The sequence below is a fragment of the Pseudoalteromonas sp. H103 genome, from assembly GCF_001469205.1.
In the GTDB taxonomy this organism is placed as follows: domain Bacteria; phylum Pseudomonadota; class Gammaproteobacteria; order Enterobacterales; family Alteromonadaceae; genus Pseudoalteromonas; species Pseudoalteromonas carrageenovora.
Genome location: NZ_LOFG01000015.1, coordinates 486,231 through 543,263 on the forward strand (window position 1 = coordinate 486,231; position 57,033 = coordinate 543,263).

Annotated in this window: 47 protein-coding genes and 1 pseudogene (1 of these 48 cut by a window edge); 27 read left to right on the plus strand and 21 right to left on the minus strand. The window is 40.5% G+C overall.

Annotated elements, in window-relative coordinates; translation table 11 throughout:
• The 3 genes from nrdA to ubiG form a co-directional block, all read right to left on the minus strand.
• Nucleotides 1–1,949, minus strand: partial view of a class 1a ribonucleoside-diphosphate reductase subunit alpha gene (nrdA, locus tag ATS74_RS11960; RefSeq protein ID WP_058549112.1) — the 5' portion only. 334 nt of this gene lie to the left of the window's left edge; the window shows 1,949 of its 2,283 coding nt (coding positions 1–1,949); it begins with the start codon at nt 1,947–1,949; its stop codon lies off the left edge, out of view.
• A gap of 1,044 nt (nt 1,950–2,993) precedes the next feature.
• Nucleotides 2,994–3,674: an HAD family hydrolase gene (locus ATS74_RS11965; protein ID WP_058549113.1), complete on the minus strand. Its 681-nt coding sequence runs from the start codon at nt 3,672–3,674 to the stop codon at nt 2,994–2,996.
• Nucleotides 3,674–4,384 (minus strand): bifunctional 2-polyprenyl-6-hydroxyphenol methylase/3-demethylubiquinol 3-O-methyltransferase UbiG, encoded by a 711-nt coding sequence (ubiG, locus tag ATS74_RS11970; protein WP_058549114.1) that lies wholly within the window; start codon nt 4,382–4,384, stop codon nt 3,674–3,676. The genes ATS74_RS11965 and ubiG overlap by 1 nt, the downstream gene beginning before the upstream one ends.
• Nucleotides 4,385–4,562: 178 nt before the next feature.
• Between ubiG and gyrA the strand changes: the two genes are divergently transcribed.
• From gyrA to ATS74_RS12020, 10 genes are all read left to right on the plus strand, one after another.
• Entirely contained in the window at nt 4,563–7,262 is a 2,700-nt protein-coding gene (gene gyrA / locus ATS74_RS11975; RefSeq protein ID WP_058549115.1) for a DNA topoisomerase (ATP-hydrolyzing) subunit A, read from the plus strand.
• Nucleotides 7,263–7,378: 116 nt separating this feature from the next.
• On the plus strand, nt 7,379–8,461 hold the full coding sequence (gene serC / locus ATS74_RS11980; protein WP_058549116.1) for a 3-phosphoserine/phosphohydroxythreonine transaminase: 1,083 nt from the start codon (nt 7,379–7,381) through the stop codon (nt 8,459–8,461).
• Nucleotides 8,461–9,738 carry a 3-phosphoshikimate 1-carboxyvinyltransferase gene (gene aroA / locus ATS74_RS11985; RefSeq protein ID WP_058549117.1) on the plus strand — a complete coding sequence of 426 codons (1,278 nt, stop codon included), beginning with the start codon at nt 8,461–8,463 and terminating at the stop codon, nt 9,736–9,738. Before serC ends, aroA begins: the two co-directional genes overlap by 1 nt.
• Nucleotides 9,739–9,845: 107 nt before the next feature.
• Nucleotides 9,846–10,556: a (d)CMP kinase gene (gene cmk / locus ATS74_RS11990; protein WP_058549118.1), complete on the plus strand. Its 711-nt coding sequence runs from the start codon at nt 9,846–9,848 to the stop codon at nt 10,554–10,556.
• Nucleotides 10,557–10,651: 95 nt separating this feature from the next.
• Complete coding sequence (gene rpsA, locus ATS74_RS11995; RefSeq protein ID WP_058549119.1) at nt 10,652–12,319, plus strand: 30S ribosomal protein S1; 1,668 nt, start codon at nt 10,652–10,654, stop codon at nt 12,317–12,319.
• Between the two features lie 66 nt (nt 12,320–12,385).
• Entirely contained in the window at nt 12,386–12,673 is a 288-nt protein-coding gene (gene ihfB, locus ATS74_RS12000; protein WP_007583054.1) for an integration host factor subunit beta, read from the plus strand.
• 21 nt (nt 12,674–12,694) lie between these two features.
• Complete coding sequence (locus tag ATS74_RS12005; RefSeq protein WP_058549120.1) at nt 12,695–12,976, plus strand: lipopolysaccharide assembly protein LapA domain-containing protein; 282 nt, start codon at nt 12,695–12,697, stop codon at nt 12,974–12,976.
• A gap of 2 nt (nt 12,977–12,978) precedes the next feature.
• Nucleotides 12,979–14,115 (plus strand): lipopolysaccharide assembly protein LapB, encoded by a 1,137-nt coding sequence (lapB, locus tag ATS74_RS12010; protein WP_058549121.1) that lies wholly within the window; start codon nt 12,979–12,981, stop codon nt 14,113–14,115.
• 46 nt (nt 14,116–14,161) lie between these two features.
• Entirely contained in the window at nt 14,162–14,866 is a 705-nt protein-coding gene (gene pyrF / locus ATS74_RS12015) for an orotidine-5'-phosphate decarboxylase (RefSeq protein WP_058549122.1), read from the plus strand.
• A gap of 91 nt (nt 14,867–14,957) precedes the next feature.
• Nucleotides 14,958–15,332 carry a hypothetical protein gene (locus ATS74_RS12020; protein WP_058549123.1) on the plus strand — a complete coding sequence of 125 codons (375 nt, stop codon included), beginning with the start codon at nt 14,958–14,960 and terminating at the stop codon, nt 15,330–15,332.
• A gap of 22 nt (nt 15,333–15,354) precedes the next feature.
• On the opposite strand, the gene ATS74_RS12025 is transcribed toward ATS74_RS12020, so the two are convergent.
• Together ATS74_RS12025 and ATS74_RS12030 are read right to left on the minus strand one after the other, a co-directional pair.
• A complete protein-coding gene (locus ATS74_RS12025) occupies nt 15,355–16,188 on the minus strand; it encodes a CvfB family protein (protein ID WP_058549124.1) in 834 nt (277 codons plus the stop codon).
• 2 nt (nt 16,189–16,190) lie between these two features.
• Nucleotides 16,191–17,513 (minus strand): DEAD/DEAH box helicase, encoded by a 1,323-nt coding sequence (locus tag ATS74_RS12030; RefSeq protein ID WP_058549125.1) that lies wholly within the window; start codon nt 17,511–17,513, stop codon nt 16,191–16,193.
• Between the two features lie 199 nt (nt 17,514–17,712).
• Here ATS74_RS12030 and trhO point away from each other — a divergent pair, with 199 nt between their 5' ends.
• The 5 genes from trhO (at nt 17,713) to ATS74_RS12055 (ending at nt 25,779) form a co-directional block, all read left to right on the plus strand.
• Entirely contained in the window at nt 17,713–18,720 is a 1,008-nt protein-coding gene (gene trhO / locus ATS74_RS12035) for an oxygen-dependent tRNA uridine(34) hydroxylase TrhO (RefSeq protein ID WP_058549126.1), read from the plus strand.
• Nucleotides 18,721–18,934: 214 nt separating this feature from the next.
• The gene (locus ATS74_RS12040) at nt 18,935–19,945 is read left to right on the plus strand and encodes an efflux RND transporter periplasmic adaptor subunit (RefSeq protein ID WP_201023028.1); all 1,011 of its coding nucleotides are present in this window, start codon (nt 18,935–18,937) and stop codon (nt 19,943–19,945) included.
• A gap of 2 nt (nt 19,946–19,947) precedes the next feature.
• On the plus strand, nt 19,948–23,028 hold the full coding sequence (locus tag ATS74_RS12045) for an efflux RND transporter permease subunit (protein ID WP_058549128.1): 3,081 nt from the start codon (nt 19,948–19,950) through the stop codon (nt 23,026–23,028).
• A gap of 142 nt (nt 23,029–23,170) precedes the next feature.
• Complete coding sequence (locus ATS74_RS12050) at nt 23,171–25,069, plus strand: DUF294 nucleotidyltransferase-like domain-containing protein (RefSeq protein ID WP_058549129.1); 1,899 nt, start codon at nt 23,171–23,173, stop codon at nt 25,067–25,069.
• A complete protein-coding gene (locus tag ATS74_RS12055) occupies nt 25,069–25,779 on the plus strand; it encodes a 3'-5' exonuclease (protein WP_058549130.1) in 711 nt (236 codons plus the stop codon). Before ATS74_RS12050 ends, ATS74_RS12055 begins: the two co-directional genes overlap by 1 nt.
• A gap of 159 nt (nt 25,780–25,938) precedes the next feature.
• Here the strand turns inward: ATS74_RS12055 and ATS74_RS12060 are convergent, their stop codons facing one another.
• A complete protein-coding gene (locus ATS74_RS12060; protein ID WP_058549131.1) occupies nt 25,939–27,519 on the minus strand; it encodes a BCCT family transporter in 1,581 nt (526 codons plus the stop codon).
• 464 nt (nt 27,520–27,983) lie between these two features.
• Here ATS74_RS12060 and egtB point away from each other — a divergent pair, with 464 nt between their 5' ends.
• Together egtB and egtD are read left to right on the plus strand one after the other, a co-directional pair.
• Nucleotides 27,984–29,255 (plus strand): ergothioneine biosynthesis protein EgtB, encoded by a 1,272-nt coding sequence (gene egtB, locus ATS74_RS12065; RefSeq protein ID WP_058549132.1) that lies wholly within the window; start codon nt 27,984–27,986, stop codon nt 29,253–29,255.
• Nucleotides 29,252–30,226, plus strand: coding sequence for an L-histidine N(alpha)-methyltransferase (egtD, locus tag ATS74_RS12070; protein WP_058549133.1), 975 nt, complete (start codon nt 29,252–29,254; stop codon nt 30,224–30,226). The genes egtB and egtD overlap by 4 nt, the downstream gene beginning before the upstream one ends.
• Before the next feature lie 6 nt (nt 30,227–30,232).
• Here the strand turns inward: egtD and ATS74_RS12075 are convergent, their stop codons facing one another.
• From ATS74_RS12075 to pxpB, 4 genes are all read right to left on the minus strand, one after another.
• Nucleotides 30,233–31,072 carry a PhzF family phenazine biosynthesis protein gene (locus ATS74_RS12075; protein WP_058549134.1) on the minus strand — a complete coding sequence of 280 codons (840 nt, stop codon included), beginning with the start codon at nt 31,070–31,072 and terminating at the stop codon, nt 30,233–30,235.
• A complete protein-coding gene (asnB, locus tag ATS74_RS12080; protein ID WP_058549135.1) occupies nt 31,056–32,729 on the minus strand; it encodes an asparagine synthase B in 1,674 nt (557 codons plus the stop codon). Before asnB ends, ATS74_RS12075 begins: the two co-directional genes overlap by 17 nt.
• A 468-nt stretch (nt 32,730–33,197) precedes the next feature.
• Nucleotides 33,198–34,130, minus strand: coding sequence for a biotin-dependent carboxyltransferase family protein (locus ATS74_RS12085; protein ID WP_058549136.1), 933 nt, complete (start codon nt 34,128–34,130; stop codon nt 33,198–33,200).
• Nucleotides 34,123–34,791 carry a 5-oxoprolinase subunit PxpB gene (gene pxpB, locus ATS74_RS12090; protein WP_058549177.1) on the minus strand — a complete coding sequence of 223 codons (669 nt, stop codon included), beginning with the start codon at nt 34,789–34,791 and terminating at the stop codon, nt 34,123–34,125. Before pxpB ends, ATS74_RS12085 begins: the two co-directional genes overlap by 8 nt.
• A gap of 188 nt (nt 34,792–34,979) precedes the next feature.
• Between pxpB and msrA the strand changes: the two genes are divergently transcribed.
• Nucleotides 34,980–36,269 (plus strand): peptide-methionine (S)-S-oxide reductase MsrA, encoded by a 1,290-nt coding sequence (gene msrA / locus ATS74_RS12095; protein ID WP_058549137.1) that lies wholly within the window; start codon nt 34,980–34,982, stop codon nt 36,267–36,269.
• 105 nt (nt 36,270–36,374) lie between these two features.
• A complete protein-coding gene (locus ATS74_RS12100) occupies nt 36,375–37,148 on the plus strand; it encodes a transporter substrate-binding domain-containing protein (RefSeq protein ID WP_058549138.1) in 774 nt (257 codons plus the stop codon).
• 695 nt (nt 37,149–37,843) lie between these two features.
• Here the strand turns inward: ATS74_RS12100 and ATS74_RS12105 are convergent.
• The 9 genes from ATS74_RS12105 to ATS74_RS12145 form a co-directional block, all read right to left on the minus strand.
• Entirely contained in the window at nt 37,844–38,725 is an 882-nt protein-coding gene (locus tag ATS74_RS12105; protein ID WP_058549139.1) for a LysR family transcriptional regulator, read from the minus strand.
• Nucleotides 38,726–39,061: 336 nt separating this feature from the next.
• Nucleotides 39,062–39,718: a CoA transferase subunit B gene (locus ATS74_RS12110; protein ID WP_058549140.1), complete on the minus strand. Its 657-nt coding sequence runs from the start codon at nt 39,716–39,718 to the stop codon at nt 39,062–39,064.
• Between the two features lie 14 nt (nt 39,719–39,732).
• Nucleotides 39,733–40,431 carry a CoA transferase subunit A gene (locus tag ATS74_RS12115; RefSeq protein WP_058549141.1) on the minus strand — a complete coding sequence of 233 codons (699 nt, stop codon included), beginning with the start codon at nt 40,429–40,431 and terminating at the stop codon, nt 39,733–39,735.
• Between the two features lie 45 nt (nt 40,432–40,476).
• Nucleotides 40,477–41,379, minus strand: a complete 903-nt coding sequence (locus ATS74_RS12120; RefSeq protein WP_058549142.1) for a hydroxymethylglutaryl-CoA lyase — start codon at nt 41,377–41,379, stop codon at nt 40,477–40,479.
• Nucleotides 41,379–43,370 carry an acetyl/propionyl/methylcrotonyl-CoA carboxylase subunit alpha gene (locus ATS74_RS12125; protein WP_058549143.1) on the minus strand — a complete coding sequence of 664 codons (1,992 nt, stop codon included), beginning with the start codon at nt 43,368–43,370 and terminating at the stop codon, nt 41,379–41,381. Before ATS74_RS12125 ends, ATS74_RS12120 begins: the two co-directional genes overlap by 1 nt.
• 8 nt (nt 43,371–43,378) lie before the next feature.
• Nucleotides 43,379–44,149 (minus strand): enoyl-CoA hydratase/isomerase family protein, encoded by a 771-nt coding sequence (locus tag ATS74_RS12130; RefSeq protein WP_058549144.1) that lies wholly within the window; start codon nt 44,147–44,149, stop codon nt 43,379–43,381.
• 12 nt (nt 44,150–44,161) lie between these two features.
• The gene (locus tag ATS74_RS12135; protein WP_058549145.1) at nt 44,162–45,781 is read right to left on the minus strand and encodes a carboxyl transferase domain-containing protein; all 1,620 of its coding nucleotides are present in this window, start codon (nt 45,779–45,781) and stop codon (nt 44,162–44,164) included.
• 10 nt (nt 45,782–45,791) lie between these two features.
• Nucleotides 45,792–46,967, minus strand: coding sequence for an isovaleryl-CoA dehydrogenase (locus ATS74_RS12140; RefSeq protein ID WP_058549146.1), 1,176 nt, complete (start codon nt 46,965–46,967; stop codon nt 45,792–45,794).
• Nucleotides 46,968–47,015: 48 nt separating this feature from the next.
• Nucleotides 47,016–47,450, minus strand: coding sequence for a MerR family transcriptional regulator (locus ATS74_RS12145; RefSeq protein WP_055253512.1), 435 nt, complete (start codon nt 47,448–47,450; stop codon nt 47,016–47,018).
• A 330-nt stretch (nt 47,451–47,780) separates the two neighbouring features.
• On the opposite strand from ATS74_RS12145, the gene ATS74_RS12150 reads away from it, so the two are divergent.
• From ATS74_RS12150 to ATS74_RS12180, 7 genes are all read left to right on the plus strand, one after another.
• Complete coding sequence (locus ATS74_RS12150; protein ID WP_058549147.1) at nt 47,781–48,962, plus strand: thiolase family protein; 1,182 nt, start codon at nt 47,781–47,783, stop codon at nt 48,960–48,962.
• A gap of 103 nt (nt 48,963–49,065) precedes the next feature.
• Entirely contained in the window at nt 49,066–50,556 is a 1,491-nt protein-coding gene (locus tag ATS74_RS12155) for a CoA-acylating methylmalonate-semialdehyde dehydrogenase (RefSeq protein WP_058549148.1), read from the plus strand.
• Between the two features lie 141 nt (nt 50,557–50,697).
• The gene (locus ATS74_RS12160; RefSeq protein WP_058549149.1) at nt 50,698–51,855 is read left to right on the plus strand and encodes an acyl-CoA dehydrogenase family protein; all 1,158 of its coding nucleotides are present in this window, start codon (nt 50,698–50,700) and stop codon (nt 51,853–51,855) included.
• A gap of 10 nt (nt 51,856–51,865) precedes the next feature.
• Nucleotides 51,866–52,651: an enoyl-CoA hydratase gene (locus ATS74_RS12165; RefSeq protein ID WP_058549150.1), complete on the plus strand. Its 786-nt coding sequence runs from the start codon at nt 51,866–51,868 to the stop codon at nt 52,649–52,651.
• Nucleotides 52,651–53,802 (plus strand): enoyl-CoA hydratase/isomerase family protein, encoded by a 1,152-nt coding sequence (locus ATS74_RS12170; RefSeq protein ID WP_058549151.1) that lies wholly within the window; start codon nt 52,651–52,653, stop codon nt 53,800–53,802. Before ATS74_RS12165 ends, ATS74_RS12170 begins: the two co-directional genes overlap by 1 nt.
• A 10-nt stretch (nt 53,803–53,812) precedes the next feature.
• Nucleotides 53,813–54,718 carry a 3-hydroxyisobutyrate dehydrogenase gene (mmsB, locus tag ATS74_RS12175; protein ID WP_058549152.1) on the plus strand — a complete coding sequence of 302 codons (906 nt, stop codon included), beginning with the start codon at nt 53,813–53,815 and terminating at the stop codon, nt 54,716–54,718.
• 9 nt (nt 54,719–54,727) lie between these two features.
• On the plus strand, nt 54,728–55,498 hold the full coding sequence (locus ATS74_RS12180; RefSeq protein WP_058549153.1) for an SDR family oxidoreductase: 771 nt from the start codon (nt 54,728–54,730) through the stop codon (nt 55,496–55,498).
• A 100-nt stretch (nt 55,499–55,598) separates the two neighbouring features.
• On the opposite strand, the gene ATS74_RS19735 is transcribed toward ATS74_RS12180, so the two are convergent.
• Complete coding sequence (locus tag ATS74_RS19735) at nt 55,599–55,763, minus strand: phage integrase N-terminal SAM-like domain-containing protein (RefSeq protein ID WP_227006931.1); 165 nt, start codon at nt 55,761–55,763, stop codon at nt 55,599–55,601.
• Between the two features lie 305 nt (nt 55,764–56,068).
• Here ATS74_RS19735 and ATS74_RS12185 point away from each other — a divergent pair, with 305 nt between their 5' ends.
• Nucleotides 56,069–56,299 (plus strand): hypothetical protein, encoded by a 231-nt coding sequence (locus tag ATS74_RS12185; protein WP_131692412.1) that lies wholly within the window; start codon nt 56,069–56,071, stop codon nt 56,297–56,299.
• Nucleotides 56,300–56,710: 411 nt separating this feature from the next.
• On the opposite strand, the pseudogene ATS74_RS12190 reads toward ATS74_RS12185, so the two are convergent.
• Nucleotides 56,711–57,033 (minus strand): annotated as a pseudogene (locus ATS74_RS12190) (IS110 family transposase); the annotation flags it as partial.

Below are 57,033 nucleotides of genomic sequence, written 5' to 3' on the forward strand. Positions count from 1 at the left end.
CCGTCTTTACTTGCTTTAACGCTAATGTGACCACGTGGTGGCTCAATACCGTTAGTTGCGTTAGAAATTTGCGACGATGTTTCTGATGGCATTAACGCACTTAGTGTTGAGTTACGCATACCGTGCTCTTGAATGCTCGCACGAAGTGAATCCCAATCTAGGTGAAGAGGTTCATCACAAATTTTGTCTAGGTCACGTTTGTACGTATCTGTTGGCATAATACCTTGAGAGTACGTTGTTTCGTTAAACTTAGGACATGCACCACGTTCTTTAGCAAGCTCATTAGACGCTTTCATTAAGTAATATTGAATCGCTTCAAATGTTTTGTGAGTTAGCGCATTTGCGCTGCCGTCTGAATAACGCTTACCGTTTTTAGCTAAGTAGTATGCGTAGTTGATTACACCTATACCTAACGTACGACGTCCCATAGTGGCATTACGTGCAGCCGGTACTGGGTAGTCTTGGAAATCAAGTAAGTTATCAAGTGCACGTACTGCAAGCTCAGCGAGTTCTTCAAGCTCATCAAGTGACTCTATTGCACCTAAGTTAAACGCAGATAGTGTACAAAGAGCAATTTCGCCTTCTTCGTCGTTCACGTTATTTAGTGGCTTAGTTGGCAATGCAATTTCTAAACATAAGTTAGATTGGCGAATTGGCGCCACTTTAGAAATAAACGGGCTATGCGTATTACAGTGATCCACATTTTGTAAGTAAATACGACCTGTGCTCGCACGCTCTTGAGCAAACATTGAGAAAAGCTCAATTGCTTTAATACGCTTTTTACGAATTGAGTCGTCTTGCTCGTATTTAATGTATAACGCGTCAAACTCGTCTTGGTCTTCAAAGAAGGCGTCGTAAAGACCTGGTACGTCTGATGGGCTAAATAACGTAATATAGTCGTCTTTAATTAAACGAGAATACATTAATTTATTAAACTGTACGCCGTAATCTAAGTGACGAACACGGTTGTCATCTACACCACGGTTATTTTTAAGTACGAGTAGGTTTTCTACTTCTAAGTGCCAAAGCGGGTAGAATAATGTTGCTGCGCCGCCGCGTACACCGCCTTGTGAACAGCTTTTAACCGCTGTTTGAAAGTGCTTGTAAAATGGAATACAACCGGTGTGGTATGCTTCGCCGTTACGAATATGGCTACCTAGAGCACGAATACGACCTGCGTTAATACCAATCCCCGCACGCTGAGAAACGTATTTTACAATAGCTGACGACGTTGCATTGATTGAATCAAGGCTGTCGCCACATTCAATAAGTACGCAAGAGCTAAATTGACGAGTAGGCGTACGTACACCCGACATAATAGGCGTAGGCAATGATATTTTGAACATTGATACCGCATCGTAAAAACGTTTGATGTAATCAGTACGTGTTTCACGTGGGTAGTCAGAGAACAAGCTCGCGGCCACTAAAATATATAAAAACTGTGCACTTTCGTAAATTTCACCCGATACACGGTTTTGAACTAAGTATTTACCTTCAAGCTGTTTTACTGCTGCGTAGCTAAAGTTAAGATCGCGAGAATGATCTAGGTATGCATCTAGCTCGTCAAGCTCTTGCTCTGTGTAATCTACAAGTAAATGAGCGTCGTAGCGTTTGTCTTCAACCATTTTTGTTACGTGGTCAAATAAACGTGGTGGCTCAAACTGACCATACGCTTTTTTACGTAAATGGAACACGGCTAAACGTGCCGCTAAGTACTGGTAATCAGGCGATTCTTTTGAAATCTGATCTGCAGCTGCTTTAATAATGGTTTCGTGAATATCTTTAGTACGAATACCGTCGTAAAACTGAATGTGTGATTTTAATTCAACTTGCGAAACCGATACGTTTTTTAAACCTTCGGCGGCCCATTCAATAACGCGATGGATCTTATCCAGATCAAGAGGCTCTTTACGCCCGTCACGTTTGCTTACAGATAACTGTTGGTTCATTTGCCTGTATTCCTTGGGGATTATGTATTTTGACCAATGCTTTATACCTCGCAATCGCAAGGTACATACTCATTTATTATAAGTTTCACCGTATTGGCGAATTTAATTGAATAACATTTGGCCACAATATCTGGTGTTGTTCAATTTGGAGATCACAAGATAGTGTGGTCTGAGTTGTTTTGCAAGGGACATAATTGCCCCTGTTTGTGGATAACTTTGGGATAACGTACTTGTGTTAGTAGACACTCACCTTCGAACAATCATTTAAGTTGAAATATGTAAAAATCAACTAATGTTCTACTAAATTTACGCAATTTTAAAATAAATTTCGACTGGTTTTTTTATCATCAAGCTTTGCGTAAAAACTAACACGATCACAATATATAGTGTTTATTAATTAACATAGCACTATATGTGGCTTCAGTGTACTACCTAAGTGAATTGTTTAGTGTTCATGGTAGAACGCTTTTATAAATGAAAAGCATAATTAGAGGTAAGATATAGAAATGGGCTAAAAGATAGCCCATTTAAATTTATACAAAGAGCATGCTGCTCAGTGTAATAATTTTAAAAATACCTATTATTACACTTTCTGATATTTCTATAGATAAACTGAACTTCAACTTTAGTTATCCTAAATCTGAGTTTAGTCACTTGCCGATAATATAAGAATAAGATACGCTCAAACTTCCACACTAGGGCGCTTTCCTAAAATTTTAGCAAGTGTCTTTGCTAACATCATATTCAAACCTTGGGTATGATGTTAGCCCCTCCACCTAGTTGAAATATCAATTCCATCAAAGTGTTAATAAAACTTTAATGTGGTCTGAGTTGTTTTGCAAGGGACATACTTGCCCCTGTCTGTGGATAACTTTGGGATAATGTAATTATGTTAGTAGACGCTCACACATAAATGACAATTAAACTAATGATCTGCTAAATTTACGCAATTTGAAAATAAATTTCGACTGGTTTTATTATCATCAAGCTTTGCGTAAAAACTAACATAATCACAATATATAGTGTTTAATAATTAACATGGCACTATATATGGTTGAATCCATCAATCGGACTTTGCCAGTTAAAGTTGGCATTCCAGCTAACAGCTTCGTCAATGCTAGGTACATAGCCCCAAAGTGCTGTGGCGGTATGCATACCTGCAGCTTTGCCTGCTTGAATGTCACGCTGTGCATCGCCAATGTACAAGCAGCGTTTAGGGTCTACCCCCATCAGCTTTGCACTATGTATAAGTGGTAAAGGTGAGGGTTTAGCCTCAGCTAAAGTGTCGCCACTGATCACAACACTTGCATCTTTTAAAGCGGGAATAGCAGCCACTAAAGGATCAGTTAAAAAGCCGGGCTTGTTAGTCATGATCCCCCATTTGATCTTTTTATGAGAAAGCGCAATAAGTAGTGGTTCTATACCAGAAAAACAAACGGTTTGATTTGCTATGTTTGCAGCATACTCATCAACAAGCTGTTCAATAAGTGTGCTTTGTGCTTGCTCAGGCCATAACGCTTTAAAACCAGCTTCTAATAATGCACCAGCACCGTTAGAGGCAGCAGGGCGATAAACATCGCTGGTTACTTCATCTACGCCTTGCGAGCGAAGTACAGCATTCAAAGCAGCGCCTAAATCATCTGCGGTATCAAGAAGCGTACCGTCTAAGTCAAATAAAAACGCATCGTAATTTACAAGTGAAGTGGGGGTTTGAGAGCTAGCCATTAAGCTAACTTCTCAAAATGAAGTATGTAATTAACGCTTACATCTGTATTTAGTGTGTATTGCTTTGAAAACGGGTTATACGTTAATCCTGCACTTGCACGCACTTTTAATCCAGCTTGCTCTGCCCATGCGATTAATTGCGCAGGCTTAATAAACTTTTTATGGTCGTGCGTACCTTCTGGTACCATTTTTAGCAGCTTTTCAGCGCCAACAATGGCATACAAGTAAGACTTAGGTGTTTTATTAAGGGTAGAGAAAAAAACGTCTGCGCCTGGTTTAGCAAGCTCTGCTACAGCATGAATGATAGAGGCAGGGTCGGGCACGTGCTCTAACATTTCCATACAGGTAATCACGTCGAAGCGTTCAGGATGCTGTGACGCAAATTCTTCGGCAGGTACTTTTATGTAATCTACATTTACACCTGTTTCTAAACTGTGTAATTTGGCAACAGTTAAGGGCTCTTGCCCCATGTCTATGCCTGTTACGTTTGCCCCCATACGCGCCATACTTTCACTGAGTATGCCGCCACCGCAACCTACGTCGAGTGTTTCTTTGTCGAAAAGGCCTTGAGTTTTATTAGCTATAAAGTCTAATCGTAATGGGTTAATTTCGTGAAGAGGTTTAAATTCCCCGTCTTGGTCCCACCAACGCTCTGCGATGGCTTCAAATTTTGCTATTTCTGCGTGATCTACATTTTGATGTTCGGTCATAAAATACTTCCTCGTCAATCTGAGGCCATTATATAGGGCTAAATTGATAAATCGCAAAGTTTTGCGCCTGTAAATCCAAATTAATTGTGATAGCATGGTCACTTAGAAATAATAACAAATACTCTTGGCGCCTAATACCGGGTTGCAAAGAGCTGATACTGAAGGAATGTGATATCAAATGACTGATCTCGCCAATGAAATTCTGCCAGTCAATATTGAAGACGAGTTAAAAAACTCCTACTTAGATTACGCGATGAGTGTAATTGTAGGACGTGCACTACCAGACGTACGTGATGGTTTAAAACCTGTTCACCGCCGCGTTTTGTTTGCAATGAACGAGCTTAGTAATGATTGGAACAAGCCTTACAAAAAATCGGCCCGTGTGGTCGGTGATGTAATCGGTAAATACCACCCACACGGCGATAGTGCAGTTTATGACACAATAGTCCGTATGGCACAGCCATTCTCTCTACGTTATATGCTTGTAGATGGCCAAGGTAACTTCGGTTCGGTTGATGGTGATTCAGCAGCGGCAATGCGTTATACAGAAGTACGTATGGCAAAAATGTCGCATGAGTTATTGGCCGATCTTGAAAAAGAAACGGTTGATTTCGTACCTAACTACGATGGCACAGAGCAAATTCCTGACGTTTTACCAACGAAGGTTCCTAACTTATTAGTAAATGGTTCATCAGGTATTGCGGTAGGTATGGCGACTAACATCCCACCACATAACTTAACTGAAGTGGTTAATGGCTGTTTAGCACTTATTCAAAATCCTGATTTAACTATTCATGAGTTAATGGATTATATCCCAGGCCCTGATTTCCCAACTGCTGCAATTATCAACGGTAAAAAAGGCATCGAACAAGCCTATTTAACTGGCCGTGGTAAAGTGTACATGCGTGCACGCGCCGAAATCGAAACCGATGAAAAAACGGGTCGCGAAACAATCATCGTTCATGAAATTCCTTATCAAGTAAATAAAGCACGCTTAATTGAAAAAATAGCTGAGCTTGTTAAAGATAAGAAAATTGAAGGCATTAGCGCATTACGTGACGAATCTGATAAAGACGGTATGCGTATCGTTATTGAGATAAAACGTGGTGACGTAGGTGAAGTAATATTAAACAACTTATATTCTCAAACCCAGTTACAAACTGTGTTTGGTATGAATATGGTTGCGTTAATAAATAATCAACCTAAGTGTTTTAACTTAAAAGAAATGCTTGAAGAGTTTATTATTCACCGCCGTGAAGTAGTAACTCGTCGTACAGTATTTGACTTACGTAAAGCCCGCGACCGTGCACACACGCTTGAAGGCTTAGCAATTGCACTTGCTAACATTGACCCAATAATTGAGCTTATTCGTAAATCTCCAACACCTGCTGAAGCTAAAGTTGCTTTAACAGCGCGTCCGTGGGAATTAGGTAATGTACAAGCAATGCTTGAAAAAGCCGGCGAAGACAATGTAGCTCGTCCTGATTGGTTAGCTGCGGAGTTAGGTATTCGTGATGGGCAGTACTATATTTCTGAGCAACAAGCTCAAGCAATATTAGATTTACGCTTACACAAGTTAACAGGTCTTGAACATGAAAAGATCTTAACTGAATATCAAGCGCTTTTAGATTTAATTGCTGAACTATTATACATTTTGGCTACACCTGAGCGTTTAATGGAAGTTATTCGTGATGAGCTAGTTGAAATAAAAGAGCAATATGGTGATGAGCGCCGTACTGAAATTAACGCTGCTGCACACGATATTAGCTTAGAAGATTTAATTACTGAAGAAAACGTCGTTGTTACGCTTTCTCACGAAGGTTACGTTAAGTATCAAGCATTGTCTGATTACGAAGCGCAACGTCGTGGTGGTAAAGGTAAATCTGCAACGAAGATGAAAGATGAAGATTTCATCGAGCGTTTATTAGTGGCAAACACGCACGATACAATATTGTGCTTCTCAACTGCGGGCCGTTTGTACTGGCTTAAAGTTTACCAGTTACCACTTGCAAGTCGTGCTGCGCGCGGCAAGCCAATTGTTAACTTATTGCCACTTGAAGATGATGAGCGTATTACAGCTATCTTACCTGTACGCGAGTACGAAGATGATAAATACATCTTTATGGCTACAGCATTTGGTACAGTGAAGAAAACACCACTTACAGCATACAGTCGTCAACGTGCGAGCGGTATTATTGCTGTTAACCTAAATGAAGGCGATAGCCTAATTGGTGTTGATATTACCGACGGTAGCAACGAAATTATGTTGTTTACTGATGCAGGTAAAGTTGTACGCTTTAAAGAAGCTGAAGAATCAGCAGTAGTTGATGAAGACGGCAACCCAGTACTTGATGAAGAGGGTAACCCAGAAATTCGTTTCAAAGGTGTACGTCCTATGGGCCGTACTGCTACGGGTGTTCGTGGTATTAAAATGGCCGATGATCAACGCGTAGTATCGTTAATTGTACCAAAAACTGATGGTGCAATTTTAACGGTAACTGAAAACGGTTACGGTAAACGTACTCAACTTGAAGATTACCCATCTAAGAGCCGTGCAACACAAGGTGTTGTATCTATCAAGGTGAGTGAGCGTAACGGTGCTGTTGTAGGTGCTGTACAAGTTGACGACAACGATGAAATAATGATTATTTCTAATCGTGGTACCTTAGTACGTACTCGCGTTAATGAAGTTTCTACGGTTGGACGTAACACGCAAGGTGTTATTTTGATCAGAACTATTGACGAAGAGCAAGTAGTTGGTTTACAACGTATCGAAGAGATTGAAGTTACAGAAAGTGACTTAATTGATATTGAAGACGTTGAAACAGTTGATGCAGTTATAGACGAAGCCGTGGATGACAATCCTCCTTCTGAATAATTGAAATTGAAAAAGCGGCTAAGGCCGCTTTTTTTAATGTTGTTGAAAAAAATTAATAGAGCATAAATTTTATTATTTATGCTCAGTAGTTAAATTACTGGAATGAGGCAAAGGTAATGAGTAAATACAATTTTTGTGCGGGGCCAGCCATGCTTCCGCAAGCGGTTATGCAAAAAGCACAAAAAGAATTTTTGGATTGGCAAGATTTGGGTGTGTCTGTGATGGAAATAAGCCATCGCAGCAAAGACTTTTTAGCACTCACAGCTAAATGCGAAGCCAGCCTTCGTCGATTAATGAACATTAGTGATGAGTTTGAAGTGCTATTTATGCACGGTGGTGGTCGCGGTCAATTTAGTGCCGTTCCTTTAAACTTGCACCAAGAAGGTAAAGCTGCGGTTTATTGCGAAAATGGTGTGTGGTCTAAAAGTGCAACGGATGAAGCTAATAAGTTTACTAAAGTAACCTCTATTGATGTACGTAATGATGCTAATGGCGAGTTTTCAATAAAACAAGTAGCTGACTGGGTTTTACCTGCTGATGCATCGTACATTCACTACTGTCCTAATGAAACGGTAGATGGACTAGAAATTTTTGAAGTACCAACACACCCAACGGCGCCAATTGTCGCAGATATGTCATCGACTATTTTATCGCGCGAGATCGACGTTAATAAATTTGATTTAATCTATGCTGGTGCACAAAAAAATATCGGTCCATCGGGTATTTCAATCGTTATTGTTCGTAAAACATTACTCGAGCGTAAAGGTCTAGCAAAGCCAGGGATTTTAGATTACGCCCTTGAAGCAAAACAGGGTAGCATGTTTAACACTCCACCTACTTTTGCATGGTATTTAGCTGCACAAGTATTTGAATGGCTCGAAAGTAATGGCGGCGTTAAAGCAATGGAAGCGCAAAATATTGCAAAAGCGCAGTTACTTTATGATTTTATTGATGAATCTTCTTTTTATACCAATAAAGTAGCTAAGCATTGTCGTTCACGAATGAATGTTCCATTTTGGCTTAATGATGAAAGCTTGAATGAAAAGTTTGTTACGCAATCTAAAGACGCAGGTTTGTTAGCACTTGAGGGTCACAGAATAGTTGGCGGTATGCGTGCAAGTATTTATAACGCAATGCCTCTTGAAGGTGTTCAGGCGCTTGTGGATTTTATGGCTAGCTTTGCAAAGGAGAATAGCTAATGGAGCAACTTCGCTTAGAGCCTATTTCTCGTGTAAATGGCTCAGTAACTTTACCTGGGTCAAAAAGCTTATCAAACCGTATTTTATTATTAGCAGCACTTGCTAATGGAACAACCGTTGTAGAGAACTTACTTGATAGTGATGATATTCGTCATATGTTGGGGGCTTTAAAGCTTTTAGGTGTAAATGTAACACTTAATGAAGAGCACACCATAGCAACTGTAAATGGCGTAGGTGGCATTTTTAAAACGCCTAGTGAACCTTTGTTTTTAGGCAATGCGGGTACTGCATATCGCCCTTTAACAGCTGTGCTTGCGGCTGTAAGTGGCGAATATGAGTTAATAGGCGAGCCACGCATGGAAGAGCGCCCAATAGGGCACTTAGTTGATGCACTGCAAGCACTAGGCGGTGACATTACTTACACTAAACATAAAGATTATCCACCACTTAAAATAGTGGGTGGGCAAATAAATGGCGGAGAAGTTGAAATTGACGGCAGTATTTCAAGTCAATTTTTAACGGCTTTATTAATGGCAGCTCCTTTATTTAGCGGTGATACACACATAACAATTAAAGGTACTTTAGTCTCTAAGCCTTATATTGATATTACTTTAGGCGTTATGGCTCGTTTTGGAATTAATGTTCAACACGATAATTATGCAACCTTTAAAGTAAAAGGTGGTCAACAGTACCAATCACTTGAACGCATAATGGTTGAAGGTGACGCATCGTCGGCTTCTTATTTTGTTGCAGCAGCAGCTATTGCTGGCGGCGAGATTGAAATTAAAGGTGTTGGCGCTAAATCGGTTCAAGGTGATATTGGTTTTGCAAAAGTAATGGAACAAGTAGGCGCTAAAGTAGAGTGGTATGATGAGCGTTTAGTGGTTAGAAAGGGCGAATTAAAAGGCGTAGACATTGACGCTAATGCTATCCCTGATGCTGCTATGACACTTGCAACCGTTGCGCTTTTTGCCAAAGGCCCAACAGCTATTCGCAATATATATAACTGGCGCGTAAAAGAGACAGATCGTTTATATGCAATGGCTACCGAGCTTCGTAAAGTAGGTGCGCATGTAGTAGAAGGTGAAGATTTTATAGAGATCACACCACCGGAAACATTTAATGACGTTGCTATTGATACGTATGACGATCACCGTATTGCTATGTGTTTTTCAATGGTTGCCGTAGGCGGAAAGCCTATAACCATTAATGATCCTAAGTGCACTTATAAAACATTCCCTACTTTTTTCAATGTTTTAGCGTCGGTAAGTGAATAGGGCTTTTATAACTATTTATAAAAAGTTACACACTTATAGCAGATATATTTTAATAACTGACGTATAATGTCGCGGTTTATTTAGGTGTGCATTGCAGGAGGTTTTAAATGCAGGCGTTATTAATGCCCGTGATCACCGTTGATGGCCCAAGTGGTTCAGGTAAAGGAACTGTTTGTCGCTTGTTAGCCGACAAGTTAGGGTGGGATGTGTTAGATAGCGGTGCGATTTATCGCGTTTTATCTTTAGCTGCACTTCATCACCAAATTGCATTAGATAATGAAGAAGGGTTAGTCCCGCTTGCTGCAAACTTAGATGTGCAGTTTTTGGTAGATAGCCAAACTAATGCAGGAAAAGTTATTTTAGAAGGCGAAGACGTAACAACCACTATTCGTAATGAAGAAGTGGGTGCAGCTGCATCGAAAGTAGCTGCTTTACCTCGCGTTCGTGAAGCACTATTACGTCGCCAGCGTGCGTTTCGCACTGAAAATGGCTTAATTGCTGATGGCAGAGATATGGGCACTGTGGTATTTCAAGATGCGCCGTTAAAAATATATTTAACCGCTAGCGCAGAAGAACGTGCTCGTAGACGCTTTGTTGAGTTGAATGAGCGCGGCCATGATGTTACACTAAGTGGTCTATTACAGGACATTCAAGCTCGTGATGAGCGCGATATGAATCGTGCCGTTGCTCCGCTTGTACCTGCAGAAGATGCTATCGAGATAGACACTAGTGAGCTTAATGCTCAGCAAGTGTTTGATAAAGTTATAACTTTAGTTGATATTGCAATCTCTGAAGGTCGGCTTCCTAAACGAAGCTAAACACTTTTTATGCGCCAGCAGGATGCCAGTGCTATTTTAACAACCCCATGCAGCATGGTTGCTTATTGGTATTAATATATGAGACGTATATTCGTATGTCAGAAAATTTTGCGCAGTTATTTGAAGAAAGCTTAAAGGGTTTTGAAGCAGAGCAAGGCTCTATTGTTAAAGGTACAGTAATCTCTATCGAGAATAACATTGTACTTGTAGATGCTGGTCTTAAATCAGAAAGTGCTATCCCTGCAGAGCAGTTCAAAAATGCTGCTGGTGAACTTGAAGTTGCTGTAGGCGACGAAGTAGATGTTGCACTAGATGCAATTGAAGACGGTTTCGGTGAAACTATCCTTTCTCGTGAGAAAGCGAAGCGTCACGAAGCGTGGATCCGTCTTGAGAAAGCATGTGAAGAGCAAGAGACTGTTACTGGTGTTATCAACGGTAAAGTTAAAGGCGGTTTCACAGTTGAAGTTGATTCAATCCGTGCTTTCCTACCTGGTTCACTTGTTGATGTTCGTCCAGTACGTGACACAACTCACCTTGAAGGCAAAGAGCTTGAATTTAAAGTAATCAAGCTTGACCAAAAACGTAACAACGTTGTTGTTTCACGTCGTGCAGTTATCGAGTCTGAAAACTCACAAGAACGTGAAGAGCTTCTTGCTAACCTTGTTGAAGGTCAAGAAGTTAAAGGTATCGTTAAGAACCTTACTGACTACGGTGCATTCGTTGACCTTGGTGGTGTTGATGGTCTACTACACATTACAGATATGGCTTGGAAGCGTGTTAAGCACCCTTCAGAGATCGTTAATGTTGGTGACGAAATCGCAGTTAAAGTTCTTAAATTCGACAAAGATAAAACTCGTGTATCTCTAGGCCTTAAACAGCTTGGCGAAGATCCATGGGCAGCTATCGCTGGTCGTTACCCAGAAGGTTCTAAACTTTCTGGTCGTGTAACTAACCTTACTGATTACGGTTGCTTCGTAGAAATCGAAGAAGGCGTTGAAGGTCTAGTACACGTTTCTGAAATGGATTGGACTAACAAGAACATCCATCCTTCTAAAGTTGTAAGCCTTGGCGACAACGTTGAAGTTATGGTTCTTGAAATCGACGAAGAACGTCGTCGTATTTCTCTTGGTCTTAAGCAATGTATTGCTAATCCTTGGCAGGAATTTGCTCGTCTTCAAAACAAAGGCGATCAAGTTACTGGTAAGATCAAATCAATCACTGACTTCGGTATCTTTATCGGTCTTGACGGTGGTATTGATGGTCTTGTACACCTTTCAGACATTTCTTGGAATACACCTGGCGAAGAAGCTGTACGTGAATTCAAGAAAGGCGACGAAATCACTGCTATCGTATTGCAAGTTGACCCAGAGCGTGAACGTATCTCTCTAGGTGTTAAGCAAATCGAAGCTGACCCATTCAATAACTACCTTGATGCAAACAAAAAAGGTGCTATTGTTAAAGGTAAAGTGACTGAAGTTGATGCGAAAGGCGCAACTGTTGAACTTATCGAAGGCGTTGAAGGTTACATCCGTGTAGCTGATATCGCTCAAGAGCGCGTTGAAGATGCAACTACTGTTGTTTCTGTAGGCGACGAGATTGAAGTTAAATACGTTGGTGTTGATCGTAAGAACCGCACTTTAAGCTTATCAGTTAAAGCTCTTTTCGAAGCAGAAGAGAAAGAAGTACTTGAGAAGCTTAAGAAAGAAGAGCCAGTGTTTGAAAACGCAATGGCAGCTGCTTTCGCAAATGCACAAAAAGACTAATATATAATTAGTTTTTAGTTGGAAGGGCATTAATGCCCTTCCTATATCTCTTTTTAAGGAAACGCTATGACTAAGTCAGAATTGATAGAAACACTTGCGGAACAACACGCACACGTTCCAGTGAAAGATGTTGAAAATGCAGTAAAAGAAATTCTTGAACAAATGGCCGGCTCATTATCTACTTCGGATCGTATTGAGATCAGAGGTTTTGGTAGTTTCTCTTTACATTTCCGCGCTCCTCGCACAGGTCGTAACCCTAAGACTGGCGATACAGTTGAGCTTGAAGGAAAGCATGTACCTCATTTTAAACCTGGCAAAGAATTGCGCGACCGCGTAAACGAGAGTATTGCCTAGTTAACTCATTGGAGTAGTTACTTGTTTAAGGTATTAAAAATTATTCTGGTTGCGTTTTTTCTCATTTGCGCATTTGTATTGGGATCTCAAAACCCACAATTAGTACAAATTAATTATATTATTGCCAGTAATACATTACCTTTAGCTGTAATAATTAGTATCTGCTTTTTAATAGGTGTTGTAATTGGCTGCTTTATAAGCTTTAAAATATTTTCTAAGTTAAAGTGGCAAAACTACCGTTTAAAAAAACAATTAGCGCCTGAAAAAGATAAAAACAAGCTTGCCGCTAATAAAGACGCCTAATTATGATTGAGCTTTTGTTTTTACTACTGCCTGTAGCTGCCGGTTACGGCTGGATAATGGGTAAAAATAGTGCTAAAAACCAAGCTCATCAACTTAATAGACAGATCACATCTGAATATAGTAAAGGCTTAAAGTTTTTACTTGATAGAGAAGAAGATCAGGGTTTAGAGCATTTAATCAACTTGCTCGAAGTAGCCGCTGATTCTGTTGAACATTATTCTACATTAGCTACTATGTTTCGCCGTCGAGGTGAACTAGACCGCGCTATTAAAATTCATGAACTCCTTTTAAAGCATCCTAGCTTAAGCGAAAAAGAATCTGCAACTACGCGTTTAGAACTTGCCGAAGATTATATTATGGCGGGTTTACTTGATAGTGCAGAAGAGCATTTGGTCTGGCTTGTTAAAGCAGGTGAGCCTGAAGCGCTTGACCCTATTATTACTCTTTATTCGCAAACCCGAGAGTGGGAAAAAGGCATTAATATGTTTGAAGCCCATAGCGAGCTATTTTCTAAAGAGCAGCATTTTAAAGCCATTGCTAACTTTTATTGTGAATTAGCATTGAGTAATAATAATCCTCAATTAATGCGTAAAGCGATAAGCTTAAATTACAAAGCAATTAGGCCGCTTTACGAACTAGGTTTAACTGCTTATACAAGCGAGGATTACGTTAAAGCTATTTATTACTGGCGTGAACTTGTTTGTCAGTTTACGTTGTTTGCCCCGTTATTTATTGATGAGCTGGCGCATAGCTATAAACAATTAAATTTAACTCATCAGTTTCATGATTTATTAAATGACCTTTTAGATAAAGGTGGCGTGCTAATAAAAATAAAACATTGCCAAGCTTTATTAGAGCAGGGGCATACCAAGCAAGCATTTGATTTTTTAACTGATAGTTTAAAGCGCCAACCGACTATTCGCGGTTTTAGCTTTTTACTGCAGCTTATGGGTAATCAAAATAAAAATACAAAAGAAGTACTCAATGAAATTGATAAGCTTGTTACTTCGTATATAGCCACAAAACCTGATTTCCAATGTCAGCACTGTGGATTTACCAGTCACACAATTTACTGGAATTGCCCATCTTGTAAACATTGGGAAACCATTGTGCCAAGTAGAGGCTTAGACGGATTTTAATAACCCCTAACTATTTATAACTTTACTGCCATTCATTAGGATAGCTATGTCTTTCGAACATTCAAAAAAAATTCTTATTGCCCTAGATTATGATTCTCAAGAAGCCGCCCTTAGTTTTGTAAAGCAACTTTCACCTGATACTTGCCGACTAAAAGTGGGCAAAGAGATGTTTACTTACTTTGGGCCTTCATTTGTTAAAGAGTTAATTGATTTAGGCTTTGATGTATTTTTAGATTTAAAATTTCATGATATCCCTAATACGGTAGCTAAAGCAGTTACTGCAGCGGCAAATATGGGCGTGTGGATGGTGAACGTACATGCATCTGGCGGTTTTGAAATGATGACTAAAGCTAAACAAGCACTCGAAAAATTTGGTGATAAAGCACCACTTTTAATTGCTGTAACTGTATTAACAAGTATGGATGAAATTGAGCTAAAACGCTTAGGTGTAGAAAAGTCAGCACAGCAACAAGTTATGCATCTAGCTAAATTAGCAAAAGAGGCAGGACTTGATGGTGTTGTTTGCTCAGCTCAAGAAGCTAAAATTTTAAAAGCTGAACTAGGTAATAATTTTAAATTAGTTACTCCTGGTATAAGGCCTGAGGGAAGTGATGCTGGCGATCAAAAACGTATTATGACGCCTAAACAAGCAGTAGATGCCGGAAGTGATTATTTAGTTATTGGTAGGCCGATTACTAAAGCTGACAATCCAGTAAAAGTATTGGAAGATGTTAACAGTTCAATAAGCTAGCTTAACAAAAACCAGTTATTTAGTGCTAAACCCTTACCTTATGTAGATTTTGTGTTACATTAATAAAATCAAAATGTTGTAGGGGTTTATTTTGAAGTTATTTTTAGGTTCTATATTAATTATAGTTGCTGGTTTTTCGGTTAATAAGTATGTATCTTCAAGTAAAGCATATGATGGTGTCAGTACAGTTACAGATATAATTTCTGTGTATCCTGTTAATATGTTTGATTTTAAAAAAACAATGGAAGACTACGCACATCACTTATGTTACAAAAATGAGGCGACTCTAAATACACAACATATTACGGTAAATGAGTGCTTATCGCAGCATGAAAACAAAAAGTTAGAGTGTGAAAAGAAAGTATTTCGTTTAGCGCCACTTAATTTAGAAAGTGAAGTTGAAGTGTTAGATTATTCAAGGCAATACACACAATGTACATTGCCTTATAAATATATTTTAGGTTAGAACTCAGCGGATATATTTTATATTAAGATTTTAAGCGAATGGATTTCGCTTCAATCTCTATTAGCTCTTGTTTAAATAATCCACCAATTGCTTTTTTATAGTTAGCTTTACTCGTTGAGAAAACCTTTTTTATAAGCTCAGGATCTGACTTATCACCAATGGCAAGTATTCCACCTTCTTGTTTGAGCTTCTCTAAAATCTTTTCACTTAGATCACTTACTTTACCCATGCCAGGCTTTTCAAGTACAACGTCAATTTTACCATCTTCACGTACCTTTTGAACAAACCCTTTAAGTTTTTGCCCAACAAATAAATTTTTGAATACCATGTTATAAAATACAACACCAAAGTGAGATTCTTCAATTAACACTTTGTAACCAATGTCTGTTTTACCAGCAACAATCAAATCAACTTCTTGAAGGTGTGAATATTCAGGCTCATCTTTTGATAAAAAGCGGTTAAAGTTATTCGATGCACATATACGTTGGCTTGCATTATCAAGATACAAACGAACTAAGTATGAATGGCCTTCTTGCATTCGTGGCTTTTGTTCGTTAAATGGAACTAGTACGTCTTTATCAAGCCCCCAATCTATAAATGCACCAATACTGTTTATTTCTTTAACGCGAAGCAGGGCATATTCACCAACTTGAGCATGTGGTTTTTTAACGGTGGCAGTAGGTAAGTTAGCATTATCTAAATATATAAATACACTAATGCTATCACCTGCTTCAAGCTCATGTTTAATTTCTTGTTTTGGTAAAAACACTTCACCTAAGTCATGGCCATCAAGGTAAGCACCTTCGTTACTTACTTCTTTTACAAATAGGGTTTGTGTTGTTCCTAGGTAACTCATAATTATTCCTGCTCAGGCTTTTTTTTGCGGCGCATTGGTGAATCGCCATCGATATTCATAGGGGCTTTAATTGGTGCCACTGGTTTTTTAGGTTTTGCTTTGCGTTTAACGTGTGGTTTTTTAACCTGCGTTACTTTTTTAGTTTTTACAGTCGCAGCAGGTTTTTTCTCTTTAATACCTTTAAATTTAGCTTTTAAACCTTCAACACTTGCAAATACAAGCTCATCGTTCAAAAACGATTTTATTGCTAAATAGCTTGCCCAGTCTTTAGGGCCAACAAGCGATAAAGCATTACCTTTAAAACCAGCACGGCCTGTACGGCCTATACGGTGTACATATTCTTCTGCATGTTTTGGTAAATCAAAGTTAATTACGTGCGTTACACTTAATAAATCTAAGCCACGTGAAGCGACATCGGTGGTAATTAGTATTTTAAAGTTTTCACGGCTAAACGAGTCCATGATTTCAAGGCGTTTGCTTTGTGTTAAATCGCCAGCGAGCGCGACCGATTTAAACCCTTTTTCATTTAAAGCTTCACTTAAACGGCTGGTATCGGCACGTGTTGCTGTAAAAATAATACATTGACCAACATCGTCTTGCTTTAAAAAGTGTTCAAGTAACGCTTCTTTGTGATCAAGGTGATCAGCTAAATAAAGAGTTTGTTTAATATCACTGTGCTGCTCGTTTGCTGCGCTAAGCGTAATTTGTTTTGGTTTTTTTAATAAGTTGCGTGAAAGTGCATCTACTTGTGCATGATCAAGTGTTGCCGAAAACAATAATGTTTGGCGCAAACGGTGATTTGCTTGCTCATTAATCATTTTAAGTTGTTCAGTAAAACCTAAATCTAGGATACGGTCAGCTTCATCAAAAATTAACAGCTCTAAACCACTTAATTGTAATGAGCGCTTTGTGATGTGATCGGCCAAACGCCCAGGTGTTGCAACAACAAAGTGTGGGTCGTTACGCAGTGCTTTAATTTGATCGTTAAAGTTTTCACCGCCTAATATTTTTACAGCTTTGATATTTGCGCCTGCAATTAATAAGCGCAATTGAGTAAATACTTGCGTTGCAAGTTCACGGGTTGGCGCAACGATAAGTACACGAGGATCGCGTTTACTGAGCGCTTTTTGTTTCATTACTCGCTGAACAGCAGGTAACAAAAACGCTAATGTTTTGCCCGACCCAGTTTTAGACTGAGCGAAAATGTCATGCCCTGCAAGTGCTGTAGGCACTGCATGTGCTTGAATATCTGTGGGCTGGGTGATCCCTTGATGTGCTAATTGTGTTTCAAGGCGAGTATCAATCCCAAGATCAGTAAAGTGCAAAGTCGTGTTCTCCAATGTGCAACTTAAATTAATGGCCGCATTATAGCTTACACAGGGGTTATGCCGACAGTAAAAACCAATCTATAGCGCTATTTTTTGCAATTAATTATAAAAAGCGTAAAATACGCGCCCCATATGCGCCGGATTTACGATTCGGTAAACGCCACTTAAGGCTATCAAAGCAAAATAGGAAACAAAAATGACTGCTGTTCATAAAGATAATGTAACAAACGAGCACTTTGTAGTATGTGCAATGTACAAGTTTGTAGGCTTACCCAATTTTGAAGCGCTACGTAAACCACTTTTAGAAGTAATGGAAGCAAACGAAGTACGTGGTACTTTATTACTTGCAGCTGAAGGTATAAACGGTACTGTATCGGCAAAGCGCGAAGGTATAGATAACTTACTCGCGTGGTTAGACACCCAAGATAACCTTAAAAATATAGTTACTAAAGAGTCATACGATGACGAATGTCCGTTTTACCGTACAAAAGTAAAGCTTAAAAACGAAATTGTTACCATGGGTGTTGAAGGTGTTGACCCACTTAAAGTGGTAGGTAGCTATGTTAAGCCTAATGAGTGGAACGCACTTATATCTGACCCTGAAGTTATTCTTATTGATACACGTAACGATTACGAAATAGAAATCGGAACTTTTCAAAATGCAGTCGACCCTAACACTAAAACTTTCCGCGAGTTCCCGCAGTGGGCTAAAGAAAACTTAGACCCTGAAAAACACAAAAAAGTGGCTATGTTTTGTACCGGCGGTATTCGCTGTGAAAAATCAACTGCCTACATGAAAGAGCAAGGTTTTGACGAGGTTTATCACTTAGAAGGTGGTATTTTAAAATACCTAGAAGAAGTACCAAAAGAAGAAACCATGTGGGAAGGCGAGTGTTTTGTATTTGATAACCGTGTAGCGGTAAATCATGATTTACAAAAAGGCTCATACGATCAGTGTCATGCGTGTCGTATGCCAATCACTGAAGAAGAAAAGCAAAAACCAGAGTACATGGAAGGTGTATCGTGTCACCATTGTATTGATGATGTGACTGATGAGCAACGCGCTCGTTTTGCTGAACGTCAAAAGCAAATTGAGCTTGCTCAAGCGCGTGGCGAAGGGCACATTGGTAATGAAGCCCAAGCTGTTTTACAGCAACGCAAAGAAGCTAAAAAGGCGCAAAAGGATGCTCAGCGCGGTAAATAATATTTATATATTACGTTTTATTAGCCCAGCTTTTGCTGGGCTTTTTTGTTTTAGCTACCACATAAGTACGCTGGTTTAGATTATGCTTAAATTGGTATTACAAACGCTATTTTATCTCATTGTTCTGCCAATTTATCGTTCTAACCTAGTTATTGATCAAACAGCTGTTAAACTTCGTACGGTAATGTAAATAATAATTAATTAGGGTGTTACTTTGAAATCGCGAATTTTATTAACCAGCATGTTTAGTGCTTTAGTATTTGTTACTTTACCAGCAATAAGTGCAAATGTAGTGGTACAAAAACTAACATTCGAGCGTGCTAAGCAACAAGTTCAAGCTGTTGGTAATACTGAGGCTATTCATTCAGTTATGTTATACCCAGCGGTGGGTGATAGGGTAACCGCTGTACATTTTAAACCAGGCGATAAAGTGAAAAAAGGCCAGACCTTACTCGAACTTGATTCACGTAGACAAAAAGCCGCACTTGATGAAGCTAAAATTAAACTTGCTGATACGCAACGAATACTAGAGCGATTACAGCAAAGCCAAGCCAAGGGGGCTGTGCCAAAAAGTGATGTAGATGATGCTAAAACGGTTGTTGAACTTGCAAAAGTTACTTTAACTCAAGCACAAACAGAGCTTGAGGATAGAAAAGTTATTGCCCCTTTAAACGGTATTATGGGCCTCACTGATGTAGAAGTTGGCGATAGAATCTCTGAGCTAACTGAAATAGCGAGTATTGATGATACCAGTGATTTGTACATTAATTTTAATGCGCCAGAGTCAGCTATATCTATGCTTCGTAATAAGAGCAATATAACAGTATTTCCGTGGCAGTCAGAAAAGCCAATTAAGGCTGAAATTGCTTACTTAGATTCAAGAATCGATCCCCAAACACGTACCCTGCGTGTAAAAGCAAAGCTAAACAACGCCAACCAGCAGTTTTTACCGGGTATGAGTTTTAGAGTTCATATTGAAGTGTTAGGTGATAATTATGCCGCAATACCAGAAGCTGCATTACTGTGGGGAGCAACGGGGCCGTATGTGTGGACCAGTGTTGATAACAAAGCCACACGCGTTGAAGTAAAAATAGAGCAGCGTCTTTCAGGGCGTTTATTAGTATCTGGGCCTTTAAATAAAGATGATATTTTAGTTATTGAAGGCGTACAGCGCTTGCGTACTCAGCAAGCGCTAAGCTTCAATGCAGCAGATACGCAGGAGTAGGTATGAAACAGCAACCTATGATGCAAGACTTACCATCAATGGCGATTCGCCGCCCAGTCCTCATTGTGGTACTTAACTTACTTATTATTATTGCCGGCATTGCAGCTATTGCAGGGGTTGAGGTTAGAGAGCTTCCTGATGTAGATAGGCCGCGTATTACTGTTTCCGCTCCATTTCCAGGTGGCTCCCCAGAAACAGTAGACACTGAAGTAACCAGTAAATTAGAAGGTGCGGTAGCTCGCGTAAGTGGTGTTAAATCCATACGAGCGCAAAGTGAAGAAGGAAACTCGCGTATTGTCGTTGAGTTTAGACCAGGTATTAATTTAGACGATGCCGCCAATGAAACGCGAGAATCGGTAGCGCGCGTTCAACGCGATCTCCCTGAAGAAGTTGAGCGAGTATCAATTATTAAAGCCGATAATGATGCAGAAGCCGTTGTCTCATTAACGGTCTCCAGTGGTAGTTTACCGCTTGAAGCACTAACTGAGAGAGTTGATGTTGACTTAGCCCCACAATTTTTAACTATTCCTGGGGTTGCTGATGTACGTTTAAACGGTGATAGAGAGCGAGTATTAAGAGTACGAATCGACCCGCTTAAACTGAGCAGCTTTAATTTAACTATCCCAGATGTAGCACAAGTACTTAGCCAAGCGCCATTTGATGTACCAGCAGGGAGCTTAAAGGCAAACGATCAGCAAATTATCGTGCGAGCTGATGCTACGTCGATAACCCCTGAACAAGTGGGCGACATAATAATTCAAGGCGATACCCGTATTAGCGATATTGCAGCTGTTTACTTTGGGCCTGCCGATCCGCGCTCTATGGTAAGACTTAATGGTAAACCTGTTATAGGCATGGAAATAATTCGCCAAGCACAATCAAATACAATAGAAATATCTGATGAGGTATTAAAGCTCATCAACAGTATGCAAACACGTTTTCCTGAAATGGAGTTCACCCTTACTTCTGATGATGCACAGTTTATAAGAAGCTCAGTTGATGAGGTAATTTACTCTTTATTGCTTACTGTACTATTAGTAGTGATAACACTGTGGGTTTTTATCGGCTCTTGGCGGGCCACACTCGTACCGGCATTTGCAATTCCCGTTGCCTTAATTGGCTCGCTCGCACTCATATGGGCACTTGGATTTTCGATTAATATTTTAACGTTACTCGCCCTTGTACTTGCTACTGGTTTAATTGTTGATGACGCCATTGTAGTAAGCGAAAACATTCAGCGACAACGAGGCTTAGGGCTAGGTAGGCGTGCAGCTGCAGTAATAGGCACACGAGAAGTGTTTTTTGCAGTAGTGGCAACTACAGCCGTGTTGGCTGCTGTATTTATACCTATCGCCTTTTTACCTTCAACTGCAGGGCGATTATTTAGAGAGTTTGGTGGTGTACTTGCAGGTGCGGTTATTATATCAAGTTTTGTAGCGCTATCTTTAGTCCCTGCACTTACCTCTAAATTAAAGCTAAAGCAGGGTGGTTTTCATCCATTTGCAAAGCTAGGCCACTGGCTTGGTGGTATTTATACAAAATCAATTCATAGGGTGCTTGATCATGCATGGCTTACGTTTATTGCTTGTTTACTAGTTGCAGGTGGCTCTGGCGCTTTATATACGAGTTTAGACAGTGAATTATTGCCAAGTGAAGATCGCGGCAAAATACGTATATTTGCACGCGGACCTGATGGTGTAGGGCTTAATTTTATGGATAGACAAGCCATAAAAATGGAAGATATTTTATTACCCTTTATTGATAGTGGCGAAATAGAATCAATTTACACCGTAGTTGGCCAGTGGGATCCAAATATCGTATTTATTACTGTGCCACTGAAACACTGGGATGAAAGGCACTTTAGCCAACAAGAAATAATCAACAAAATTCGTGAGCCCTTGGGTAATATTCCCGGTGCTCCTGCATTTCCAGGCGGTGCCAATAGTTTAAATTTACGTGGCCAAGGAGGTGGTGTGGAGATTGCTTTACTAGGGCAAGATTACCTGCAAATATTCAAAGCCGCTCAGCAGTTCTCTGCAGCACTTGAAAAAGCAGTACCCGAAGTTGCACCTGTGCGTATTTCTTATCAGCCTTCACAACCACAGCTTAGAGTAAATATAGACAGACGACGCGCACAAGAGCTTGGCGTTGCGCTCAGCGACATTGCTATTACACTAAGAGCGGCCATTAATGGCGATGATATTGAAGATTTAAACATAGGTGATCAATCTGTTCCCATAATGTTGCAAGCACAGAATCAAACAATAAACGATCCGAGCGATTTGGCTAATTTATACATAAGGGCAGGTAATAACAGCTTAGTGCCTTTGAGTAGTGTGGCTTATATTTCTGAAGAAGGCGTAGCAGCTGAACTAGAGCGACATGCGCAGCGCCGCTCTATAGAGCTAAGTATGGAATTGCCAGAAGGATTAACTATTGCATCGTTGGTTGAACAAATTAAGTTAGTGTCTGAGCAATCGCTAGCGCCAGGTATTGCACTTGCGTTTAAAGGTGAAGCACTGACTTATGAGGAAACATCTAGCGAAGTACTTGTAACTTATGTACTGGCTTTTTTAATTGTATTTTTAGTGTTGGCTGCTCAGTTTGAAAATGTAAACAGCGCGATTGTAGTTATGATAACCGTACCATTTGGGATTACTTCTGCAATTTTAGCGCTTTATTTAACGGGAACATCGTTAAACATATATTCTCAAATCGGCTTAGTTATGCTGATAGGTTTAATTGCTAAAAACGCCATTTTACTGGTTGAATTTGCCGATCAATTACGCGACCAAGGGTTATCAGTAAGAAATGCAGTAGAACAAGCCGCATTAGTACGTTTAAGACCAATTACCATGACTCTTATATCAACCTTGTTAGGTGCGTTACCATTAATTATGTCTACAGGGGCAGGTGCTGAAGCACGTAATGCCATCGGTTGGGTGGTATTTGGCGGCCTCGCACTGGCTGTTTTGTTTACGCTTTACCTTACGCCTGTTATTTATTTAGGCTTAGCACGGTTTACAACCCCTCGAGGCGATGAATCTAAAGAACTTGAACAAGAACTTGAAAAGCTAACTTAAAGTGCAATTATAGTTATAGCCACTACACTTTTAATTTTAAAGAGTTGTGGCTATTAGTTAAATCTTGCTTGGCTATATTTGTTTGTTAAGATAGCCACTTAAGCATATACATGCCTTATTGTGTGCTCACAAGGAATCCCCAATGCAAGCTGAACAAGTTGAAATAGCGCAGTTTTTAGCGCAGCACCCACCATTTGATGATTTACCAACTAAGGCTCTAAACGAGCTTGCTCAACAAGTTGAAGTAGCTTATTACCGATCACAAACCGACATTTTAACGCTTGGCCAAGACATAGCAGATTTATTTGTTATTAGAAGTGGCTCTGTCGAAATATATCGTCGTAATAACGAACTCTATAATCGTTTAGAAGTTGGCGGAATATTTGGTCAAATGGGCCTACTAATGAATCGCAAAGTCCGCTTTCCTGCTAAAGCACTAGAAGATACGCTTGTTTATTGTATTAACGTTGACATATTTAATCGCTATTGTGATGAATTTGATTCGTTTGCAGATTACTTTGAAGAAGATGGCAATGTACGCCTTCGCCAAGCAATTGTTGAGCAGGCAGACGGGAATGACTTAACCACTGCAAAAGTAAAATCCTTAATTCATCGTGATGTGGTGACTGTTGATACGCAAACCACGGTACAAGATGTAGCTAAAATCATGACAGAAGAAGCAGTCTCGTCAGTTTTAGTTACCGATGTTAATAAGCCAATTAGTGATGACCCTGAAGAAGATGACGGCCAAATCGCAGGTATTATTACCGACAGAGACCTCAGAACTAAAGTGGTTGCAGAGGGCTTAGCGCTTAACGTAAAAGCTGAGCAAATTATGTCAACTAATTTGGTATTGTTAGATGCAAACGCGTACGTGTTTGAAGCGGTACTAGCTATGCTTCGCGACAACTTACACCATTTACCTGTAGTTCAAAAACGCCGCCCAATTGGGGTTATTTCTCTTTCTGATATTTTACGCTATGAGTCACAAAGTAGCTTATTGTTAGTACGTGGAATATTAGCGCAACAAACAATCGAAGATTTAGCACACTATGCGCGCCAATTACCCAATGTTTTTGTACGTATGGTAAACGAAGATGCAAATTCGCATATGGTCGGCACTGCAATGGCCGTAATAGGGCGTACATTTAAGCAACGTTTATTGGTCTTAGCTGAAGAAAAGTTTGGCCCGCCACCTGTACCGTATTGTTTTATAGCCCTTGGCTCAATGGCACGCGATGAGCAGCTAATTGTAACCGATCAAGATAACGCGCTTATTTTAGATGACAGTTACGATGACGATAAGCACAACGATTACTTTCAAAATATTTCTGATTTTGTATGCGATGGCTTAGCGCAATGTGGCTATACCTATTGTGATGGCGAAATTATGGCGTCATTTAAAAAGTGGCGTAAAACACGCTCGCAGTGGTTTGATCAATTTACACAATGGATTGAGCAGCCTAAGCCGCAAGCGTTATTAAATAGCTCAATATTTTTTGATTTAGATGGTGTATGGGGCAAAACCAAGTGGGCGGAAGAGCTTAAAAAATTTATTGCTAAGCAAAGTAAAACTAATAGAGTGTTTTTAGCAAACATGGCTTCAAACGCACGTAATAGAACACCGCCTCTGGGCTTTTTTAAAGGGTTTGTGCTTGAGCATAATGGCCAGCACAAGCGCTCAATGAACCTAAAGCGTAGAGGAACAGCACCTCTGTCAGATGTAATAAGAGTACATGCTTTAGCCATTGGCTCTCGTAAGCAAAACTCGTTTGAGCGCTTAGAGGATATTATAGAGGCCAAGTTACTTCCAGAAGGTAAGGCACAAGATTTACGAGATTCACTGGAATACATCGCCATGATGCGGATACGTCACCAGGCTTGGCAAATAGAGCAAGGTGAAGAGCCAGATAATGACCTAGACCCGCATTTATTGTCACCGTTTGAGCAGCGTAATTTAAAAGAGGCGTTTGCAATACTTGAAAAAGCACAAAGCTATTTAAAATTTAGTTACTCTGCAAATGTAGGTGTAAAACACTGATGAGTAACCGCTCGTATAACAAAGCTAATTGGGAAAAAAAATATCAGCAAAATGCCTCTAAAACTAGAAATATTTTTTTAAGGCATTTTTATACTCACGCATTCAGTGATATTAAAACCCCTCTAAAAGATGTTCCTTTTGTGGCTTTAGATTTTGAGACGACTGGTCTAAATGGCGAAGTGGACGATATTGTGAGTGTTGGTTTAGTACCGTTTAGTTTAGAGCGGGTGTTTTGCAAGCAAAGCAAACACTGGGTTGTACAACCCCGAAAGAGCTTAAGTGAAGAATCCATAGTTATTCATGGTATTACCCACTCAGAAGTAGATGAAGCTCCTGACTTAGCCTCTATTTTAGGGCCTTTATTAAATGCGTTAAGTGGTAAAATTGTTGTTGTGCATTATGCAGCCATTGAACGTCACTTTTTAAATAATGCTTTATTAGCTCGTATAAGCGAAGGAATTGAGTTTGCATTAGTAGATACAATGGAAATAGAACGAAAAGCGCTACATGCACGACAAGGGTTACTAGGGCGGTTATTTAAAAGTAAGTTAGGCTCAGTAAGGTTAAATGATTGTCGAAAACGCTATTCACTGCCTGCTTATCATAATCACAATGCGTTAATTGACGCATTAGCAACGGCAGAGCTGTTAATGGCGCAAATTCAATATCATTACAGAAGCGATACAACACTGAGTGAGATTTTAAGCTAACAGCAGCTTTGAGTGATGGTATTAGTAGGTCTTGCTGCCTTGAAGGGAAGAGTCTACATAATGTGATTACATTGTTCACAAGAGCCATTAAGGCTTAACTGTAAACATAAAAAACGCCGCAATAATGCGGCGTTTTAGTGTTTAAAATATATTACTTATTTACTTAGCTGAGCGTGGCTCAGTACGTAAACCTAATAATAAGCTTACACACATAAGTAATAATACAATGGTGAATGGTAAGCCAGTTGATACCGCACCTGCTTGAAGCGCTTGAATAGCCTCTGTACCACCAATCCAAAGTAGAGCTGCTGCAATAGCGCCTTCTACCGATGCCCAAAAGATACGCTGTGGCACGGGTGCATCAATTTTACCGCCTGCTGTAATAGAGTCTATTACAAGCGAGCCTGAGTCAGACGAAGTAATAAAAAATACTAGCACTAACACAATAGCAATAAACGATAAAATATTAGCCATAGGTAGTTCATCAAGCATTTGGAACATGGCTAACGGTACATCGGTTAAACCGTTTGTGCCTAAGCTACCAACACCTTTAACCACTTGATCAATTGCAATACCGCCGTAAATCGACATCCATAAAATAGTAACTAGCGTAGGGATTAGTAATACCGCAATTAAGAACTCTCGAATAGTTCGACCACGTGATACGCGTGCTATAAACATACCTACAAACGGTGACCACGAAATCCACCAAGCCCAATAAAATACAGTCCAGCCATGCATCCATGTTTCGTCTTCACGACCATGAGGATTACTAAGAGGAATTATATTTTCAACATAACCCATAATAGTATTAGGTACATTACCCATAGCAACAGCAAAACCCACTAAGCAAACAAACACTAATAATGCAAAAGCAATTAACATGTTAATGTTACTTAAAAGTTTTACGCCGCCATCAATACCGCGCACGACTGAAATAATAGCCAGTAGTGTTACCCCCACTATAACTAATATTTGAGAGCCAACACCGCCATCTGTTCCAAATACGTGGTTAATACCAGCAGATGCTTGCTGAGCACCTAAACCTAACGATGTAGCAAGGCCAAACAAAGTCGCAAGCACGGCTAAAATATCAATTATATGACCAGGCCAGCCCCAAGCTTTGTCGCCCAATATTGGGTAAAAAATAGAACGAATTGAAAGGGGTAACCCTTTATTGTAGGTAAAGAATGCCAAGGAGAGCGCAACAACTGCGTAAATTGCCCATGGGTGTAATCCCCAATGGAACATAGTTGCACCCATGGCAAGTTTTGCAGCTTCAGGTGTATTTGCTGTTACGTTAAGTGGTGTTTCATACCAGCCAGTAAAATAGGCTACAGGTTCTGCTACGCCCCAAAACATAAGGCCAATACCCATACCAGCAGCAAATAACATGGCAAGCCAAGAGATACGAGAATGTGATGGTTTAGCATCATCTCCACCTAAGCGAATGTTACCGTAAGGAGATACAATTAATACTAAGCAAAATAATACAAAAAAGTTTGCTGCCCACATAAATAAAGCATCAAAATTATTAATAATATCGAGCTTAACACCGTCAAGTGCGGCTTTTGCAGTTTGCGGCTCAGTAACCAAAATGGCGATTAAAAAAATGACAATCAGGCCTGCACTAATACCAAAAACAGGGTTGTGTATATCAAAGCCCCATTTTTGTACATTATCCTGACCTACGGTGTAATCCGTATTGTCGATACTATATTTGTCATGATTTTCCTTCATGCAATACCTCTATTGTTGTCCTAACAAGCCAAAATAAATCGGCGTTATATCGAATTACATTAGCCTTTAAATATTAAGTAAAAAGTAATACTGTAATTATTTGAAGACTAACTAATTTGAAGAGTGATCATACAGCTACTAGTGTATGAGTTAAATATTAAATGTAAATGAATTTGTATTTAAAACGCTGTTTATATAGCCAAAATTATGATTTAGTAATGTTTAATCAAAAATTGATAAGTTCAGTGAGCGTTAAAAAATAGTTTGGTATTAAAAGCATTATGGTACTTAATAAAATAAAAAAAGATCATATTATTTTTTATTGTTTAATACTTACTAATGAGAGTTGTTATTATTTTATAGGCTGATGTTTTACTTTAATCAAGTTGTAATATGAATATGATTTAACACTACTCAAGGTCTAGGCTATATTTTAAGTAAATAGGCAAAGGATTAATACTATTATGAGTCAGAGCGCTGCAAGCACCTCCCACAACAATGAGTTGGTTAACCGCTTTATAAATATAAGAAGCGAAAGTTTAAATATTATTGCTTCCCTCAGTGCCGAAGACTGCCAGCTACAAGCGATGGCAGATACAAGCCCCATTAAATGGCATTTGGCACATACAACATGGTTTTTTGAAACGTTTTTATTAAGTGTCTATGATGAGCAGTACGGTGTATTTAATCCACATTTTAAAATGTTATTTAACTCTTACTATAACGGCATAGGGGAGCAATTTAAGCGTGCAAACCGCGCAAGTTTATCAAGGCCAACGCTTGAAGAAGTAATAGCTTACAGAGCCTACGTGGATAAGCATGTAACTGAGTTACTAAACACCTCACTTGATGATTATATTAAAAATATTATTGAACTGGGCTTAAATCATGAGCAGCAACATCAAGAACTAATGCTCATGGACATAAAATATAATTTTTCTGTCAATCCTTTATATCCAAAGTACCTTACTGAATCACAACACCAAACAGGCATACAAGATAACGTTAAAGCTATTGAGTTTAAAGAGTTTGACCAAGCAATTATAAATATCGGTACTAATGCAGAAGCCGAATTTGCATACGATAACGAGCAGCCAAAGCACCAAGTACTCATTCATCCATTTAGCTTTGCAAACAGATTAGTTACTAATGGCGAATATTTAGAGTTTATTAATGCAGGCGGGTATAACACCGCCGATTATTGGTTGAGTGATGGCTGGGCAAACATTCAAGCAAATCAGTTAACGCAACCGCTATATTGGCAATGCATTAATGAACAGTGGTACGAATTTACACATTATGGGCTACAGCCACTAAATTTAGACGCCCCCATTTGCCATGTTAATTATTTTGAGGCCAGTGCTTATGCTAATTTTGCAAAAGCGCGTTTGCCAACTGAATTTGAATGGGAGTATGCAGCTCAAAATAGTGAGGTGTATAAAAAGGTTGATGACTACTTAATGCCAGCGCAAGCAAAAGGTGAAGCAAACATAGAGCAATTAAATGATGCATGTTGGCAGTGGACGAATAGCGCATATTTACCTTACCCCGGCTTTAAACCAATTGAAGGAGTAGCTGGCGAATACAATGGTAAATTTATGAACAATCAAATGGTGTTACGTGGCGGGTGTGTACTTACACCAAAAAACCATTTGCGACAAACCTATAGAAACTTTTATTACCCACACCAAGCGTGGATGTGCAGCGGAATTAGACTAGCAAAGGACATACAATGAGCCAACTAACAGCAATAAAACAGTGCAACATAACCGACACTGAGTTTTTAACCGATGTACTCAGCGGGCTCGCACAGCAACAAAAAACACTGCCATGTAAGTATTTTTATGATGATAAAGGCGCTGCATTATTTGAGCAAATAACGTCACTAAAAGAATATTACGTTACACGTACAGAACTGGCTATTTTAGAGGATTACTCAAAAGCAATTGCAAATATGCTTCCTGAAAATCTATCAATAATAGAACCTGGTTGTGGCTCGGGTAAAAAGGTTGCGTATTTACTTGCTCATATGAGCAATGTTAAAACGTTTGTTCCTTTTGAAATATCATCAGAAATGCTCAACTACTCCCTAGCGCATTTATCGCCGTTATTTCCTGAGTTATCTATTTCGCCACTACTCGGCGACTTTACTCATAGTCAAATGGTAAAGCAGCTAACCAAAGATACATCCCTAGATAGCCAAACAAACTTAGTTTATTTCCCAGGCTCGACACTTGGTAACTTTGCACCAGTAAAAGCGATCGAAATTATGAATAACTTTCACCGCTTATGTGGTGTTAATGGTTATGTATTAATTGGCATTGATTTAGTAAAAGAGCGCCAAGTATTACTTGATGCCTATAACGATAAAGCGGGTATTACCGCAGCATTTAATAAAAACCTACTACAAAGAATTAATAACGAGCTCAACGGTACTTTTGATTTAGATAACTTTAGTCACGAATCGCGCTTTAACGAACAGCATAGCCGCATAGAAATGCACTTGGTGAGTAAGTGCGACCAAAGTGTGGTGATAAATAACCAACGAGTAGATTTTATTAAAGGTGAAAGTATTCATACTGAAAATTCACATAAGTATACTCTTGAGTCGTTTAAACAACTTGCAGGGCACGCTAACTTAAACTTAGAGCAAACATGGCAGGATGACAGCAACTACTTTGCACTTTGCTTATTACGACCGCAATAAGCTTATTTAACTCACTTCAACATGAGCGTTGTTATATATAAACTGTAACAACGCTCCATTACTTGATTTTTGTAATAACTTAACTTTATTTAAACCTGTTAGTCTAAATATAATTGGCGCGATAACCGATACTGCAGAGCCTGTGGCCGCATCTTCATTTACACCAAATTGCGGTGCAAAATACCTAAAATGCGCCACTACTTTCTCGTTGTTAAAACTTAACATGCTCAGCGCAATAACTGCATTGTAATGAGCTTTAGCTAAGCCGTTAAAATCAACCTGTAAGTTTTCTAAATCTTCTTTTGAATCAAATAGCAAAACTGTATAACCATTTTTATTTGCACTACAGTATGTCGCTTTAATAGGGAGAGAAAATAAAGCAGTTAGCTCTTTTGTATCGTTTGTTTTATACAATCTAAGTGTTTGTAATTTGAGGTGTGTTTTTTGCCTTTTAATATTTATATTAAATAGCTCATCAGAGGATGACACAAATACTTTAGGGCAGTAATTAAAATGATTTATTAAGCATTTAGCGGCCGCTAACGACCCATGTCCGCACCGTTTAATTTCGTTTTTTTGATTAAACCAACGAATTTTACATCTGGGTTTGGATATTTCATTAAGATTTAAAAATACGGTAGCAGGGTGCTTAGACTTTGATGCTATATGCTGCATCATTTTAGAGGTAAGCCCATTTTTATAAATAACTATTAAGGCACTTGAGCCTAATAAGTTAAGTTTATGGCTATAAAAAACAGATTCGGTAAAGGTATATTCAATAAAGCGCAGCATGAGCCAAAAAGGGCTATGCTGCGTTAAACAATAGCGTTTAGCCTTTGCTTGCATATGCGTCGTTATGAACGCCCGCAGCACGACCTGATGGATCTGCATTATTTTGAAATGATGCATCCCAAGCAAGTGCTTCAGGGGTAGAGCACGCCACTGACTTACCATGTGGTACACACTTAGCTGATGCATCACCTGGGAAATGCTCTTCAAAAATTGTACGGTAGTAGTATGCTTCTTTAGAGTCTGGTGTATTAATAGGGTATTTAAACTTAGCGTTAGCAAGTTCTTGATCGCTTACTTGCTCGTTTACAAACTCTTTTAATGTATCAATCCAGCTGTAGCCAACACCATCTGAAAACTGCTCTTTTTGACGCCATAACACTTCCTCTGGTAGGTAGCCGTCAAAGCCTGCACGCAAAATGTGTTTTTCAATTTTGCCATCTTTACACATTTTTGCTTCAGGGTTAATGCGCATTGCAACATCAACAAATTCTTTATCAAGGAACGGTACACGTGCCTCAACGCCCCAAGCCGCCATTGATTTATTAGCACGTAAACAGTCAAACATATGCAGTTTAGACACTTTACGGTTTAACTCTTCATGAAACTCTTGTGCGTTTGGCGCTTTATGGAAGTATAAGTACCCACCAAATAGTTCATCTGCACCTTCGCCCGAAAGCACCATTTTAATACCCATTGCTTTAATTTGACGAGCCATTAAATACATAGGGGTTGATGCGCGGATAGTGGTTACATCGTACGTTTCAATGTGGTAAATAACTTCACGTAGTGCGTCAATACCTTCTTGAATAGTAAAAATGATAGGGTGGTGAACAGTACCGATCATATCAGCCACTTTTTGTGCAGCCGCTAAATCAGGTGAACCTTCAAGACCAACAGAGAATGAGTGAAGCTTAGGCCACCATGCATCGCTTTCATCATTATCTTCAATACGTTTAGCTGCAAATCGTTGTGTTATAGCCGAAATAACAGATGAGTCTAAACCACCAGAAAGTAGCACACCGTAAGGCACATCACACATTAGCTGGCGCTTAACTGCCGCTTCTAATGCTTCTTTAACGTCTTGAGCTTCTGCGCTGTTATCTTTAACTGCGTCGAAAGTTTCCCAGTCACGTTTGTAATAAGGCTTAAGATCTCCATCTTTACTATAAAGGTAATGACCCGGAGGGAACTCTTCAATGTGCTTACATATTGGTGAAAGCGCTTTAAGCTCAGAGGCAACATAAAAGTTACCGTGCTCATCGTGGCCAGTGTAAAGTGGAATAATACCAATGTGATCACGACCAATTAGGTAAGCATCGTTTTCTTCATCGTATAAACAAAATGCAAAAATACCATTTAGGTCATCTAAAAACTCAGGACCTTTTTGTTTGTATAACGCTAAAATAACTTCACAGTCTGACTGAGTCTGAAATTCGAAATCAACATTTAGCTCTGCTGCCAGTTCTTTGTGGTTATAAATTTCGCCATTAACCGCTAAAATATTTGTTTTTTCAGGGTTGTATAAAGGCTGTGCGCCGCTTGATACGCCAACAATGGCTAGGCGCTCATGCACTAAAATCGCTTTTTCAGATGAATAAACACCAGACCAATCAGGACCACGGTGCCTAAGCAGCTTCGACATTTCAATTGCTTGGGTACGCAACTGAGCGGCGTTAGATTTAATATCTAATACACCAAAAATTGAACACATAGTAACTCCTCATTCCTATTATGTGTGCAGCAAGGCAACTTTGCGATGCTGCGAAACCTTGTTTTATCAGAAATAATTACTCAAGTCACACTGCTTTTACAATTAATTAAGAATAATTTATGCACCAAGGCTGAGTCGGGTGCACCAAAATGATCAATACGTGGTACCTGCGGTTATTTTTACATCACCATCATTGTTTAAAGCTTGAGCTATTATGACCTTGAGCGCGTTTATAAACGTTTCTTTACTCATGCCTGGAGCCCCATTATGGTGCACTGCCTGAATTACATAATACTAATCTTTTAAGTCTTAATTTCAGCAACGATAATATTAAATTTAGTCGCCATAGTGATTACTAATGTCCTGCTTTATCCACTAACTAAAGTGCCATACCTATGCAATGTAAAGAACCAATGCCAATTCGCGAAATTATTTAATTCGAATATAAGGGCCCCATTTCTTTTAGGTTTACCTTTTACTTTTAAGTGCAATTTTTAACTGTTCTAAATGGCCATTTAATTTGCGCTGCGCTTTAGCTGCATCTTCAATCGTGACGTATTTAAACTTTACTGAATCGCCCGGTCTAAATTGTGCGAACTGATGAAGATCAGCTTCTATTACCGTCCCAAGTAGAGGATAGCCACCAGTAGTTTGAGCATCATTTAGTAATACAATAGGTTCACCGTTTGGGGGTAATTGTATGCTCCCTGGGCTAACGCCTATTGATGGCAGTGAGTGAGTATGTGTAAGGGAATTGGCTGCGTTTTCAAGCCTGACTCCCATGCGGTTACTATTGTGGGATACCTTAAAGCGTGTATTTACAAAAGTATCTGTAATTTCTTGACCAAGGGTGTTGCTATGTGGACTTGAGTGAACCCTAATTATTTGCCGTTTAGCAGGGGTTAACGCACCTGTTTGTTTAAAGTCATTATTAATGTATTCGTCTATAGGTAAAATATCGCCTGCGCTAAGCGCATTGCCATTAAGCCCGCCAAAACATGCATTTAAATCAGTAGCGCGCGACTCCATAATAAGCGGTGTTTTAATACCACCTTTAACCGCTAAATAGGCTCTTAAGCCTGCGCGACCTGTATTAAAGCACATAGTTTGATTGGCTTTGACGTTATAACTCCAGCCTGGGTAAATTGGTTCACCATCAATGCTTGCTTGTAAGTCGGCACCATGAAGCGCTATTACTGAGCTACATAAAAACGTCAACTCGCATAAACCAACAGTGATCTCAAGCACTGCATCGTTGTCATTATTATTAATTAAACGATTAGCAATAATTTGTGAGTAGGGATCTAAACTGCCTGTTTTACTTACCCCTAAGTGTCTATAACCTGTACGACCAAGATCTTGAACGCTCAATTGAACACCCGGTTTTATCACTTTAATCATGTTTAATACCCTTGCTTAAACTACACGGAACAAACTCAAGCGTATCACCTGGGTTAATTAAGCATGGGGTTTGTAGAGTATGATCAAATAATAAAGTGTTAGTGTGTCCAATAATATGCCAACCACCAGGAGTGTCGGTTGGGTAAATGGCTGTTTTGTCAGCACCAATGGCAACAGACCCTTTTGGTACCTTTGTGCGGGGTTCACTGCGCCTAGGGGTCTGCAAACGTTCATCAAGTCCATGTAAGTAAGCAAACCCAGGTTGAAAACCTAAAAATAAAACGTGGTAGTGGGTTTTACTATGGATACTAATAACGTCTTCAGTGGTTAAATTATTATATTTGGCAACGTAGGCTATATCTTCGCCGTTATAAACAGTATTAATTTTATGATGCTGAGATTTAAAAGACGCACTTTTAATGTCGCCCCAAATTGCTAATAGTGATTTTTGCCATTTATTTAAATTTTCAGCGTTTTTTAAATACAAGGTAAGAGAGTTCATCGCGGGTACTACATCAGCAAAGTCGCCGCTTTGTTTACAATGTGCTGTAAGTGCCCAAATTTTCTTTTGGATGGAGAGTACGTTATCTGGCTCTAAATGCGATGCATCAAAGAGTAATGAGCTGTTACTTAATGCATAAACGTAAGGGATTTGACTCATAAATAACCCGATTAAAACAACATGCTCTAACGCTAACACAGATAAATTAATTAGTTCATAGTGTTGCGATGAATGAAGCGGCATAAATAATTAGTTACCCTGATCTCGATTTCTTATAAACGCAAAGATGAAATTAAATATGCGTTAAGAGGGTCTTACTTAGCACGTACATGTTTAAGAGGCATTTTATGAAACACCAGCATTTATTATATTTATCGGGCGCAGCTATTATATTTAGCGCAGGTAGTTTTGCTTTATCGATGGAAAAAGTAGAACACAGTAATTTAGAAGCCACAACGCATGTTGAAACCATAGTATTAGGCTCTGGGTGTTTTTGGGGAGCTGAAAAACGTTACGAAGCGCTAAATGGCGTGATTAATGCGGAGTCGGGTTATGCTGATGGAAGCGGTTTTAAAGCTACGTATAATAACATTACTGATCAATCACGCCGGTTTGATGAAAATAATTACGCTGAAGTTGTACAAGTTATGTATAACAGCAATATTATTTCCTCAGAGGATTTACTTAAAAATTACTTTGAAAGCCACGATCCAACGCAAATAAATCGCCAAGGTAACGATGTCGGTACTCAGTATCGCTCAGTTATTTTAACCACTTCAGATAAACAAGCCGAAATTGCAAACCAAGTTAAGTCGCAGTATCAGCAATTATTAACTGCCGCTAGTTATGGCAACATAACCACTCAAATTAAAGCGCTTGAAGGGTTTGTATCAGCCGAAGAGTATCACCAAAATTATCTCGAAAAGAACCCAAATGGTTATTGCCCAGATCATTCTACCGGTGTTGTTTTTAATAAAAAACCAACTGAAGAAGTTGATAACGCCATGCTTTTAACCGGCAAACAAATTGTTGTTCTTGATTCACGAGAGTACTGCCCATACTGTGAAAAGTTTAAAAAAGCAGTGGCTAACGATTATAAAGGCACAGTGCCTATGTCGTTTCGTCATGCAGATCAGCTTGAAGGTTTAAAAATTAAATCGGCAACGTGGGCTACGCCTACCATACTTTTTTTAGAAAATGGTGAAGAAGTATACAGTCGTCAAGGTTATGCAAGCCCAGAGGAGTTTTATAAAGCATTAGGTGCATTTAAATTAGGCGATAGTGATGCCTATAAGGTTGCTTTTAATGCCCGTACAGACAGACCTTATTGTAAAGAGTACAAAGAGTTTAAAAACACACCCGATGGCACGTTTGTAGATAAGCTAAGTGGTGAGCCACTATTTGATACACGCGATAGGTTTAACTCCGGCACAGGTTGGCTTTCATTCAAGCATCCTGTTAAAAATAGTGTCACTCAACACGATGATAGTAGCTGGGGTATGACACGCATTGAACTTAGATCTAAAAGCACAGGCATTCATTTAGGGCATTTATTTCCAGGCGAGGGGCCAAGAGGCACAGACCGTTACTGTATTAATGCAACGGTGCTTGAGTTTATCCCACGTGATAAAAGCTAAACATTAATAGTAAAGCCCGATTTAATCGGGCTTTACTATTTATATAGGAAAACTTTAACAAATCATGACTATGATATATAAATTAAATTAAGAATTTAAAATAGGATGAACATCATTATTAAATTGCTTAACTACATAGCGCTGATTTATGGAGCTATAACTACGAGCTTTGTAGTAGCCCAGCCAATTGAGAAGTACGTAGTCGGTGTAGAAAATATAGAATACCTTCCTTACTACGATGGTAGCGGTACAAATAAACTTGATTACTTTGGTTTTAGCCGTGATTTATTAGAAATGTTTGCTGATAAGCAGGGTATAAAACTAGAGTTTTATTCACTACCTATTCCACGATTGTATAAAGAGTTTATAGAGCATCACCACGTAGACTTTAAATATCCTGATAACCCTAATTGGCAAGTGGGTTACAAACAGACGCTTAATACAGCTATTAATTATTCTGAACCCTCTTTAGTTACTCATACAGGCATAGTAAGTTTAAAACAAAATATTACACTCAAAGACTGTAAATCACTTGCTAAGGTGCGCGGTTTTACTTTGCAAGGATTAAATGAACTCACCACCAAGCCATCACTAAAAGTAGTTGAAACCAACAACGTAATCGAAATGATCTACTTACTATACAAAGAGCGAATAGACTGCATATACATATCTCATGATGTACTTGAATATAACTTAGGCGCGTTTTTTGACACCACAGTGCCGGTTTATTTTCAGCACCATTTACCAGTAGATGAGCAAGCCTTTTTATTATCTACAATAAATTATCCTAAGTTAGTTGAAAAATTTAATGCTTTTTTAAAAAACAATAAGCAAAAAATAAATGCACTTAAGCTAAAGCATAAGATAATCATTGAATAAATAGGGGGGATAATAAAAACGGCCCATATAAAGTCACCACCTTACATGAACCGCTTTTCACACTGACAACATCTTACACACAATATAAGATTAGGTTTGCTACAAAGTAGCTAATTTGATTACTGGGTGGAGCTGGTGGAATAAAAAACAGTTCAAACTAAGTCACCACCTAATTAGAACTGCTTTTTCACACTGACAACATCTTACACACACAATATAAGATTCGGTTTGCTACAACGTAGCTAATTTTATTACTGCGTGGAGTTGGTGGAATAAAAAACAGTTCAAATTAAGTCACCACCTAACTTGAACTGCTTTTTCACACTGACAACATCTTACACACACAATATAAGATTCTTTTATTACCTAGTTAGAGCTATCACCTCTAAAAAGGTTGCATTTATTTGGTGCAAAACAATAAATTACTTTAAATAACTACAGATATTTCATTGCTTGTTTGCGATGGATTAACTTTAAAATAAACCTACAAACTCGACAAACGATAAAAATAAAACTAATAAGTGAAAAAAATTAAGTTATAGACTTTAGTCTAGGGTGGGTTTTTAAGTGCTTGTTTATTAATAAGTAAAACTAAAAGATCGCAAAGGGGAATAATAGGGCGGCGATTAAGTAACTATTTTTAAATAATTAAAAAGTAGTATTGCGTGCTTTAGGTCCTCGTCGCCCTATATAAGTTAACTTTGAATTTTTCGAAAAGTAGATACAACCCATTTTGCAAATAAATCTAGTGCCGGATTGGGTGTGTTAGTTTCATGCTGAACTAAGTAATATTTATCTTTAGTGGTAAGGGGCCGCTCAAAAAGTTTATATAACCATTGTTCATCAATCCAACTTTGACTAATTGGTAATGGAATAAGTGAAATGCCTATACCTTGCTGTGCTGCCCGTGCTACACCAAACATACTGTCTATCTGAATAATTTGTGTAGGCGAAAAGTCATCAATCCCGGCTTTTTCAGCCCACTGATGCCATGCCCACGGGCGCGCTTTATGTAGAATAAGCGGTACTTGATTAAGCGCTTGGCAATGATCGTCTTTCCATTGCTTTAAAAGCTTTTCATTACATGCAGGTATGTACTCAAGATTAAACAGCTCTGTAGCTAAGCCTTCAGTGGGTTTACTCGATGACAAAACAATCGATAAATCACTATGACGCGTTAACTCTTTACGGGTTTTTAGCGTATCCATTTGCAAGTTTATATTAGGATGCTCTGACGTCCACTCACTTAGCTTTGGCATAAGCAATTCGCTGGCAAAAAATTCAGGCAAGGTAATTGTTAAATTAGTATTTTGTTGCATTTGACTAAACTCATTAATAGTGCCCTCCAGGGTGCTAATAATGGGAGATATAGCATCAAAAAAGTTTTTACCTGCTGTAGTTAAACTAATAGAGCGTGTTTTACGTTGGAATAGCTCTATTCCAAGTTGTTCCTCAAGTTGTTTTATTTGATGGCTTACCGCAGACGGGGTTAAGTACAGCTCATTGGCTGCATGCTTAAAACTTAAACTTCTTGCTGCAAAGCAAAAAGAGCGGAGGCCACGTATAGGAGTTTGCATGTTTTCCAGTATTATTTAATTTATTAAGACGCCTATGTAAGGCAAAAATCGAACCAACTATTTAATATAATAATATCAATTAGTTAAAAATAAAATTGACGCTAGTTCACAAAAAAGGTGCAGACTATCTACAAATTAGTGCAATTAATCTAAGCGCTTACATTTTATTTATAACGCTATTATAGATATAAATTTACTACAGATGTATGAATAAGACAGTAATAGGCAAAAAAAATCCCTCTTGCGAGGGATTTTGGGTAACTCAGCGCCATTGGCACTGGGAATGAGGTCGGTACATGGTAAAGCTATTCAAATTTATGTGATTAGTAACATAATTTAAAAAACCATTTCTGGTACTTCACCGTCAACAAGTAATTTACCTGCTGTTTTACTAATTATTTCATCAACTGATACGCCAGGAGCACGTTCTAATAAATGAAATGCGCCGTCTTTAACTTCTAATACGGCTAAATCTGTTACTATCTTTTTAACGCAATTAACGCCTGTAAGCGGTAAAGAGCAGTTTTCTAGCAATTTAGAATCACCATGCTTACTTGCATGGGTCATAGTAACAACAATATTTTTCGCGCCAGCGACTAAGTCCATCGCGCCACCCATGCCTTTAATCAGCTTTTTCGGGATCATCCACGACGCAATGTTGCCGTTCTGGTCAACTTCAAATGCACCCAGAACGGTTAAGTCTACATGACCACCCCGTATCATGGCAAAACTATCTGCACTATTAAATATGGCTGCGCCTGTTGCAGCTGTCACGGTTTCTTTACCCGCGTTGATCATATCGGCGTCTAATTCTTCCTTAGTAGGGTATGGTCCCATGCCTAACAGACCATTTTCGGACTGTAACATAACTTCTATGCCATCAGGTACATAGTTTGCGACGAGTGTCGGAATTCCTATGCCTAAATTAACGTAATAGCCGTCTTGTAGTTCTTGTGCAACGCGTATTGCAACTTGTTCACGTGATAATGCCATAACTGTGCTCCTGCTTAATCTCGTGTTGTTACACGTTCAATGCGTTTTTCAAAGTTACCTTTAATAACGCGATTTACAAAAATACCTGGGGTATGAATTTGGCTGGGCTCAAGCTCACCGGGTTCTACAATTTCCTCTACTTCGGCAACGGTAATTTTACCTGCTGTTGCCGCCATAGGGTTAAAGTTCATAGCGGTGTGTCTAAACACTAAATTTCCGTATCGGTCGGCTTTCCATGCTTTTACAATGGCAAACTCACCCGTTATAGACTCTTCTAAAATATAAGGGCGACCGTTAAATTCTTTAACCTCTTTACCCTCAGCAACAGGGGTACCGTAACCTGTTGCAGTATAAAATGCCGGGATACCCGCACCGCCTGCACGCATTTTTTCAGCAAGCGTGCCTTGTGGGGTAAGCTCTACATCTATTTCGCCGCTAAGAAGTTGTTGCTCGAATAGGGCGTTTTCGCCAACGTATGAGGCAATCACTTTTTTTATTTGTTTGTCTTTGAGTAAAATACCCAACCCAAAGTCATCTACACCGCAGTTATTAGAAACTACCGTTAGCTCTTTAGTTTTCATGTGCTTAATTTGTTTAATTAAGCCCTCAGGAATGCCGCATAAGCCAAAACCACCAGCAATTACGGTATCGCCATCTTTTAAACCTGCCATTGCAGCTTCGTAACTAGAAACCACTTTATCAAAACCGGCCATGAGACTCTCCTCATTGTGTTAACTGCCATTTGGCGAGTCAAACTATTATTTTTGTGTGTTGTGCAGTGCAATTGCCACTTTACTTACAGGGGCTTTACCTAGTGCTTGCGTAATTTGCCAACCTGCGTTACTTAACCTTTGTAAATCAATTCCGTGCGTTATGCCAAGCCCATTGAGTAAGTAAACCACATCTTCAGTGGCAACATTTCCTGACGCACCCTTTGCATAAGGGCACCCGCCAAGGCCTGCAACAGCGGCATCAACCGTTGCTATTCCTAAGCTCAGTGCTGCGTAAATATTTGTGAGCGCTTGGCCATAAGTATCATGAAAGTGAACCGCTAATTTAGTCTTATCTATGTGTTGTAATAATAAAGATAACACCTCGGTAATTTTATTGGCGGTACCAACTCCTACGGTATCGCCAAGGCTTACCTCATAACAGCCAAGTGCAAGTAGCTTTTGTGTTACTTCTAGCACTTTTTGTGGCGCTATGTCACCTTCGTATGGGCAACCAGCAATGCAGCTTACATAACCACGCACGCGTATGTTATTGGCTTTTGCAAACGCCATTACTTCACTAAAGCGTTCAATACTCTCATCAATGCTGCAGTTTATGTTTTTTTGGCAAAACGATTCGCTTGCAGCAGTAAAAATAGCAAATTCTTTAACACCTGCATCCAGTGCAGCTTGGGCACCTTTTAAATTAGGCGTAAGGGCGCTTAAATTTACGTGGGGTAAATCAAGCGCTTTTATCACGTCTGCTGAGTCGGCCATTTGTGGCACCCATTTAGGTGATACAAATGCACCTGCTTCTATATCTTTTAAGCCTGCATCACTGAGTGCATTAATTAAGGTGATTTTATCTTTTGAAGACACCGCTTTTTCGTTTTGCAGACCATCGCGGACACCCATTTCTACAATACGCACTTTTTTAGGAAAGGCGGTCATTACGATGCCTCCTGCGCCGTGGTATCTTCTACAATTGCAAGTAGGGCACCATGGGTTACAAGTTCGCCCTCGGCAAAACAATAACTTTGTAAAATACCATCGTGTGGAGCGCTCAGCGTGTATTCCATTTTCATGGCTTCAATAATCACTACGGCATCGCCTTTAGTAATGGTGCTACCTACATCAGCTAAATGCTTAACCACAGTGCCATTAAGTGGCGCCGCAAGGGGCAGGGCGTCGCTTTCATGGCTGCTAATGTAATGTTTAGTGTTTAAAGCAAGCTTGATTTGCAGCGCAGCAAACATCACGCTAATACTGTTATCAACGTGGCTTACGTGGGCGGTAAATTTTTCGCCATTAATAAACACGCTGCATACGTTTTGGATTATTTCACCGGTAACCTCAAACGGTTTTTCATTATGGTTAATGACATAACCCGTTTTAGTTTTAACGGCGTTTATAGGTAAATCTGTAAATGGAACATCCACTTTTTGCGGTGCATTAAGCGTAAAACCACTTAATTGTTGCCAAGGGCTTGAACTTTGAACAGCTGCGTTTTTAGCGCTAAGCGATTCAAGGTAGGTAAAGGCTGCAATTACGTGTGCTTTTTCAAGTGCGATACTGTCAATACTCACCAATGCATCACCTTGCTCAGCAATAAAGTGGGTACTTGGCGCACCTTGAGCAAACGTAGGGTGGCTTGCTAAGTTATGTAAAAAGCCAATGTTAGTGCTAAAACCCGCTAAGTGAAATTGCTCAAGTGCATGGCGTAAACGCGATAATGCTTGCTCTCGGTTATCATCATGCACAATCAGTTTTGCAATCATAGGGTCGTAAAACGGGCTTATTTCATCGCCTTGTGCAATACCGGTATCAATACGTACAAACTCACTGTTAAGTGGTGTGCTTAACGCTTCTATTGTGCCCGAGCAGGGAATAAAGTCGTTACTTGGATCTTCTGCATAAATACGCGCTTCAAAACTATGACCCTGTAATTGAATATCACTTTGTGTTAATGGCAGCGTTTGCCCAGCGGCAATATTAATTTGCCAATTAACTAAATCTACGCCAGTTACCATTTCTGTCACGGGGTGTTCTACTTGCAGGCGCGTGTTCATTTCCATAAAGAAAAACTCATCACCGCACAGCAAAAACTCAACGGTACCTGCACCTCTGTAATTTATTGCCAGGGCACAGCGTACTGCGGCTTCACCCATTTCTTTGCGTAGTTCATCGCTTAAACCAGGCGCTGGCGCTTCTTCAATAACTTTTTGATGACGGCGCTGCAGGGAACAATCCCGATCACCTAAATAAACACAGTTACCGTGGTTATCGGCAAATACCTGTACTTCAACATGGCGAGGCTGGTTAACGTAGCGCTCAAGCAGTACTAAGTCGTTACCAAAACCGGCTATTGCTTCACGCTGTGCGCCCTCAAGCGCACTTATAAAGTCTTTGGCTTGCTCAACAACGCGCATGCCTTTACCGCCGCCGCCAAAGGCCGCTTTAATGAGCACGGGGTAGCCAATTTTTTCAGCCTCAGATTGTAAAAAAGTAGGGTCTTGGTTATCACCATAATACCCAGGCACTAATGGCACATTGGCAGCGGCCATTATTTCTTTAGCGCGGGTTTTAGAGCCCATAGCTTCTATGCTGCTTGCAAGTGGGCCAATAAACGCAATGTTGTTTGCTTCACAGGCTTTAGCAAATTCGCTGTTTTCAGATAAAAATCCATAACCTGGGTGAATACAGTCAGTGCCTGCATTTTTAGCGACTTGCAAAATTTTATCGGCGACTAGGTATGAGTCTTTACTTGGTGCTGGGCCAATGTGGTAGGCCTCATCAGCCATTTTTACATGTTGTGCATGTTTGTCGGCGTCAGAATAAACAGCAACTGTCGTTAGGCCCATTTGTTTTGCACTTCGCATTACACGGCATGCAATTTCACCACGGTTGGCAATTAATATCTTTTTTAAAGTGTGTGTGTTCATAGTTAATCCTACAGTTGCCAAGCGGGAGGGCGTTTATCAAAAAAGGCACTTAGCCCTTCTTGGCCTTCGTCCGATACACGAATTTTTGCAATACGTTCGGCCGTGAGCTCAATAAGTTCATCGTTAATTGGCTTATTTGCTACATCATTTATTAATGATTTAGCGGCTTTTACAGCTACTGGGCCGTTATCGATTAATGTTTGCAGTATATTATCGACCGTACAGTCTAAATTACCGGTTACCTGATGAACCAAACCAAGTTGTTTTGCTGTGTGGGCATCAAACACCTCGGCGGTTAAAAAGTAGCGGCGCGCAGCGCGCTCACCAATTGCTTTAATTACATAGGGGCTAATTACCGCAGGGATAAGTCCTAATTTTACTTCACTTAAGCAAAACTGGGCGTCATCTTTACTTAGGGCAATATCGCAACATGCAATTAAGCCCAGAGCTCCGCCAAACGCAGCGCCTTGTACAGCACATATGGTTGGATGAGGGGAGGTCGCTAACACCTGCATTAATTTAGCGAGCTGCATAGAGTCGGCAAGGTTATCGGCGTAATTGTTATCAGCCATTGATTTCATCCAGGCTAAATCGGCACCTGCAGAAAAATGCTCTCCTTCAGTTTTTAAAATCAAAGCGCGAATATCGAGCGTATTTGCATGCTCTATGCACTGAATTAGCTCGTGTATTACTTCACTATTAAATGCGTTACGTTTTTCAACTCGGCTTAAAACAAGTACAGCCACATTAGATTTTGTTATTTGTAGTGTTACTGACATTTTTCGCTCCGGTTACATTCTAAATACGCCAAACTTAGAGTCTTGCTCTGGTGCATTTTTAGCTGCACTTAAGGCAAGGCCTAATACGTTACGAGTATCGGCAGGGTCAATAATGCCGTCGTCCCACAAGCGCGCGCTTGCGTAATACGGATGGCCTTGCTCTTCGTATTGATCAATAATTGGCTTTTTAAAATCGCTAACTTCTTGCTCGCTCATGCTATGGCCTTTACGTGCTAAACCATCTTGCTTAACTTGAGCCATTACACCTGCGGCTTGCTCACCGCCCATTACTGAAATACGGGCATTGGGCCACATCCACATCATGGTTGGTTCAAATGCGCGGCCACACATACCGTAGTTACCAGCGCCGTAAGAGCCACCAATTAGCACCGTAAATTTTGGCACATCGGCACACGAAACCGCCATCACCATTTTAGCGCCGTGCTTTGCTATGCCTTCAGCTTCGTATTTTTTACCCACCATAAAGCCGGTAATATTTTGTAAAAACACTAAAGGAATATTGCGCTGTGCACATAGTTGAATAAAGTGCGCGCCTTTTTGCGCCGACTCACTAAATAAAATGCCGTTATTAGCCACTATGCCAACAGGGTTACCATAAATGCTGGCAAAACCGGTGACGAGCGTTTCACCAAAGTAACGTTTAAATTCATCAAACGATGAGTCGTCCACTGTGCGCGCTATTACTTCACGTACATCAAACGGCTTTTTAAGATCGGTACCTACAATGCCATAAAGCTCGTTTATATCGTAACGTGGCGGTTTAACATCCTCTAGCTCTTGTTTAAGTAACGGGGCTGTAGGGCGCGTGTAATTAATACGCTCAATACATTGGCGCGCAATAGACAGCGCATGCTCGTCATTTTCTGCAAAGTGGTCAGCCACCCCCGATGTTTTACAATGCACATCGGCGCCGCCTAATTCTTCAGCGCTTACTACTTCACCTGTGGCTGCTTTTACAAGTGGCGGGCCTGCTAAAAATATAGTGCCTTGCTCTTTTACAATTATGCTTTCATCGGCCATTGCGGGTACGTAGGCGCCACCTGCGGTACACAAACCCATTACCACAGCAATTTGAGGAATTCCTTTACCCGACATACGGGCTTGGTTATAAAAAATGCGGCCAAAATGCAATTTATCAGGAAATACATCGTCTTGCTCTGGCAGGTTGGCACCGCCCGAATCAACTAGATAAATACACGGTAAGTGGCAGCGCTCGGCTATATCTTGCGCGCGTAAATGCTTTTTAACGGTAAGCGGAAAGTACGTACCGCCTTTTACCGTGGCATCGTTTGCAATGATCATACATTCAATGCCTTTAACACGGCCAATACCGGCAACTACACCCGCACAGGCAATTTCTTGCTCATACACACCAAAGGCTGCAAATTGTGAAATTTCTAAAAACGGTGAGCCTTCATCTAATAAAGTGCTAATACGGTCGCGTACAAATAACTTACCTCGGCCTTCGTGACGCTCTTTTAAAGCAGCGCCGCCGCCCAAGCTAATGGCGGCTACTTTGCTTTGTAAATCATCAACTAAAGACGCCATGTTTTTGTGATTTTGCACAAAAGTAGGATCGTGAGGATTAACGCTCGATTTTAATATCGTCATAATTTAATCCTTAACGGCTTTCGGTGAATAGTTCGCGGCCAATTAGCATGCGGCGTATTTCTGATGTGCCAGCGCCAATTTCGTATAATTTGGCATCACGTAGTAAGCGGCCTGTGGCGTATTCGTTTATGTAGCCGTTACCCCCTAAAATTTGAATGGCATCTAGCGCCATTTTGGTGGCAAGTTCAGCAGCGTATAAAATGGCGCCGGCGGCATCTTTACGGGTGGTTTCGCCGCGGTCACACGCTTTTGCAACAGTATAAACGTATGAGCGCGCTGCGTTCATTTGCGTATACATGTCGGCTACTTTGCCTTGAATTAACTGAAATTGACCAATAGGGGTGTCAAACTGTTTACGCTCATGAATGTACGGCACAACTATATCCATACACGCTTGCATTATGCCAAGGGGGCCTGCAGCAAGTACCACTCGTTCGTAATCTAGGCCGCTCATAAGTACTTTAACGCCTTCGTTTAAGTTACCTAAAATGTTCTCTTCGGGTACTTCGCAGTTTTCAAACACCAGTTCACAGGTGTTAGATCCACGCATGCCAAGCTTGTCGAGCTTTTGCGCGGTAGAGAACCCAGCAAAGCTGCTTTCTACAATAAAAGCGGTAATGCCTTTAGCGCCGGCTTCTAAATCTGTTTTTGCGTAAATAACAAATGTATGTGCGTCGGGGCCATTGGTGATCCACATTTTATTACCATTTAAAATGTACTTATCGCCTTTTTTCTCGGCTTTAAGTTTCATAGATACCACGTCAGAGCCTGCGTTTGGCTCGCTCATGGCAAGGGCACCAATGTGTTCGCCGCTAATAAGCTTTGGTAGGTATTTTTCTTTTTGTGCTTGGTTACCGTTACGGTTAATTTGATTTACACACAAGTTTGAATGCGCACCATAACTTAAGCCAATTGAGGCACTAGCTCGGCTAATTTCTTCCATGGCTATTACATGCTCTAAGTAACCTAAGCCTGCACCGCCAAAGTCTTCAGATACGGTCATGCCTAGTACACCCATTTCGCCCATTTGCGGCCAAAGCTGATTAGGAAACGCGTTATCTATATCGGTTTGTTCAGCCAGTGGCGCAATTTCTTGGCTTGCAAAGCTATTTACGTGGTCGCGGATCATATCGGCGGTTTCGCCAAGGCCAAAGTTCATCTCTTTATAAAGTGAAATAGTGCTCATGATTCATTCCTGTGTGTGTTGTCAGTGTGTTTTTATTATTAAAATAGGCTACTCGTCTATTTTATTAAGTGTTTCTCTGCAGCGGCGCTCCGCTGTCACTAATTCCATAAGCACAACTTTTATGTCGTCCATTTGCTGAGAAAGGTCGGCTTTTTTCTCTGCAATTAAATCGAGCATAGTCACCAGCTGTTTAGCGCTTGATTTATCAGCGTCGTACAGTTCAAACAAACGGCCTGTTTCAGCCAATGTAAAGCCTAAGCGTTTGCCTCGCAGTATTAGTTTTAAGCGAACTTTGTCGCGTTTTGAATAAATACGGGTTTGGCCATTGCGCTCTGGGCTTACTAAACCTTGGTCTTCGTAAAAACGAATAGAGCGGGTGGTAATATCAAACTCTTTAGCTAAATCGCTAATACTAAAGGTTTGATCGTTACTGCTTGGTGCTTTTGCAGAACTTGCAAAGTTTGTTTGGTTATCTGGTTTCATAGTTGTGTTTACCTCATTCGAATAACTCCAATATAAGTGAAGTTTACGTAAAGGTAAAGCTTGGTGTGGTATGAAACTATTTATAAAGGAGTGCTGATGTGAAATGTTAAGTTATATTATTAATATTCAATAGTTTATTTTTATTAATTGTTCACTTCGCCGTTACTGGAAAATAATGCTTACACTTTTAAAACTAAAAATTAAACGCTTTTTAGTTGACGTTAGCGTAAACGTTAGTATTGTGTAAGGGTGTTAAACAATAAATGAATACTAAATTAATAGAGCAAATATTCTAACAACTATTTGCATATAAATACAACGGAGTTAATTATGACTTTAGAATCAGTGGTAATTGTAGCAGCAAAGCGTACGCCAATGGGCGGGTTTATGGGCGCATTGACCGATGCACAATCTACCGAGCTTGGCGCAACCGCCATTGCAAGTGCGCTTGCACAAACTGGTTTAGCAAATGATGCAATAGATGAAGTAATTATGGGCTGTGTATTGCCAGCGGGCCTTGGCCAAGCGCCAGCACGCCAAGCAATGTTAAAAGCAGGCCTTGCTCTGGGCACGGGGGCTACCACCATTAATAAAGTATGTGGCTCTGGTTTAAAAGCCGCCATGCTCGCTAACGACTTAATTAAAGCGGGCTCAATTAGCAGTGCAATTGCTGGTGGCATGGAAAGCATGAGTAACGCACCGTATTTTATACCTAAAGCACGTGGCGGTATGCGTATGGGCCACGGCGAAATTAAAGATCATATGATGAGCGATGGCCTAGAAGATGCTTACGATAACAAAGCAATGGGCTGTTTTGCACAAGATACTGCCGATGAGTACGGCATTGGCCGTGAGCAAATGGATGAGTTTGCACTTAGCTCGTTAAGTAAAGCTAATGCGGCAATTGAAAACGGCAGCTTTGAAAACGAAATTGCGCCGCACACCATAAAAACCCGCAAGGGCGGTGTAACCGTATCGGTTGATGAGCAACCCGGTAATGCCCGCCCAGAAAAAATACCAAGCCTGCGTGCTGCCTTTAAAAAAGACGGCACCATCACTGCGGCTAATTCATCGTCAATTTCTGATGGTGGCGCAGCGCTTATATTAATGAGCGAATCAAAAGCTAAAGAGCAAGGCTTAACACCGCTTTGTAAAATTGTAGCGCACAGCACGCACTCTCAAAAACCAAGCGAATTTACTGTAGCACCTGTGGGCGCTATGAACAGTGTGCTTGAAAAAGCAGGCTGGACAACTGCTGATGTTGACCTGTGGGAAATTAACGAAGCCTTTGCCATGGTTACCATGCTTGCTATTAACGAATTAAAACTTGATGAGAGCAAAGTCAACGTAAACGGTGGGGCGTGTGCTCTTGGCCACCCAATTGGTGCCAGCGGCGCGCGAATTTTAGTCACGCTTATTCACGCACTTAAAAACCGTGGCCTTAACAAAGGAATTGCGTCTTTATGTATTGGTGGCGGCGAAGCTGTAGCCATGGCTGTAGAGGCTTACTAACAAAAAAGTTAATTAACTAACAGCAACTAAAATGCACCGTACTCATACTAATAACAAAACGGTGCCATTTTTTAAAAGAACACACTAACAACAGGATTTACCAATGCACCAAGTTCCACTACTTATAAACGGCGAATTTGTTCAGTCGGCTTCAAACGAGCTTATTGATGTAATTAACCCAGCAAACCAAGAAGTACTTGCGCAAGTTCCATGCACTACCGACTCAGAAATGGATGCAGCGATTGCCTCGGCCTCAGAAACATTTAAAACATGGAAAGAAGTGCCCATTACCGAGCGGGCTCGCATTATGATGAAATACGCGGCGCTGTTAAAAGAGCACCACGATGAGCTTGCGACCATTATTTGCCACGAACTAGGTAAAACGTTTGAAGATGCAAAAGGCGATGTATGGCGCGGTATTGAAGTAGTAGAACAAGCAGCTAACGCACCATCACTAATGATGGGCGAAACAATGGAAAATGTTGCCCGTAAAATCGATACCTATTCTTACATGCAGCCCCTTGGCGTATGTGCAGGCATTACGCCGTTTAACTTTCCGGCGATGATCCCACTTTGGATGTTTCCGCTAGCTATTGTATGTGGTAACACCTTTATTTTAAAACCCTCTGAGCAAGACCCTCTCACACCAATGCGTTTAGCTGAGCTATTTATTGAAGCCGGCGCACCAAAAGGCGTATTGCAAGTTGTACACGGTACAAAACCACAAGTAGACCGCTTATTAGAAGACAAAGCCGTACGTGCAATTTCGTTTGTGGGTTCGTGTGGCGTAGGTGCCTATATTTATTCTAAAGGCACACAAAACCTTAAGCGCGTACAAGCGTGTGTGGGTGCTAAAAATCACATGGTTATTATGCCAGATGCAAGTAAATCGCACGTGGTAAATAACCTAGTTGGCGCATCGGTTGGTGCAGCAGGCCAGCGTTGTATGGGTATTTCGGTGGCTGTGTTTGTAGGCCAAGCAAGTGAGTGGGTAGATGAAATAAAAGCAGGCTTTAAAAACGTACGCCCAGGCGTGTGGGATGACAAAGACGCAGCCTACGGCCCACAAACATCAAAAGCCGCAAAAGAGCGTATTTTATCGCTTATAGCAAGCGGTAAGGAGCAAGGCGCCACCTGTTTAATTGATGGCTCAAACTACACAGTAGAGGGCTTTGATCAAGGTAACTGGGTTGGCCCAACTCTATTTACCGATGTGACAAAAGAAATGGACTTATACAAAGAAGAAATATTTGGCCCTGTGCTTGCGTGTATGTTTGTAGATACGCTTGATGAGGCAATTGCCCTTATTAACGAAAGCCCGTACGGCAACGGTACCTCGTTATTTACCTCAAGTGGTGCTGCGGCTCGTAAATTTCAACACGAAATAGAAGTAGGCCAAGTGGGTATTAATGTGCCTATACCGGTGCCGCTGCCGTTTTTCTCGTTTACGGGTTGGAAAGGCTCGTTTTACGGTGATACACACACCTATGGTAAGCAAGGTATACGTTTTTACACAGAAACTAAAACCATTACCTCACGTTGGTTTGAAGACGACATCGCTTCAGGTCCAAACATGAGCATTAATTTAAAATAAACACACTCAAAAATAATAATAAAGAAGGGCGCAAAGGCTAAACCCGCTGACAAGCAACTAGAACACACACATCAGCCTTTGCCGCTCTTCACTCATTTACCCTAATGGGACACACTAACAACACAATTAAAGAGGTCTACCATGGACTTTAACTTATCAGAAGATCAACAAGCCTTTGCAGAAACTGCACGCCAATTTGCAGAATCAGAACTTGCTCCACATGCAGCAAAGTGGGATCGCGAGCATATTTTTCCTAAAGATACAATTAAAGCAGCGGGCGAGCTTGGCTTTTGCGGTTTATACACGCCAGAGGAAGCCGGCGGCCTTGGTTTATCACGCTTAGATTCAAGCATTATATTTGAGCAGCTTGCGATGGGCTGTACAGCTACAACGGCCATGCTAACTATTCATAATATGGCGACCTGGATGGTAGCAAGTTTTGGTACAGATGCAGTTAAAGATGCATACGTAGAGCAACTAGTAATGGGCGAGCTACTTGCCTCTTATTGTTTAACTGAGCCAGGGGCGGGCTCAGATGCAGCATCACTAAAAACAAAAGCTGTGCTTGAAGGTGATGAGTACGTTATTAACGGCTCAAAAATGTTTATATCGGGCGCAGGTGAAACTGAAGTTTTAGTGGTTATGGCGCGTACCGGTGGCGAAGGTGCTGCGGGTATTTCGGCATTTGTAGTCCCTGCCGACGCACAAGGCGTTGAATACGGTAAAGCAGAAGAAAAAATGGGTTGGAACGCACAACCAACACGCTTAATTAGTTTTGAAGATGTACGTATTCCGGCGCATAACTTATTAGGTAAAGAGGGTGAAGGCTTTAAATTTGCCATGCAAGGCCTAGATGGCGGGCGTATTAATATTGCCACGTGCTCAATTGGTACAGCACAAGCTGCGCTAAACACGGCAAAAGAGTACTTAAAAGAGCGCACTCAATTTGGTAAGCCTCTGGCTGCGTTTCAGGCTTTGCAATTTAAAATTGCAGATATGAACACCGAGCTTGTAGCTGCACGCCAAATGGTAAGGCTGGCGGCATTTAAACTTGATACCGGCGATAGTGAAAAAACCACCTATTGCGCCATGGCTAAACGCTTTGCCACCGACGTTGGCTTTACTGTGTGTAACGAGGCACTGCAAGTACATGGTGGTTACGGTTACATAAAAGAATACCCGCTTGAGCGCCATGTACGTGATGTACGCGTTCATCAAATTTTAGAAGGCACTAACGAAATTATGCGTGTAATTATAGCGCGCCGTATTTTAGCCGAGTCTGCAAGCGACGTTTTATAAGGAGCAAGTTATGTCACAATCTAACCCGAGTATTGAACTGACTACCGAAGGCCATGTTGCTATTTTAACTATGTGTAACCCACCAGCTAATACCTGGACAAAAGACACCTTAATTGATTTAAAAAACAAAGTTAACGAGCTTAATAACAACAAAAACATTTATGCCTTAGTGCTTACTGGCGAAGGCGAGAAGTTTTTTAGCGCCGGGGCCGATTTAAACGTATTTGCTAGTGGCGATAAAGGCGTTGCCGCTGATATGTCGCGTGTATTTGGTGAAGCCTTTGAAGCACTGACTAATTTTACAGGGGTGTCGGTTGCGGCCATTAACGGTTATGCCATGGGCGGCGGACTAGAAGTAGCGCTTGCGTGTGATATACGCATAGCAGAAGAGCAAGCACAAATGGCACTGCCAGAGGCAAAAGTGGGTTTGTTACCGTGCGCGGGTGGTACGCAAAATTTAGCATGGCTTGTAGGTGAAGGCTGGGCAAAACGCATGATTTTATGTGGCGAGCGCTTAAAAGCCGATAAAGCCCTGCAAATTGGCTTAGTAGAAGAAGTTGTACCACAAGGCGAAAGCTTTGCAGCGGCATTAAAACTTGCCAATCAAGTAAGCGAACAAAGCCCAAGCTCGGTAGCTGCATGTAAAACGCTTATACAAAAAGGCCGCCATCAACCTATGGCGAGTGTATTACCACTTGAGCGTGAATTGTTTGTTGGATTGTTTGATACACAAGATCAACAAGAGGGCGTTAATGCCTTTTTAGAAAAACGCCGCGCAAATTGGGTAAATGGCTAATGAGTAATTTAACGTTATTAAATAATGCCGACGACCCCGTGCTATTTGAAACGGCAAGTGCAGAAAACGGCAGCTTAATTGGGCTTATTACACTCAACGTACCTAAAGCATTAAACGCCCTTAATTTTGACATGATCAAATTACTCGAGCCGCAATTGCGGGCTTGGCAAAGCGATGATGCAATTGCAATGGTATTGCTAAAAGGCGCAGGGGATAAAGCATTTTGCGCTGGTGGCGATGTAGTGAGTCTTCATCATGCAATGGCGCAAGGTAAACCAACAAGCTTAGTGGAAGACTTTTTTACCCTAGAGTACCAGCTTGACTACCTTATTCATTGCTACGAAAAACCACTTTTAGTATGGGGTAATGGCATTGTTATGGGCGGTGGTTTAGGCCTAATGGCCGGTGCTAGCCACCGCGTAGTAACCGAAACATCGCGCATTGCTATGCCAGAGCAAACCATAGGCTTATACCCAGATGTAGGCGGTAGTTACTTTTTACATAAAATGCCACAAGGTTTGGGGCTATTTTTAGGGTTAACATCGGCCTCTATTAATTGTGAAGATGCACGCTTTGTATCGCTTGCCGATCACTTTATCGACAGCACTAAATATGATGCCATGCTAGCGCAAATTTTAGCGGCTAAGTGGGGCAAAACCGCAAGCTTAAATCATGAGCGTTTGACTAAATTATTAACCGATTTAGATAACCAATCTGCGCGTATGCCCAAAGGCAATATTAAAGCTAACTTAGCAACCATTCAAAAATTAGCTGAATTTAATACGCTACAAGAACAAGTTGATTATATTTTAGGCCTAGCTACTGACGATAAATGGCTGCAACGCGCCCAAAAATCACTTAAGCATGGTTGCCCACTAAGTTGCGCGCTAGTAAGTGAGCAGCTAAAAGCCAGTAAAGGCAAAAGCTTACTAGCGTGTTTTAAAATGGAGCTGGGTATGTCGGTACGCGCTGGTGAAGTAGGTGAATTTCAAGAAGGCGTAAGAGCACTATTAATAGATAAAGACGGCGCGCCTAATTGGCAATACAAAACACTGAATGATGTACCACAAGCCATAATAGAGAGCTTTTTTGCTAACCGTTTTGGCGAAAATCACCCACTCAATAGCTTAGACACCCCAACACACACATAAAGGAAAGACGATGACTAAACTCAATATTGGTTTTATCGGCTTAGGTAATATGGGCGGTCCTATGGCGGCTAATTTAATTAAAGCCGGCCATAATGTTACAGCATTTGATTTAAACCAGTCGGTCTTAAATGAACTTGCAAGTAAAGGCGCACACGCAGCTGAAAATGCAAATGCATGTGCATGTGCAACCAATGCCGATATACTTATTAGTATGTTACCTGCGGGCAAACATGTTAAATCACTTTATTTAGGCAATAACGATGATAGCGGCTTAATTAAGGTACTTAGCAAAAACACCTTAGTGATAGATTGCTCAACAATAGATGCAGAGTCGGCCCGTGTGGTTGGCAGCGCACTTGGCGAGCAGGGTATTAGCTTTGTAGATGCACCGGTATCGGGCGGTGTTGCTGGAGCAACCGCAGGCACGCTTACGTTTATTGTTGGTGGTAGTAAAGCCGCGTTTAATACCGCACAACCTGTGCTTAATGATATGGGTAAAAACATATTTCATGCAGGCGATATTGGCGCAGGACAAGTTGCAAAAATATGCAACAACATGCTTCTCAGTATTTTAATGGCAGGTACGAGCGAAGCCCTGCAAATGGGTATTAATAATGGGCTAGATGCAAAAGTACTTAGCGACATTATGACTGCAAGCTCTGGCCGTAACTGGACCCTTGAACTTTACAACCCATGCCCAGGCGTAATGGATACATCCCCTGCAAGTAACGATTACAAACCGGGCTTTATGGTCGATTTAATGGCTAAAGATTTAGGGCTTGCCATGGAAGCCGCGCAGCAAAGTAATTCTTCAACCCCAATGGGTTCAATGGCTAAAAATTTATACACTATGCTACAGCACCAAGGTGCTGGCAGTGATGATTTTAGCGCCATTTTTAAACTGTTTTCTAAGTAGGAGCAAGGCGTGGAAATTAAAAATAACACGGTCGTAATAACCGGTGGCGCACAAGGCTTAGGCTTTGCAATGGCGCAAAAATTTGCCCTTATGGGCGCTCACATCGCACTTATAGATATGGCGCAAGAGTTATTAAACACAGCGTGCGAGAAACTAACACAGCTGGAAGGTGTATCTGGCACTATTAAAGGCTACGCCGCAAACGTAACTGTTGAGAGCGAAGTAGAAAACGTATTTAATACCATTAATAGCGATTTTGGCCACATTGGCGTGCTTATAAACAACGCTGGCATTTTACGCGACGGCATGTTTATAAAAGCAAAAGACGGCAAAGTGGTTAAAAAAATGTCCCTTGAGCAATTTCAATCAGTGATTGATGTAAACCTGACAGGTGTGTTTTTAGCAGGGCGAGAAGCTGCAAGCCACATGATTGAATCAGGCAAAGGCGGCGTAATAGTGAATATGTCGAGCGTAGCGCGCGCAGGTAACATAGGGCAAACAAACTACGCGGCATCAAAAGCAGGCGTAGTGGCACTTACCACCACGTGGGCTAAAGAGCTTGGCCGTTTTGGTATACGCGTAGGCGCTATTGCACCAGGTGTAATAAGCACCGCCATGACCGACGCCATGAAACCCGAAGCCAAACAGCGCATGCTTGCAGTAACACCCGTAGGGCGTTTAGGCGAAAGCGACGAAATTGCCCATACTGCACAGTACATAATCGAAAACGACTTTTTCACTGGTCGCGTGGTTGAAATAGACGGCGGTATTCGTTTGTAAACCGAACTAGGTTAAGATTGATTTAAAAAGCATGGCGCTTGTGGGCTGTGCTTTTTTGTTTTAAAAAATGCCTAATAAGAGTGGCTTTTGAATCACCTCTTTAAATAATAAGCTCAACCTCATTATCTCCCATTGTTGTTGGGTGCCTCATAGAGTTAAATCGAATAAACGAAGCTATCCAGTATAAATACGCTTTAATGGTACTTTTATCATAACGCTTTAGATACATTTGTTCGGCTATCATAGTTAAAAAAGGTGATTTCATGATATGAATCTCTAGCAAAATTTAACTGTATATATAGACAGTGTGTATTGTTTTGTCCAGTATTACTGATCTCCACCATTTCGGTGTATTTGTGCATTGATTAAAAAATATTTTCCAGTTAACTAATTGTTTACAGGTGTTTATTTGATGGTTAAGATAAATGCACTGTAATATATGGACATTTGTCGGTTTATAAAACGACAAATGTCGTAGACAAAATTGTTATGTGCTTGGAGTTAGTATTGGTCAAAATAGTAGAAGAACTAATTGTTAGCGGGAAATGGCTCTATGATGAAGCTGTAGATATGGAGGCTCATATTATTAAAACTAATTTCAAGCCTGGTTCTGGCGACCACGAAGATGAACCTGTCGTTAGAGAGGATCGTTTTGGTGAGTTTTATGGTCTTCATATTGGCGCATACTCAAATACTTCTACTTTTCAGGGAGGAGCATATTCGTCAATTGAAGAAGCACAAAAATATGCGTCAACGGTGTGTCCATCACTAGTATGGAACAAGCGTGAGCCTCGCACATAACAAACAGCTCAATCCGACCTCCACTGCGTTGCTCGTTTTGTGCTTTTCCGCTACGCTCGCACAAAACAATCAACTCCGTTCCGGCGGCTTAGCTGGGCGTTGGTATGACTCCCACTGTCAAGTTAAACGCACTGATCCCTGCCTAACTTTTTTAAGCCATAATTACTTTAGCTCGAATTAGAGCGAGTTAATACATAAGATGAAGCAAGTAATTTCGTCGGTTATCTTGCTGATATTCGTTGGTTATTACTATTTCTAGCAACAGAGCAGACCTTACTTATTCCGTCGTGGCACCTGTCTTCAGTCTATGTTCGTGGTTCAATGCAGCGTTAGCTGCATTGCCATCCTAACGCCGTCGGTGGTTGTGCCACACCCGATGCTTGATCCCATGCATTAACTCTAATTCGTTTATCATGCGGGTACTCTTGCCAATCTAAGTTTTGCGTTCACTGGCGTAAGTACCACTTCTTTTGCAATGGCCCATATGTACGCAATCATTTCTCGGGCAATTGCGGTGACAACAAGGTTGTAGTGTTTCCCTTTGGCTATCATTTTTTTATAGCGCTTGCAGAGCCTAAGTTGTGCTTTCCACGCAATATCAATAATGTCCTTTGGTAAACCTTCTTGTCGTTTTTGCATATCTGTCGATATATTTGCCGCATACCGATAAGTGTGTGCACCTTCAACGAGAAGGCGTCTTGCTCGGCCGTTTCCGCATTTTGTGATAGCGCCAA

Coding starts and splice junctions, on each gene's coding strand:
- ATS74_RS11965 (WP_058549113.1), bottom strand. CDS start 3,674: ATGGCTAGCTCTCAAACCCCCACTTCACTTGTAAATTACGATGCGTTT.
- ubiG (WP_058549114.1), bottom strand. CDS start 4,384: ATGACCGAACATCAAAATGTAGATCACGCAGAAATAGCAAAATTTGAA.
- gyrA (WP_058549115.1), top strand. CDS start 4,563: ATGACTGATCTCGCCAATGAAATTCTGCCAGTCAATATTGAAGACGAG.
- serC (WP_058549116.1), top strand. CDS start 7,379: ATGAGTAAATACAATTTTTGTGCGGGGCCAGCCATGCTTCCGCAAGCG.
- aroA (WP_058549117.1), top strand. CDS start 8,461: ATGGAGCAACTTCGCTTAGAGCCTATTTCTCGTGTAAATGGCTCAGTA.
- cmk (WP_058549118.1), top strand. CDS start 9,846: ATGCAGGCGTTATTAATGCCCGTGATCACCGTTGATGGCCCAAGTGGT.
- rpsA (WP_058549119.1), top strand. CDS start 10,652: ATGTCAGAAAATTTTGCGCAGTTATTTGAAGAAAGCTTAAAGGGTTTT.
- ihfB (WP_007583054.1), top strand. CDS start 12,386: ATGACTAAGTCAGAATTGATAGAAACACTTGCGGAACAACACGCACAC.
- lapB (WP_058549121.1), top strand. CDS start 12,979: ATGATTGAGCTTTTGTTTTTACTACTGCCTGTAGCTGCCGGTTACGGC.
- pyrF (WP_058549122.1), top strand. CDS start 14,162: ATGTCTTTCGAACATTCAAAAAAAATTCTTATTGCCCTAGATTATGAT.
- ATS74_RS12025 (WP_058549124.1), bottom strand. CDS start 16,188: ATGAGTTACCTAGGAACAACACAAACCCTATTTGTAAAAGAAGTAAGT.
- trhO (WP_058549126.1), top strand. CDS start 17,713: ATGACTGCTGTTCATAAAGATAATGTAACAAACGAGCACTTTGTAGTA.
- ATS74_RS12045 (WP_058549128.1), top strand. CDS start 19,948: ATGAAACAGCAACCTATGATGCAAGACTTACCATCAATGGCGATTCGC.
- ATS74_RS12050 (WP_058549129.1), top strand. CDS start 23,171: ATGCAAGCTGAACAAGTTGAAATAGCGCAGTTTTTAGCGCAGCACCCA.
- ATS74_RS12055 (WP_058549130.1), top strand. CDS start 25,069: ATGAGTAACCGCTCGTATAACAAAGCTAATTGGGAAAAAAAATATCAG.
- ATS74_RS12060 (WP_058549131.1), bottom strand. CDS start 27,519: ATGAAGGAAAATCATGACAAATATAGTATCGACAATACGGATTACACC.
- egtB (WP_058549132.1), top strand. CDS start 27,984: ATGAGTCAGAGCGCTGCAAGCACCTCCCACAACAATGAGTTGGTTAAC.
- egtD (WP_058549133.1), top strand. CDS start 29,252: ATGAGCCAACTAACAGCAATAAAACAGTGCAACATAACCGACACTGAG.
- ATS74_RS12075 (WP_058549134.1), bottom strand. CDS start 31,072: ATGCAAGCAAAGGCTAAACGCTATTGTTTAACGCAGCATAGCCCTTTT.
- asnB (WP_058549135.1), bottom strand. CDS start 32,729: ATGTGTTCAATTTTTGGTGTATTAGATATTAAATCTAACGCCGCTCAG.
- ATS74_RS12085 (WP_058549136.1), bottom strand. CDS start 34,130: ATGATTAAAGTGATAAAACCGGGTGTTCAATTGAGCGTTCAAGATCTT.
- pxpB (WP_058549177.1), bottom strand. CDS start 34,791: ATGAGTCAAATCCCTTACGTTTATGCATTAAGTAACAGCTCATTACTC.
- msrA (WP_058549137.1), top strand. CDS start 34,980: ATGAAACACCAGCATTTATTATATTTATCGGGCGCAGCTATTATATTT.
- ATS74_RS12100 (WP_058549138.1), top strand. CDS start 36,375: ATGAACATCATTATTAAATTGCTTAACTACATAGCGCTGATTTATGGA.
- ATS74_RS12105 (WP_058549139.1), bottom strand. CDS start 38,725: ATGCAAACTCCTATACGTGGCCTCCGCTCTTTTTGCTTTGCAGCAAGA.
- ATS74_RS12110 (WP_058549140.1), bottom strand. CDS start 39,718: ATGGCATTATCACGTGAACAAGTTGCAATACGCGTTGCACAAGAACTA.
- ATS74_RS12115 (WP_058549141.1), bottom strand. CDS start 40,431: ATGGCCGGTTTTGATAAAGTGGTTTCTAGTTACGAAGCTGCAATGGCA.
- ATS74_RS12120 (WP_058549142.1), bottom strand. CDS start 41,379: ATGACCGCCTTTCCTAAAAAAGTGCGTATTGTAGAAATGGGTGTCCGC.
- ATS74_RS12125 (WP_058549143.1), bottom strand. CDS start 43,370: ATGAACACACACACTTTAAAAAAGATATTAATTGCCAACCGTGGTGAA.
- ATS74_RS12130 (WP_058549144.1), bottom strand. CDS start 44,149: ATGTCAGTAACACTACAAATAACAAAATCTAATGTGGCTGTACTTGTT.
- ATS74_RS12135 (WP_058549145.1), bottom strand. CDS start 45,781: ATGACGATATTAAAATCGAGCGTTAATCCTCACGATCCTACTTTTGTG.
- ATS74_RS12140 (WP_058549146.1), bottom strand. CDS start 46,967: ATGAGCACTATTTCACTTTATAAAGAGATGAACTTTGGCCTTGGCGAA.
- ATS74_RS12145 (WP_055253512.1), bottom strand. CDS start 47,450: ATGAAACCAGATAACCAAACAAACTTTGCAAGTTCTGCAAAAGCACCA.
- ATS74_RS12150 (WP_058549147.1), top strand. CDS start 47,781: ATGACTTTAGAATCAGTGGTAATTGTAGCAGCAAAGCGTACGCCAATG.
- ATS74_RS12155 (WP_058549148.1), top strand. CDS start 49,066: ATGCACCAAGTTCCACTACTTATAAACGGCGAATTTGTTCAGTCGGCT.
- ATS74_RS12160 (WP_058549149.1), top strand. CDS start 50,698: ATGGACTTTAACTTATCAGAAGATCAACAAGCCTTTGCAGAAACTGCA.
- ATS74_RS12165 (WP_058549150.1), top strand. CDS start 51,866: ATGTCACAATCTAACCCGAGTATTGAACTGACTACCGAAGGCCATGTT.
- ATS74_RS12170 (WP_058549151.1), top strand. CDS start 52,651: ATGAGTAATTTAACGTTATTAAATAATGCCGACGACCCCGTGCTATTT.
- mmsB (WP_058549152.1), top strand. CDS start 53,813: ATGACTAAACTCAATATTGGTTTTATCGGCTTAGGTAATATGGGCGGT.
- ATS74_RS19735 (WP_227006931.1), bottom strand. CDS start 55,763: ATGAAATCACCTTTTTTAACTATGATAGCCGAACAAATGTATCTAAAG.
- ATS74_RS12185 (WP_131692412.1), top strand. CDS start 56,069: ATGGAGGCTCATATTATTAAAACTAATTTCAAGCCTGGTTCTGGCGAC.